Genomic DNA, 55,756 nt, shown 5'->3' on the forward strand with positions numbered 1-55,756 from the left:
CTTCTTCACTTTCTACTACCTCTTCGCAAATTTTTATAAATTCAGATCGATCCATATTATAAGCTTTGATCTGTTTCTGCTTTTCAACAAGTCTCTCGGTCGGTAGCCCGTTATCGTTAATTTTATCACCTTGAACCTTAAATTACATTTTCCCTGCTGATATAACATTTTTGTAACCTATATAAAACAACCGGTTATGACTTTTTTATCTCAATTTGTTTAAAAGTTTATTCTATCCTCTAAAGGACTAAAAGGCTGAGCCGGTTTTAACAATTCCGGCGTTAATATAAATTTAGTTTTTTTCTCGATATTCGATAAAAAAGGTAAATGTAAGCTATGGGACTGCTCTATCACTGCATACTTATCCCATTCTGGATATTGCCTATTTAGATTTCCTATAGGATCAGCGGGACCATAAACCTCTATACTACCGAATTTATATTTTTTTAAAGGATATAATTCATTATCATAAAATGAACTCTTCGGATACTTATTTCGAACCGCTAAATTAGTATATATAAATTTGTTTTGTTCTTTATGAAAAATGAAAATATCTAAACAAGCTTTTTTGCATATATTATAAGCTCTCTCATAGGAAACAGTATAACCGAGTTGCTCAAATTGTGGTAATATTTGTTGCAGAAATATTTCGTCTTCATGCATAATACCGATATCTAAATCATCGTCAAAAGGAATTATGCCTTGATGTCTAACGGCTCCAAGCAGAGTGCCGCTGTCTATCCAATAATTAATATTATTCTTACCAAGTAGCTCATGAGTGTCTTTCATTAACTGATAAAGGGCAATAGCTTTTTTCTCGCTAATCCTGTATTTTTTTACTTGTTCATCACTTAAGGTTACATATCGCCAGTCATGTTCTAATATATAAGCATAAAAAAATATCCCGGCAAATATAATTAATATTAAACCTATAATATTTTTAAAGAATAATATTGACTTTAATTTTATCATCTTTCATCTCAAATTGTATTTCTTCTGCCGATGTGACGTTTTTTAAATCTTCTGCTAATTCTGCAGATAATACTATGCCGCTAACTTCAAGCAATTTTATTGGAGCTTTTATAGATAGATTCTGCTCAGCTTTGAATTTTCTGACGATATCTAGTATTTCAAGCAGCCCTTCTGCTCCTTTTGCATCGATTTCATAATTTAAGTCACTGTAATTAACCCAGCTACCTTTAACATGAATAGAATTTTCACTATATAATATTTGGTATAATTCTTCGGTAATATGCGGCATGAAAGGTGCAAATAGTTTCAGTAACGTTTGCATAACATGATATAAAGTTAATATGCTACTATATTGTCCTTGTGGATTTTTGTTTTCCTCATCATAGCTTCTTGTTTTGCTTATTTCTAAATAATTATCACAAAATACCACCCAAAAGAATTTTTCCGTCAGATGCATAGCATTTGCATATTCGTAGTTTTGTAACTCATTTGTAGCTAGCTTAACTAATTCCACTAGTTTATTAACCATCCATTTATCAAACTCGTTAGTGATTTTTTCTTTAATATCGAGTAAACTCACTTTTTTATCTTCACCTTTCAGTTTATCAAAATGTATAAAAACAAATTTAGCGGCATTCCATAGCTTGTTAACAAGCCTTTTGCCGTTTTTCATAACGTCTTCAGAATAGGCGGTATCAGCACCTAGCTTTGAATTTGCCGACCAATAACGTATCACGTCGGAACCATATTGTTCTAGCAGTTTTTCAGGAACTAAAACATTGCCCTTAGATTTTGACATTTTACTTCGATCTTCAGCTAAACACCAACCGCTTACCATGATGTTTTCCCACGGCAAAGTATTTTGGTGTAAATGAGCTTTTAAAATAGTATAGAACGCCCAAGTTCTGATAATTTCATGTGCTTGTGGTCTTAAATCCATCGGAAATAATTTATCGTGCCTATCTTTATTAACAGCGAAATCGTCAGAAATCCCATGAGTAGAAAGTTGAGGCGAAACGGAACTTGTTGCCCAAGTATCCATTACGTCATAATCAGGTTCTACTTCCTCTTTACTATAACCCATAGGTAAATCTTTTAACGGATCGATAGGCAGCTGCGTAACATCGGCATATAAGATTTTTCCTTCCTCACCTACTCTTTTAGAGTACCAAATAGGGAACGGCACACCAAAATAACGCTGCCTACTTATACACCAATCCCAACTAATGGCATTAATCCAATTCTCTAAACGAATCTTCATATTTTTAGGATGCCAATTTAACTCATTCGCTCTTTTGAGCAATTCTTCTTTATGTGATATAGTTTTAATGAACCATTGCGGTACAGTTAGTATCTCAAGAGGAGCACCTGACCTCTCGGCACATTTAACGGTATGAGTGATGTCTTCTTGTTTAATAAGCAACTCTTGTTCTTTTAAAATATCTATTATTTTTGTTCGAGCTTCTTTAATTTTCAATCCATCTATAGAAGTTTCATGTTGGAAGTCTATTGTACCTTTTTTAGTGATAATAGTTTTTAAAGGTAGATTATGCGTCTTCCACCAAGTAATATCCGTTTGATCACCAAACGGACAGCACATTACCAGCCCTGTACCTTTATCTTGTTGTACTAAAGGGTCAGCAAGCAGTGGAACTTGCTCATTAAAAAGTGGGGTTATAGCTGATTTACCTGCTAGATGCTTATAACGTCCATCGTCAGGGTGATAAAATACGGCTACGCAAGCCGGTAATAACTCAGGTCTGGTAGTGGCTATAGTAAGTGGGTCTCCTTGCTCGGTTTTAAACGTAATATAATTCATGAAAGAGATTTTTTCCTTATCCTCAATATCGGCTTGGGCAAGAGCTGTACCATCTACCGGATCCCATAAAATCGGTTGATTAGCACGATAAATTTCCCCTTTTTGTACTAAATCAAGAAAAGACATTTGTGATATTTTTCGTGATAACGGACTAATAGTTTGGTACTCTAAACTCCAATCAACCGATAAAGCTATTTGGTTAAATAGACTTCTAAACTTTTCTTCTTCACTTTCTACTACCTCTTCGCAAATTTTTATAAATTCAGATCGATCCATATTATAAGCTTTGATCTGTTTCTGCTTTTCAACAAGTCTCTCGGTCGGTAGCCCGTTATCGTCAAAACCCATAGGATAAAAGATATTTTTACCCATCATACGCTGAAAACGTACAATAAAGTCGGTTTGCGTATAGCTATAAACATGACCGATATGTAACTGCCCTGAAACTGTCGGAGGCGGAGTATCGATTACATAGGTTTCTTCTTTTGCAACGTTTGGATTATAAGCATAAATTTGTTTCTCTTGCCAAATTTGCTGCCACTTTTTTTCATTTTCGGTAAAATTATAATTTTTTGGAAATTCTTTCATAGATTTTGTAGTTGATTCAAGAATATTATTATAAAGGTTATATGTGATTATGACAATAGATGCTTTGCTTTGGGAGGATATGGATATTTAGGATTTGTGCAAGTGGTGCTTGCATGATTAATTACTTATTTACAATTGAGCGAACAAAAGTTTCTTGAAGACCTATAATTTTGGCAATAACAGGAATTTTAAAGTCCTGACTGAACATTTCCTTTGCTATAATTACTGCCTTATTATGTTCGCCCTCAGCTTTGCCTATCTCAATACCCTGCACCTTCCTTCATCTCTATATGTATCAGCGATAGTTTTCATAATAGTATCCTTATCTTGCGGTAATAGATGTGTATCCAATACTTCTACTAATTCCGGTTGTTTTTGTTTTGATAATTTTGCGTTAGTATACCATAAGAACGATCTTAGGTAAATATAACCTTTTTCTTTATCCAATATTTTAATATGCTTAAACTCTGTTAAAAACTTCTCCCATAGTTTTATCATATCCTGCATATGGATATGCTGTATCATATATTCTAGCATACCTAAATGTTTTTTCTTAACGATTTCATCATCTGTCATAGCTTGCAAATCTACTAATTGATAATCTTCCGCTATTAATTTCTTTGCCATCACACTATCAGTAAATAAACTCCACAGATTTCTTGGAGCATTATAAATTTCTTTACCGTTGTAAATAACTAAATTATAAACTAGCGGCAATTTATCCTTTCCTTGCTTATGTCTTTTACATAATAATAGTGTATATTTCCATAACCGCAAAGCCGTCCAATAATCAATTGTTGATTGGGCCTCTACTAATACATAAACAAATGCTTCTTCTTTATTATTGGTGCTAATTTTATATGTTATATTACTATATTTCTTATTTAAAGATTCCTCAATGTAGCTTTCTTGTTCTACCGTTATTTTTGATAAATCTACTAAACTCTTAAAATCATTGGGTAAATAATATTCCAAAAATTCTTGTGCTGCTACCGGGTCGTTCATTATTATTTTTACTAATGAATCATGTTTTAATTTTTTAGCCATAAAAATCTAGTAGCTTTATTTCGTGGCGTATTTTATCTTAAATTATCTATAATATCCATATTCATTTAAATTTAAAGTTTAATATGCTAATTCTAGACAAACTTTTACTTACTTTAAAATTAATGCGTGCAGATAAGCTGGTAGCTTATTTGCTGGTTTTTTTCCCTGCTTTATTTGGGTTACTGCTTGCAAACCCTTCAAGAACGGAATTAATACATTTATTACCGTTATTTATTTTAGGTAGTATAACAGCTAGAAGTAGCGGGTGTATTATTAACGATATATTTGATAGAAAATTTGATAAGCATGTCGCAAGGACTAAAGAGCGACCTTTAGCTAGCAAGGCTTTATCTGTTTCTTATGCTATTTTGATACTCTTTATTCTTAGCGTTATCTCACTTTGTATTTTGCTACTTTTAAACAAAACAGCCATATATACAGGTTTTTTTGCGGTAATAATGATTAGCCTATACCCGTTAATGAAACGTATTACTTATTTCCCGCAAATCTTTTTGGGATTTACCTTTAAGCTAGGGGCCTTAATAGCTTATGCGGCAGTTCAGGATACACTTGATATAGCAGCGATTATTATGTATTTAGCATGCTGTTTTTGGGCCATCGGTTATGATACGATTTACGGATATATGGATATAAAAGATGATAAGAAAATAGGAGTGAAATCGTTAAGTATATATTTAGAGAACAAGCATTCTAAGCTTTGGCTTTATATATGTTATATAGGTTTTATATTGTTATTTATTCTAGCAACAAAAATGGCTAACCATAATATCGACTATTTACCTATTTTAGCTGCTTTAATTTTACTGATATTGCAAGTAGCAACTCTTGATATTGAAAATCCTGTAAATTGTATGACAAGATTCAGAGCTAATAATTATATCGGATTAGTTTTGAGTATGGTGTTTTATTAAATTCTTTTCCTAATAACAGTCTTGTTAGGGATTAGATAATGTTCTTAATGTCATTCCTGCGAAAGCAGGAATCCATAAAAATAACATTAATATTGCTGTAAGTATTACATTTCTAGTCAAAAACATATAAGAATTTAATTTTTATATGTTTTACTGGATTCCTGCTTTCGCAGGAATGACATTGCCCCGTGCAACAACTCCTCTAACAGCCCATAAAGTTACCATCGATATTGCGGTTATATAAACCGCAATTGATAAAGAGTTGTCGGTTACATACCATAGCATTAGGCAGATTGATGGAGTAAGACGTCCGATTAATGAAGCACCTATACTACTGCCGATACCGACTAACATATATTTATCGGCAGTTTTAAATAAATCATTTAGCCAGCAGTTCAAAGGTGCCAAGAACCCGACACCGAGTATTATAATCCAAATACGTACAAAATTAACATACCATATAGATGCATTATTCAAGCAGAGCCATAAAGGAATTATGCTTAAACTCATTAAAATAAGAGTACCGTTTAGTATTTTAAGGTAATGTAGCTTTTTTGTTAGATGTCCTATTATCGGAATCATAATCATATCAAAAATCAGAAACTCAGTATTAAATTTCATCATTATTTCGAGTGATATATCAGTGATAAGCGGAATAAAACTATTCATAAAGACGAAAGGCACTATATAAGTCATATATGAGAAACCTATGGCAAAACTAATGCGTAAGATACTTAGTTTACAGTTCCAAATTGTAGTTAAGTCTTGTAATAGTGATGATACTACGTTATTGCGAGGAGAGGACCCAGGTGTCATACCGTGGCTTGACCACAGTATCCAAAAATTACGTAAAGTAATTTTATCTTTTTTATTGGATCCCGCGATCAAGCCGCGGGATGACAATGAGGGCTTTACTACAATATCCTCGCGCTTTCTTAAAAAATAACCTATCAGTGCTGTAAGTCCGCCAAATATGAAACATAAACGCCAATATGTATTATACTCTACATTTAAAACTATAGTACTGATAAATGAAGCAAGAATAATACCGACCATAGTAGATGTTTGATAAAGGTAAGAAGCTTTAAACGCTTTTTTTTCTTCTTTATTCTCTAAAATAAATAATTTAGCAATGGCACATTCACCCTCGGAATATACTCCTTGCAACGTTCTAAGCAACACTAATAATAGCGGTGCAAGCCAGCCTATTTGAGCATGTGAAGGTATTAAACCGATTAGGCTAGTTGTTAAAGCAACGCCGATTAAAGAGTAAGATAAAGCAAAAACACCGCCGTATTTTTTAGCAATTACGCCAAAAAAATAAGAGCCTATGGGACGTGTAAATAAAGACGCAGTAAGAACACTATAGGTAAGTATTAAAGCAACGACTTTATCATGATTCGGAAAAAAAATACCAGCAAGTAGCGGAGCAAGAAACCCATAAAGTGCAGTATCGAAATGATCCATCGCATTACCGATTAGGATCGAAAAATCCCTTTTACTTAATGAATTATTCATATATTAATAATTTAAAATTTATAATGGATTATACTCGATGAATTTGGAACATTGGTGACAATGTCTTTGTAAGTCCTCGGATGCTGAACGTTTAATATACGCTCCGCTCCTCGGCTTACAGACCGATTACTCTTTCCCAAGTTGATCTTCGTATAACAGCTCTTCATTTTGTAGGAGTATATAAGTATGTAATCTTCCTTGTAAATATTTTTTTAAGAGATATGATTATTAAGTTATAGCTTAAAGTAATTGTAATGAATGAATAATTTGAAACAAGGAAAGTTTATTACATTTGAGGGAGGGGAAGGGATAGGCAAATCTACTCAATCTCAAATGCTCTATGAATATTTACAATCTCAAAATACTCCCGTTATTTTAACTCGTGAAGTCGGTGGTACTATTGTAGCCGAAAAAATGCGTGAAATTCTAGTACATGAAGAATTACTACCCATGTCCGAGCTATTACAAGCTATGGCAGCACGTTATGATCATATGGCACGGAAAATTATACCAGCTCTACAAGAGGGACATATTGTAATATGTGATAGGTTTATTGACTCAACTGCATGTTATCAAGGATTAGAGCTAGAAAACGGCATAGATTTAGTTTATAATCTGCACAAAACTTTAATGCCTTCGCTTATGCCGGATATTACGTTTTTTATTGACGTAGAGCCGGATACTGCTATTAAGAGAGTCAATTCACGAAATATGAGCAATAAATTTGACATAAGAGGTATAGATTTTTATAAAAAAATCTATGATTGCTTTAAAGAATTAAGTAATAGATTTCCTGAGAGAATAAAAAAAATCAAAGCTTCAGAGTTAAGTCCACTTAAAGTACATGAGTTAATAAAAAAGCATTTATGAACAATACTTACTACATTACTACCCCTATATATTACGTTAACGATGTTCCCCATATCGGTCATGCTTATACTAGCGTTGCAAGTGACATAATCGCTCGTTTCATGCGACTTCGAGGTTTCGATGTAATGTTTTTAACAGGTACTGACGAACATGGGCAGAAAGTAGAAAAAGCAGCTATTAATAAAAATATTGACCCACAAAAATTTACCGATCAAACATCCAAGAGTTTTCGTCATCTGATGACTGCTATGCATATTTCCAATGATGATTTTATCAGAACAACGGAATACAGGCATAAAGAAGCTGTAGCTGTTTTTTGGCAGAAATTACTAGATAACGGCACTATTTATGAAGGTTTTTATGAAGGGTGGTATGCAGTGCGAGACGAGGCTTTTTTTGATGAGTCGGAACTTACGAGTGACGGTTTAGCACCGACGGGTGCTCCAGTTGAATGGGTTAAAGAGCCTAGCTATTTCTTTAATCTTTCAAAATGGCAGGATAAATTGCTTGAGTTTTATGAAGCAAACCCTGATTTTATCAGACCTATATCAAGGCGTAACGAAGTAATTAGCTTTGTTAAATCGGGTTTAAAAGATTTATCGGTGTCGCGTACTACTTTTAACTGGGGAATAAAAGTGCCAAATAATGAAAAACATGTAATTTATGTTTGGCTTGATGCACTGGCTAATTATATTTCAGCACTCGGTTATTTTGACGAACAAAGTAATTATGGTAAGTTTTGGCCGGCTGATTTACATGTAGTCGGTAAAGATATCTTGCGTTTTCATGCCGTCTATTGGCCTGCTTTCTTAATGGCTGCAGAAGTTCCGCTGCCGAAAACCATTATGGCTCATGGCTGGTGGACGAATGAGGGGCAGAAAATCTCTAAATCTCTTGGTAATACCATTGATCCAATTAAGTTAATTGATGAATTCGGTGTTGATCAAGTTAGGTATTTTCTGATGCGTGAAGTAACTTTTGGTGCAGACGGCAATTTTGCTCGTAGTAATTTAATTACCCGTATTAATAGCGAGTTGTCAAACAAAATAGGTAATTTATTACAGCGTACTACATCTTTTGTTTATAAGAATAATGACGCCAAAGTGCCTTTGCTTACGCAAGGTGTTATAGATAAAATATATGAGCTACCGATTTTAAAAACCGCAAGTAAATTTGTCGAGCAGAATATTTTATTGATGGACAAAACAGAGATTAATAAAATTCTTGAAAATATTATTAATTTGGCCGAAGAGGCAAATATCTATATTGATAGCAAAGCACCCTGGAATTTGAAAAAAACCGATCCAGATAAAACGCTAGAAGTGTTATACGCTTTACTAGAAGTTTTACGCTATATTGCGATAATGCTTCTGCCTTTTATACCGAGTTCAGCAAATAAAATGCTTGATCAGTTAGGGGTAAATAAAGAAGAACGTCTATTTAAGCATTTAATACGTGATTATACTTTAACAGCGGGTAGCAATATTTTAGAACCTACTATAATATTTCCAAAATTTGAATAGTGTGTCATACCGTGGCGAGACCGCAGTATGACACACCTACTAAGAGTATAATATGTTAATAGATTCACATTGTCATCTTAATTTATGTAGTAACTTGTCATCCCGCGACGCGATAGCGGGATCTAGTGAGGGTATTAAAACAACTAATATTAGTTGTTTTCTAGATACCGTAGTCAAACCATGGTATGACGCAGTGCTTTTAGATTCTGTCATTCAAAGAGCATTAGAAAATAATGTGCAGTATATGCAAACTATCTGCACTAAAATTGAAGATTTACCTATTATTTTAGAGATAGCTGAAAAATATGAAAATGTTTTTGCGAGTGTTGGGGTGCATCCGTGTGAAGTGAATTCTTTTATTAGTCATTGCGAAGCACTGCAAGTGCTGTGGCAATCTCAGGAAGCTTGGACAAGATTGCTACGTCAAGACTACGTCTTTCCGAACTCAGATGCTGAGGCAATTATTATGCTAACCCAGCATCCGAAAATTATTGGAATCGGTGAAACGGGGCTTGATTATTATCATCAGCCTTGCGATCAAAAATTACAAAAAGATTCATTTGTAGCACATATACATGCGGCGTCCAGTACACGCCTGCCTGTTATTGTTCATACAAGAGAAGCAGACGAAGATACTATTGACATTTTAACCTCAGAAATGCGTAACAGCAAATTTCCAGGTTTAATACATTGCTTTACCTCTTCAAAAAATCTAGCGGCAAAAATGCTAGATATCGGTTTATATATTTCAATGTCAGGGATTATAACTTTCAAGAATGCTACTGATTTACAAGAAATAGTCAAATATATACCGCTTGATAGGTTATTAATAGAAACCGACACTCCTTACTTAGCTCCTACGCCTATGCGAGGCAAACAAAACGAACCGGCATTTGTTAGGTATGTCGCTGAAAAAGTTGCCGAACTCAAAAATATAACATCAAAAGAAGTAGCAAATGTTACTACTCATAACTTCAAAACATTATTTTCTAAATTTGAAAAATATATAAATTATACTTTATAAAAACGTCAAGCTTGATAATTTAAAGTTGAAATTTTTAAAATAATATGTATATTTTATAGTATTTCAATTATTAGTATATTTGATATGGAATTTAATCGCAAAAATACCATCATTGGTTTTTTAAAAGCGCATGAAGATCAGAAATTTACCTCTTATGGCATAGCTGAATGGCTTGTAGAAAATCACATTGACTAAGCAAGGCTCAAAGCAAATGCAAGTACAAATAAGAGATTGTTAGAAGCAAAGACTCAAGAAGAAAAAGATAAGAAGATTATAGGAATTGATGCAGGTGAAATTAGCAGTAGTAAGCTTTCTGCTGAACGAAGACAAGAACCTAATATTAGAATAGAGCTAAAACCTAAGCTAAAGTTTTATTATTCGCAAAACCCTGATTACTATGTCAATAATAAACAAGCCACAGAACCTAAAATAAATGCAAATAAAGAAGATAAAATAACCGTAGTGCAAGTATGTGATGCACTTGCATTATATCTTCAAAACAAATTGAAGATTCATAATATGCCTATTAAGCATAATTTTTCTTCAAATAAACAAGGAACTCAAGGTAATAATAAATGGTTACCCCAGATTGGGTAGGTATGGAAGTGCTTAATGAAAAGTGGAGTTCACTAATTAAAGATTGTGCTAAATATTATGCAGGAAAACAAGCAAGGCTTTGGTATTTTGAAGCAAAAAAAATTATCAATCGTAGTAATTTACGAGAATCTTTTTTTCAGGCTTTATCAAATTCCTCATGGGCACATTATGGTTATTTAGTTGCTGCTGATTTAATTGAAAGTAGATAAAATGATACTAGGCCTGGTATAGGATTTATTTTAGTAGATATAGAAAATCCTGAAGATAGGGAAATATCAATTCCTGCTAGAGAAAGACCGGAAATAGATTGGAATATGGCTAATAGGTTAGCAGAGGAGAATAAAGATTTTGAAAATTATATAAATAATATTGATACATTCTATAAAAAACAGAAAGTAAATGATAGTACTTGGTTTAATATTAATGACCACGTAAATAAAATTCCTAAGCAAAATAAGAAGAAAAAATAAACATATTTATATATAGACCATTATTATCACGCATTTATAAAAATTTAAGCCGTGAATCCTAAAATTAATGTACTGAGAATTTTTAGTGTTAAACTAAATTTATATTAATTATTTTTAAATTTGTGGATAAATTATGATTAACTGTGATTTGAGTACTAATTATACATATTATATGTTAGAGGGGCTTAGAGTACAAATTGCTCCAATGCATTTAGGTATAAAAAGTCTAAAAGAAGCATATGAACATGCGTCATTAGAAGATAACGGTTTTGCAAGAATTATGCATGCTTATTTAACGTTTTGTGAACGCATGACTAAGAAAAAATATGAAAAACCCAAATTTAATATCCTTGAAACAATTATTGATGATAAAACCTATAACATTAATGAAAAAGTTATACTAAAAAAGTCTTTTTGTGAACTAAGGCATTTTCAGAAAATAGGTTTTAAAAAAGAATTACCTCAATTATCAATAGTAGCACCCATGGCGGGACATCACGCTACTTTACTTAGAACAACAGTACAAGAATTATTACCGTATACCGATATTTATATTACAGATTGGACGGAAGCCAGTTATGTACCGCTTGAAGCAGGGCATTTTGATATGGATTATTATATTGATTACGTAATAGAGTTTATCAATTTTATAGGACCGAATGTTCACACTATGGCAGTTTGCCAACCTACTGTTCCACTGCTTGCCGCCATTAGCTTAATGTCGGAGAGTAATAGTCCAAATGTGCCGAGTTCGATGATTTTGATGGGCGGCCCTATAGATGCTAGAAAAAATCCCACGGCAGTTAATGAATTCGCCCAAAGTAAAAGTTTAGAACGGTTCTACCAAATGGTTACAATGCAGGTGCCGCCAAACTATCCCGGACATGGTAGAAAAGTATATCCCGGCTTCCTCCAACTTGCCGGCTTTATTAGTTTAAACTTATTTCGTCATATAGATTCACATTTAGAATTATGGCAAAGTTTATTAAATTCTGACTATAAAAAAGCCGATCATACTATTAAATTTTATGATGAGTATTTAGTAGGTATGGATATGCCGGCAGAGTTTTACTTACAAACTATAGATGAAGTATTCTAACAATTTTCGTTAGCAAGAGGTAAATTAGTTTCTGAGAAGCGTCCGATCGATTTAAAACATATTACTAAATGTGCTTTACTCGGTATTGAAGGGGAATTAGATGATATTGCAGCGGTAGGGCAAACAAAAGTTGCTTTAAAACTTTGTTCAAATATACCTAAATCAATACAAAGATACCATTTACAAAAAGGGGCAGGGTATTACGGGGTATTTAGTGGAAGTAAATTTAAACAGTTTATAGTGCCTATTATCAAAGATTTTATCTATGATTTTGATAAAACTAATTTCAAGCAATCTAAACTTAAGGCACTATAAAAATAGTCATTACGAGCGGGCATTGCCTGTGTGGATTGTTTTTTCCGTCATTGCAAGGAAATTACGTAAGTAATTGACGCAGCAATTCAGTAAAAAATGCTGATTTACAGCATTTTTTTGTTATTTTTTTTGGATTGTCACGTTCCTTTCAGTCGCTCGCAATGACGGGGTGGTATCCACGCAACAATGCCTTGCTGGAATGATATCGCAGCCATACAACAAGATCATAATTCAAGTAGAAGTGTGGTAATCTAATATTCAACTCTTATTAGTTTTTTGAATTTCTTGTTGTTGCTGTTGTTTGTATTCTGCCGCTTTTTCTTCGATGTAATTAAAAAAGAAATAAGTAAAAGTTAAAAAACCAGTCAAAATAATACCAAATGTTATTAGTATTGCTTTAAGTTGCTTTCGTGAATCTTCTGCTTTTAACCTTTTCTCTTCTTCATCTATGTCTTCATCATTTTTGACTTCAGATATTATTCTTTGTTCTTCTGTAGTATTTTCCATGTTGTAACTCAACTAAAATGAACCGCTTTATTACTAAGTTGTTCCTATAACTTACAGATTTTTGAAGTTTATAAGATTAGCTATATTTGAATGATGAGGTTTAAACTCACAAAAATAGGATATATAAGCAATAATGCTATGTCAATAGCCTTGAATATTAGCGGTGTTCAACCAAGGTTATACATATTATTATAATTTGAGTCTCCTAATATTGAAGTATTTAAAGTGTCGGAGTAAGCAGCTGATAATATAGCATCATCAAAAGTGATATTAAGCTGTCCTATATAGTCTTGAATAAAATTGTTAACAGTAGATTCAAAGCTTGTTTTATAGTATATGAATAAACAAGCTGTGTACATTCTGTATTTCCTAATTTACTTCCAATCAATGTTAATAACATAGAGTTATATTCATCTTGGGGGTTACGATTAATTATTTCGTAAGTTTTAGCAAGAATATAACAAGCTTCGTTATTTCCCTTCATAGTTTCTAATTTTATTTCTTCAGAAGATAAAATATTATTTAGAAAAGCTTTTTCATATGTTTCATAATTCGGTGATGAATCAGATTTTCTGTTAAAAAGAGCAGTAAATAGGATTTTAGCTTTCTCTAGATCATTCATTTTTGATTTATCGGCAACCAAAAGACCGTTCATAGTATCGATAATTATGACATTGTCAAGACCTACTACGGTAGTTAATTTATTATTAGAACTAATGAAAGAGTTTGTAGTATTGCTTGTTACTACGTTTCCCTCGTAATAATTATCGTTTATATTCCGGTGTTTTACCTGTAATAAGGAATGCCAAGTACCCAAGATCGTTCCAAGCAAAATCGGCTTTTATTATGACCATTCCCGAAATATATTCCATTATGGCATTGTCTATAGAAATTGCTGCGATTTCATTATAAGCTTCATTGTCTATTGCCAAACTATTCTCATTTTTTACGGTAGTATTCAATGCTTTTTCTGCAATACAGAATAAATCAGGTTGAAGGTTCATTGCTAAGTTTAAGAATAAGTTAACATCGTATACACAAATTCCTGAATTCCAAAAATATTCATTACTTTGAAAATGTTTGCTTGCTCTAATATAGGTTTTTCAATGAAATGATCAACTAGATAAACATTTTCTGCAATTGATAATCCTGTGTTTATATAGCCATACTCGGCATTTATAACATTTATAGGAATACCTATAGTGCAAATGCCGAATTCATTAACATAATGTAAAGCTTTATTTATAGTATTAAGATAATTTATATCATCCGCTATATGATAGTCTGAAGGTAGTAACACTACAATATCAAATCCTTGTGCTTTAGCCGATAATGCCGTAATAATGGCACAAACGGCAGTATTTTTTTGTAAAGGCTCGGTAATTAATGCTATTTCTACATCTATTTCTGTTGCTTGTTCTTTAGTGATTGATTCATGTTTTTTGGAAGTAATAATAGTAGGTTGTCCTAAAAATTTATTTCGGTTTAATGTTTGCTGAAGTAAAGTTAGATTACTCAATATTTTTTAAAACTGTTTCGGTTTATCCTTAGATGACAAAGGCCATAGTCTTTTACCGTTACCTCCTGCCATAATCACCGGCTTTATTAGACTCCTTGCATAACCTCCTTCTAAAGGTAATTTGTATACCTTTGATACTTCAAGATTTGGTACATTAAATTTCGGGATTTGCCTGTGCTCACGTATTTTTATACGCTGTGCAGGCTCATCACTTATTTGACTCCCAACTTTTGAAGTATCTGCGATATACGTCGATCCAATACTCGCATCCTCACGTACCTTTTTGTATGCTGCGGTGCTGCGTTTCGTGTCTCCTTTAAACTCCTCTTTATAAGATAGGTTATGCAAGGAGTCTACTTTCATATATTTTACAACTATTTGTTGAATAAATAATAAAGAGCTTTATAAATAGTTTTGAAAAATATGTCAAGTAAATTAACTATATTGGCAAGTTTTACAATAAAAAGTACTTCTGCCTGAATGCTTTGTCTTGATAATAGTGCTAGAGCAGCTTAAACAACTTTGTCCCTCTCTACCGTAAACCGTAAGTTGCTGAGTAAAATAACCAGGTTTGTTATCGCCGTTTACAAAATCTTTAAGAGTAGTACCGCCGGCAGTTATAGCTTTAGTTAACACATCTCTAATCGATTTAATTAAATTTTCTATTTCATCATCCCTTAAATCGCTACCTGATTTATCCGGATGAATTCTAGCTAAATGAAGACTTTCGGAAGCATAGATATTACCGACTCCGACTATAACTCTATTATCCATAATCAAGTTTTTTATTGGTATTTTTTTAGTTTGTAGCTTATCTTTTAGATATTCTAACGTCAATAAATCAGAAAAAGGCTCTATGCCTAAATCATTAAAAAATTCTTTTTCTAAGAAATCAGTCTTAAAACTATAAATCATACCGAATCGTCTAGTATCGTTGAAAATTAACTTTTCGCCGTTACTTAAATCAAAAATCACATGATCGTGTTTTTGAGTTTTATAATTAGCAGATTGCAGAGTAAATCTACCGCTCATGCCTAGATGAACTATTAAAGAATAATCATTATTAAAATCTATAATTAAATATTTTGCACGACGCCTAACATCCAGTATATTAGTATTTAAGATTTCTGTAGCTAAAAGCGGGGATAGCTTATAACGTAAATTATCTCTTTTTAACTCTACATTTTCTATAATAAGTCCGATTAGCTTATCTTTTAGAGAGTTTTTAAGAGTTTCTACTTCAGGAAGTTCCGGCATTTGATACTACTATTTATAATAAAAAACTATGAACCAAACAAATTTTGGCTTTAAAAAAGTAGACTACACTAAAAAACAAGGTTTAGTAAATAACGTTTTTTCTAATGTCGCTAATAAGTATGATTTAATGAATGACTTAATGAGTTTGGGATTACATCGTTTATGGAAAGATGAATTTATTAGGCAAATTCCAAATCTTAACTCTCATATATTAGATGTTGCTAGCGGTAGCGGTGATATTGCTTTAAAACTTGCTAAAAAAGCAAGAGATAGAGTTAATAATATCTCTTTAACTTTAAGTGATATTAATGAAGAAATGTTAAAGCAAGCTAAGAAAAAAGCAATAGATCTGAATTTATTTCAGAATCTTAAATTTACTGTAGCAAGTGCTGAAGAACTACCATTTCCGGATGATAGTTTTGATTATTATACTATAGCATTCGGTATTAGAAACGTACCTGATATAAATAAGGCTTTAAAGGAAGCATGTAGGGTTTTAAAGCCAATGGGCAAGTTTATATGTCTTGAGTTTTCAAAAGTAAAGGAAGGGTACATAAAAGATTTCTATAAATTCTACTCATTTAATATTATACCGAGTATTGGTCAAATGATAGCGGGTAATAAAGAGGCATATGAATATTTGGTCGAAAGTATAGATTTATTCCCCGCACAAGACGAGTTTAGAATAATGATTAAAGACGCCGGTTTTGAGGAAGTAGGTTATAAAAATCTAAGTGGCGGAATAGTTGCTATCCACAGTGCGTATGCTCGATGAACTTCAAAAATTGGCTACGTCGTTCTACAAGATCTGCGGTACTCACGTATTAAGTATACGCTCCGCTCCTCGACTTGTGAACCCCTTGCTCTTTTTGAAGTTGATCTTCGTATACTACTCTTTATTTTATTTCGGAGTATATAATAGATGATAAGTAATCTTTTTAATTTAATACGTATTTTTCGTATCATCAGTAAAAAGCAAATCTTAATTGATTCAAGAAGCCCTAAATATTTCAGGTTTATCGGTTATATATTAGCCTTATTTTTTGCTCCGGTCTCGTTAATAAAAAAATCACGGGAAGATTATGGCAAACGCTTAATAGATTGTTTAAGTGATCTTGGACCTATTTATATAAAATTCGGACAAACTCTTTCGACAAGAGCCGATTTAGTAGGAGCAGAGATAGCAGGTTATTTAAGGTTACTGCAAGATAAGCTACCTCCGTTTGATGGTGGGGTGGCTAGAAGGTTGATAACGTCATTGCGAGGAGACATTTATGTCGACGAAGCAATCTCAGCAAGCAAACAAAAGATTGCCACGCAGTCTACGACTGTGAGCCATGACGCCCTCCCTTTCTTACACCTCGACGATACCCCCATCGCTGCCGCATCAATTTCGCAGGTATATAAAGCACAACTTATAACCGGTGAATATGTTGCGGTAAAAATTTTGCGTCCGGGTATTCATAAAAAATATAACAGAGATATTAAGCTGCTATATTCTCTTGCAAAAATTATCTCAAAATTTTCTAAAGCAAAAAGGCTAAAACCGATTAAAGTAGTCGATAAATTTCATGAAACTATGAAATTTGAGCTTGATTTACGTTTAGAGGCGGCAGCAGCTTCTGAGCTTACGGATAATATGCGAAATGATATTAACGTGATAATCCCTAAAATATATTGGGATTTAACATCAGAAAATATACTAACCACCGAGTGGTTAGACGGCACTTCTATATATGATACTTTGCTACTAAAGGAAATGGGGTTAGAGCCTGCAAAAATATCTCAGGATTTTGCCGTAATGTTTTTCAATCAAGCCTATAGAGACGGATTTTTTCATGCTGATTTACATGCAGGGAATATTTTAGTGAATAAGCAAGGTAAGATAATTTTACTTGATTTCGGTATTATGGGCAGACTTAAAGAAAAAGATCGTTTAGCCGTTGCCGAAAGTCTATTTGGCTTTTTAAGGCGTGATTATAAATTAGTTGCTAAAGTACATTTAAGAGCCGGCTACATCCCATCAAATACCGATTTAGATTTATTCGCTCAAAGTTGTAGAGCAGTTACCGAGCCTATGATAGGGACGCCCATAAAAAATATTTCCATAGGTAAGCTGCTTGCACATTTATTTAAAATCACGGAAGATTTCGGCATGGAAGTACAACCGGAGTTGTTGCTATTGCAAAAGACTTTAATAATGGTGGAAGGGATAGGCAGACAGTTAGACGGTAATGTTAATATGTGGCAGCTTGCCGAACCTTGGATTAAAAAATGGGCTGTGAAAAATCTAAGCCCTGAAGCGAAGTTGTTACGATTGGTAAAAAGCATGACCTAGATAGTCTAGAGGATATTATTTGACATATAAAAAATTATTAATATTATAGCCTTATATATTAAGAAATTTATTATTATGAAACTAAAAGATTTATTTATTAAATATCCTATTACTACTCCTTTTTTGGTTGATTGTAAAAATGATAAATTAGTATTTCCTTCAGATAAAGAACAAAAATATAAAAGAGACCTAAAAGAAAAAATAGGAGAGGAAGAGTTTGAAAAATTAACGGCTTTAGATAAAATTGTTCAATGCCCTGAAAACTTAGAAAATATAGCTTTAGTAAGTATAGAAAAACATCTCGATAAACCACTTATAGTAGCGAAATTGCTTAATGATGTACAACGTGAATATTATAAATCCATATAGATCCCGATAATAATATTAAATCGATTTTGCATTTCTCAGAAATATATTTTATTGGTGATGTAGGGTGAATGCCGGCTGAAGTTTTAAAACGCGAGTATAATGTCGGTACTATACAGCAAAAATCTTTACCGAAAATCATGGAATTATGGCCTGACCCTTACTATTACAACTGGATTCAGAAAAATAAAGAGTATAACAACCCGGATATAGATCCTCAGGTAATGGAGAATATCGTTTTATTGTGTGGAGAGGTTAGTATGGATTTACCGGTAAATGAAAAATTATAGTAAAAAACCATTGCAAGATAACCATGACTTTTAAAATTAACAAAAATTTAAAAGTTAAATTTTATTAACCTTTAAATTATATAAAGGTATTTAAATGTCTAAAAGCCAAGAGCAAGAGCAGGAATCCACTGATAATATAAGGCAACAGCTTGATGAAGAATATAAAAACCTTTCGTGGGTTCAAGTTGGATATTTAGCTCTTGGAGCTGAAACAGGTAACAAAAAATATGATGAGTTAAATAAACGATATCTAGATCTTAATAGAGATAATTTAGGTATAATACAAAGTGTTATCCAAGCAGTCGGGAATGTTCCTAGTGCATTGCAGTTTACCTGGGAGGCTTCTCAAGTTTTACCTGATCTTGCATTCTCAGAAAAGCGAGAAGTGCTACCACTAGTGTAGGTTCTATTGAAGCTGGTTGCAAGATGATAGCAGATGCAGCATCGCTTATAAAAAAATGTGCTTCTGTTTTACATTCCGAAACTATATCCAATAGTTCAAAAGAAACTCTTTTACAGTCTAAAGTTATCCCATATCTTCTCACGCCTATTTTAAATAAGAGGCTTAGCAAAATAACAAAAAACTTTCAAACTTCCGAAACAGAAAAAATAAATATATTAGACAAAATAAGTCCTAAATTTATCAGAGAATTATCTACACTAGGAGTAGATTTAATATCTAAAGCACTAGAAAGCGATTTAAACCCAAAAGTACAAGAAATATATAAGAATATTAAACAAAAAAACGCGTCATCTCAAGGTGCTATATTAAAAATATACATGACATTATTACTTCAGACAAAGTAAAACCCCTTCTTAATCACGATTTAGTACAATTTTAAAAAATCCTGATAATCAAAAGGGGTTAGTTCAAATTACGGAAAATATAATAAATAATAAAGCACAAAAAATCGCTAAACCTGAATTAATTACAAATACAGTTGCACTACTTGTAAATTCTAGCGAAAAATTAATTGAAAGTACTCCTTCAGCTATAAAAGCTTATAGTCAGCTTAAAGAAAATCAGCGTTGGACTAAAATTAACCTAAATATGGAAGGGTTAGATACTGAAACTAAAAAAGAGTTATTAAAAAGCAAAAAACTTCAAATAGTAGAGTTAGTTGAAAATGCCAAAAAAATTATTGATAATTTATCTCCTGTTTTAGAAAAAGAATTACCGCGATATTTAGATAGTAATAAACAGGATATATTAGATGTTTTAAAACAGCCTAAAGTAACGGAAAGAATAAAATCACAAGGGAAAGATCCAGAGTTTATACATAAGGCATTAGATGCATCTACGCCTTTTTTAAAAGATGCTCTACCGTCAATTACTAAACTTACAAGCCTCGCTCTTTCCGATAGCAATAAAGTTGCTGATATAATACAAAAATTTCAGTTGATTAAGCCACTTCCAAAGGAAGAGAAATCAAAAGAAGAAAAGGTAAAAGAGGTAAAGGAATTGATTAGTCCTTTGATACAAATTAAAAACCATAATCCGGAAATAAGCAAAATAATTGCAAAAGACCTTCCTGAACTATTAACAAAACATGCAAGTAGTTTAGGACCGGTTGTAGATGAGTTTTGAAATAAAACACCTAAGGGTCAAAAATTAAAATTAGACGGTGAAAAATTAGTAAAGATAGCCGGTAAACATGCACCTGAATTAATTCAAATTGCCGATAAATTTAGCAAACATGAATACGGTAAAATTATATTGCTGGCGTTAAAATTATTATCAGATCCAAAAGTGCTAGGAGTAGTAGCAGAAACTATAGTTAATTTAGGAAAAAGTAAATTTAGTAAAGATAAAGAAGCGGTAGGACCGCATACAAGTAAGGTATTAGAAGAAAGACAAAGAGAGATAGGAAAATCCGGTAGAGGAGCCTAAGTCCTGTGCACTTTTGATTAATGATTATAATTATGGCTCTTTTTAGCTGGAAATTATCAAATTTTTTTGAAATATGCATAACTATTCCTTCAAAAATCTTATTAATTTTCGCTTAAAAAGATCTCATAATTATAATCATTAATCAAAAGTGCACAGGACCTAGAAACATCTTGCTATTATTTGATTAAAATTATATTGTAAATTCAAAGTGTCATTATGAAATTACAAGGATGATAGAAAGAAATTATTATTTAACACATATCACAGGTGCCCTTGAGATATTCCCTATTTGTGCCATTCTCGGTCCAAGGCAATGTGGTAAAACTACTTTAGCTCACGCTTATATTAAACAGCTTAAAGAAGATGAAAAGAGCTACTTTTTTGACCTTGAGGATCCAGCTCACTTAGATCAATTTAAGAATCTTAAAACAACTCTTGAGCCTTTAAACGGTTTAATAGTACTTGATGAAATTCAAAGACAACCTGAAATTTTTCCTTATTTAAGAGTTCTTGCTGACTATTCAAACAAAAAATTTTTAATATTAGGTAGTGCTTCTGGAGAATTATTGCGACAATCTTCAGAATCATTAGCCGGCCGTATTGAATATACGGAGCTTACTCCGTTCAATTTAATAGAGATAAATGATTTTAGGGAGTTATGGTTAAGAGGTGGTTTTCCTAAATCATATTTAGCAAAAAATTATGTCCAAAGTCTTAGATGGCGTAATAGCTACATCACTAGTTTTATCGAGCGTGATTTGCCTAGTTTAGGAATATCTCTTAATGCACATGTAATGAGGCAGTTATGGATGATGCTTGCTCATAATCATGGGCAATTATTAAATTATAGCGAGCTTGGAAGGTCGCTCGGTTTAACGGATATGACTATCAAACGTTATACTGAAATATTAGAGCAAACTTTTATGATTCGGTTATTAAAACCTTGGTATGAAAATATCTCAAAACGTCAAGTGAAAGCACCGAAAGTCTATATACGAGATAGCGGAATACTACATGCATTATTAGGGATTCACGAACATGATTGGTATGTTCATCCAAAACACGGTCTTTCATTTGAAGGGTTTGTAATAGAGGAGTTAATACGTAAATTTAAAACGGATGCAGAGTATTTTTTTTGGCGAACGCAAACAGGAGCAGAATTAGATTTATTAATTATTAAGAATGGTAAGAAATACGGCTTTGAAGTAAAAAATGCTGATGCTCCTAGTATTACTAAATCAATGCATACCGTTCTTGCCGATTTGCAGTTAGAACATTTATATATTGTTACCGCCGGGAATAATACATATAAAAAAACAGAAAAAATAAGTGTAGTTGGAATAGCAAACTTATCTAATTTACAGCTTGGTTAAAGTATATAAGTTACCATATTTCATTACCTTTAGTCTTATTATTACTTAATAATTCATGATGACAATTAGAATCAGTAATATTATCTAGTAATATATCTAATTCAGATTTTTTGGTGCTAATAACTAAACTGTTATTAATTAATTTTAAACTACACATACGGGTTTTTAGTTTTTACGTAAATGAATCTAATAGGAACGCCCGGCATGTCAAAAGCCTCACGCATATTGTTTACTAAATACCTAGTATAGCTATCGGTAATTTTTTCCGGATTATTGGAGAATAGCTTGAAAGTAGGGGGGCGGGTTTTTGTTTGCGTCATATATTTTACACGCACTCTTCTGCCGCCTTTTTGTAAAGGCAGCGGATGTGCTTCCGTAGTAAAATTAAGCCATTCATTTAATTTGCTAGTAGTTATTTTCTTATTCCAAATTTTATAAATTTTAAGACAAGCATCTAGCACTTGTTCAATATTTTGTTTATTTATTGCTGAAATGAATAGAACGGGGATACCTTTAACCTGAGGCAGATGAGTATTTATCTGATAATAAAATTCTTCCTGAAATGCTTCTTTTTCGGATTCTTTAACTAAATCCCATTTATTCACTACTATAACTATACTTCTTCCTTCATTTACCACATGGCTTGCAATATTTAAATCTTGCTGTTTTAAAGGAGCTAAAGCATCAATCATTAAGATTACGGTATTAGCAAATTTAATACTGTTAATAGTATCCGATGCCGATAATTTTTCTAAAGACTCTGTAATAGTAGATTTCTTGCGGAGTCCTGCCGTATCAATCAATTTAATATGATTATTTTTATATTGCCAATCAATTTCAATTGATTCACGAGTAATGCCGGCTTCAGGACCGGTTAATAATCTTTCATCATTAATAAGAGCGTTTATAAAAGTAGATTTTCCGGCGTTAGGTCTGCCACTAACTACTATCTGCAAACAATCTCCTTTAATTGGATCGGCTATATTTGTCTCGATTGATTCTTCTTCAGGTAATTTGGCAATAATTTCGTCATATAAATCAATTAAGCCTGTGCCATGCTCAGCAGAGATAGCTATCATACCATCAAACCCTAATTTGTAGTACTCTTTATCAAAATCAAAAGCTTTCTCGCATTTATTAACTACCAATATAGCAGGCTTATTATATTTTCTAACAAAACTACTAAGTAGCTTATCATCAGGTAATATTCCGCTTCTACCGTCAACCATAAAGCAAATTAAATCTGCCTCTAAAATTGCTTTAGTAGTCTGCTCCATTAACCTCTCTCCCATACTATTAGGATTCTCGTCAAGTCCTGGGGTATCAATTAACAAAAATTCAAAAGAGCCGATTTTGCCGTCTGTATATTTTCTATCTCTAGTGACGCCTGGCAAATCGTGAACGATAGCTTTTTTACGTATGCTTAATCTATTGAAAAGCGTTGATTTGCCTACATTCGGACGACCAACTAAAGTAATGATTTTCTTAGTCATTATTAATATATTATTATGGTTAAGAGAACTAATAATGCCCCGATAAAACCTACTATATTTGCTATTATAATAGGTATATTTTTTATTAATATGCCGTATATAAGCCAACTACAAAGAGCAATAGCACTTATAGTAAAGGCAGGCATAGAAACAGAAGCCGAAGATTGGCAGGTGAAAATCTTATGAGCCTGTACATAAAACATAAAATTGCCGATTGTACCGACAATCGTCATATATTTTTCGTAAAATGTCATGAATTTTGGAGATATATATTTATTTTTAAAAAGTGGCCTATGTCATTCCCGCGTAGGCGGGAATCCATTAAAATCATATAAAAACTTGTTTTTATATGGTTATTTTATCAAATTATGTAACTCCTGTATCCAATATTAAAGCTATTTTTTTGGACTCCCGCCTACGCGGGAATGACATACGGCATCCTAAGATAGCAACATTCCAAATTGACTATCCCTTAAAACTCGCAATTACCGGTATATGATCTGAAGGTTTTTCTTGAGTCCTTAAATTATAATCCATATAGCAATTTTCTAAATAGTCAATAGTATTATTACAACCAAGAATCATATCAATCCTCATACCTTTATTTTGTTCAAAACATCCGGCTCTATAATCCCACCATGAAAATTCTTGTTTACTCGGATGCATTAATCTGTACAAATCTTCAAATCCGGAATTTAGAATAGTGCGTAATTTTTTTTGTTCAACCTCAGTAAAACAAGTAGTTTCAGCCAGTAGCTTAGGTGAATATACGTCTATATCGAACGGTGCAATATTGAAATCACCGCCTATGATAGTTTTTTCGTCAAAAGATTTTTTAGTTGATAGATAATTGATAAAATTATCATAAAATGCTAGTTTTGCTACAAATTTATCGCTACCGACAAATGAACCGTTAGGAGCATAGAGCGAGATTATATTACAAAACCCTATAGGTAATGATAATTTTATTTCTAAGAATCTTGCTTGATCACTGCAGTAATTATTCGGAAAATCCTTAATTATTTCATCGGCAGGAAATTTTGAAATTATAGCAACGCCGTTATATGATTTTTGTCCGTGAACATAAGAATTATAAGGTAGATCAGATAATGCATCAAAAGGAAATTTTGCAGTTTCGCATTTTATTTCTTGCAATAATAAAATATCCGGATTTTCTTTAGATAAAAAATTACGCAATAAATTAAGTCTTGTTTTTATGGAATTAATATTCCAAGTAGCTATCTTCATGTTTGTTTTTCTATATCTTCTAATTTTTCATTACGGAATCGCCACTCAAGAAAACCAAAATGATAAACTAAGAGACTAGTAATAAATGCTCCGGAAATTACTATACTCATTGAATATTTTATTGTATGATAATTTGGATTACTACTGTACATATCTAATAATACGCTAAAAGCTATACCCCATAATACAGTGATTCCAATACTAACTCCTCTTGGTATCCTCTTAATTGAATTTTCTTTCATAATAAAATTTCGTAATATTGCACCGCAATTAGCTGTAATGAAAGCAAAAAACGGTCCCCAAAAACGTAGAGGCTCAATTTTGTGAATAATAACCATTGCAACTCCTCTCAGTAGTATAAGTAGTTCCTGCTGTCATGTCGGCATTGCCGCTTTGAATATCTAATTGATCTTGATACCAGCCATCTTTATTGTACTCAATATTGATACCTATTTTTGTAGCAATAGCGTTAATTAATTCTAGATCCATACCGGAAACGGTAGTATGACCGTTTGAAGCAGCAATTAAGTATTGATAAGGCTCATTTACATACCATGCATTTATCAAAGTTTTTTTATCAGCTGTCCCTTCACATTCTAAAATTGCTTGTTGTTCGTTCGTGCTTATGCTTAAAGCATACAAATTTTTAGAAATGAGAAGTATAAAAATAAAAAGCTTTAAAATTTTCATGGTCTGTATTTTTTTAGAATTAAAATGTCATCCCGTAGCAATATCTTATCGTTATTGCGAACAATCGTTGTTGCGTGGATATCCGAGTCGTCATTGCGAGAAGAATTACGCAGTAATGCGACGAAGCAATCTCAGGAAGCTTATCATTATTTCATGAGATTGCCATGCAGCCTACGGCTGCTCGCAATGACGTTAAAAACCAAAGCCTTTAATCACGAACTACTTTAATTTCACCATCAGAAAATTCAATATTAAAAATTTTTTCATTCGCAGCAGTAATTTTAGAAGATAAAAAATTACCCGTTTCTCCTTTAACTATAGCAAAACCTCGTTTTAATACGTTGTGATAATCAAGGCTTGCAAGTAACGTACTATTTAATTCTAATTTATACTCAAAGTTTTTCAAAGTATTATTTGCCGATTTTGATAGATAAGCTGTTTGATGTGTTAATTCTAATGTTTTGTAATTGATTATTTTAGCAGGGTTAACTCTTTCTTTAGAAAAAGATTTAATCTTTGTTTCTTGTAGTTCAATAAAGCACGGTAAAGCATCTAGTAAATTAAAACCGGTTTCGTCCAGTAATTGCTGCCTATTATTTATATAGTGAGAGAGATATCTGTGTATTTTATCGTAATTTACTATATTTTGTTCGTGATATTTAATTAACCGGCTAGTATTATTCAATAATATTTTTTCATAAGATTGTAGCGCATTATTTAAAATAGATCGTACCGGTACGGCAAATTCTGCGGCAGCAGTCGGTGTTGGAGCTCTTTTATCGGCTGCTAAATCTATTAAAGTATAATCCACTTCATGACCTACTGCAGAAATAATAGGAATTTTTGAGTTATAAGCAGCACGTACTAATATCTCATCGTTAAATGACCAAAGATCTTCTATGGAACCGCCACCTCTAGCAACGATTATAACACGTGGTTTATTTACCTCTTCTAAATTGTTAAATCCTTCAATTGCTTCAGCAATTTCATTGCCGGAATTTTCGCCTTGTACGCTAACCGGCCATATTATTATCCGAGTCGGAAAACGTTCGCGAATACGATGAATAATATCTTTAATAACAGCACCGGTTATTGAAGTGATAACGCCTATTTTATCAGGTAAAAAGGGTATAGGAATACGTATTTTATTAAATAAGCCTTCTTTCTCAAGCCTTGCTTTACGCTCATTTAGAATTTGCAGCATAGCTCCAAGTCCTACGGGTTGCAAATTATCTACCGATAATTGATAACGTGAATTACCTGCATAACTTGAGAGTTTACCGCTAATTACTACTTCCATGCCGTCATTTAAAGGAAATTTGATTTTAGCAAGAATAGGACGCCAGCAAGTACAGGCTAAAATGGCGGTATTTTCTTTTAAGTTAAAATAAGCATGACCTGAGCTTGCTATTTTTAAGCCTGAAATTTCGCCTTTTACCTTAATATAGCCAAAATTATTTTCTAATAGCTCTTTGATTTTATTAGAAATCTCACTAACTGAAAACTCTTTGGTTGCTTGATGCGCAATGAAATTGTCTAGCATTTTATTAGTACTTGGTTTTTTGCGCTGAGGGTAACACATTATTCGTCATTACGAGGAGAAACTATAAGTTTTGACGAAGCAATCTCAGGAGTTTATCTTACTTCATGAGATTGCTTCGTCAAAACTTATAGTTTCTCCTCGTAATGACGGTTATCATCTCCATAGAATAACCTTGCACTACAAAAGAGCAAGCAAAATTTTTTATTATTTGATATATTGCTAATAGCTTGCTATTATTTTTTACTATTAAAATATATTTATTAATATAAATGCTACTGCGAATAATATGTTTGCTTATTATCATAATATTTTCTTTGGTAAGTTTTGCCGCTCTTTCTAAGAATGGTCAAAATATTAAAATAAGCAATATTATAGCTGACTTCGTAGAGTATAATGAAAATCAGGATTTGATATATGCTAAAGGTAATATAAGAATTATCACGGATGAGTATTTATTAACGGCAGATAATTTACTTTATGATATAGAAAACGATATTTTATGGGCAGAAGGTAATATCCGAATTAAGGATAAACAAAATCGGATAATAGAGGGAGACAAAGCGGTTTTAAAAGATGAATTTAAGAAAGGTATCATATCGGAATTCATTTTGCTTTCCGGTGATAATAATCTTTTAATTGCTAAACTTGCCGAAAGAACAGATGAAAATAATCTTAAGCTGCACCATGCCGAGTTTACCCCTTGTGATGTTACTTGTAATAGAAACCCTATTTGGCAAATTGCTGCTAAGGATACTTATATTCATTCCGCAGAGCATAGAGTAGTTTATAAAAACGTGTTTTTTGAAGTATACGGTGTACCGATTTTTTACTTACCGTATTTTTTCCATCCGACTCCTACGGCCCCTGCAGCTTCCGGATTATTGGTACCTGACGTCAAAAATAAAGGGTTTGGCATCCCCCTATATCTACGTGCAAAACCTAATATGGATTTTACTCTCACTCCAAGAATTTTTAGTAAATATCAAACTTATGAGCTAGAAGCACGTTATCGCCTGAATGATACCGATAATATGAATTTTCAAGTTAGTTACGGTAAATTACCGTATTTTCTAGAAAAAGACGGAAGTGTAGTGAAAAATAAAAAAGTTTCTTCTTATCATTATATAGCAAGCGGTAATTTTATTAGTACCGATAAAGTTTATGATTACGGTTTCAGGGTAGAGCGTACATCGGATAAAGCTTATTTAAAAAATTATTATAATAACTACGCTTCATATTTAACTTCTAAAATATTCTTAAATAAAATTCATGAGGCTGATTATTTTTCGGCGGAAGGATTAAGTTTTCAAGGTTTAGGTAGTAATGATCGTAAATATACCGATCCTCTAGTATTACCAAAAATCAATACAAAAAACGTGATAAATTTGAATGATAATGACAACAGCCATATCGTTGTTGAAAATAATACGTTAATGTACAAAGAAAGAATAGGAAAACAAGTTGCTAGAACCTCTTTGCAACTATCCTTTATGCATAATGTGCTGACTGCTTCAGGACAAATTTTTGATTTTGCTGCTAGAGATAGAGGCGATTTTTATCTTGCTAGACGGGCTTATGTAGATAAGCCGAGAGAAAGTAAATCATTTCAAAGGAATATACCGGAATTGCAAACTTTATGGCGTTATCCGTTAGTAGGCAATATAACAAAAACGATAAATTTACTTATTGAGCCGGTAGTTTCTTTTACTATGGGACGTAAACTATCTAAGAAAGATAAAAAATTTGTTATAATTGATCCTGCTAAATATGAATTATCCGAAAAAAATATCTTTTTATCCAACCGTTATAGCGGTATTGATTGCCATGATTTCGGTAATAGATTAAGTTACGGCTTAAATACTAGTATTGCTAAAGAAGAAAATTATTTAAAATTATTTTTAGGACACTCCCGTAATACAAGATATAGTATAGATTTACCGGTTGGTGATACGGAAAATGTAGGGCAGATACTAGGTAATCTTTCTAATAATTTAGAAGTGTTTTATAGCTTTCGGAAAGATAGATATTTCAGACCTATTAGAGATGAAGTGGGAGGAAATTTTAACTATGATAAGATTAACTTTCTAGGTAGTTTTATTCAGCTTACCAATCTTAACAAATATTATTCCGTAGAAAGTATAAAGGTTTCAAATAATAGAGTACGACAATTTTATGGAGACATAAATTATCAGCTAGCAGAAAATTGGACCATAGGCTTTGGTGCACGCATTGATCTCTCTAGACGATCTCCAAATTTACTTACTCGAACTATTAGGATGACATATGCTAAAGATTGTGTTAGAATTACTGCAAAGATTTATTCCGATTATCTAGCCGATGGAAGTAGAGGAATCAAAAAGACTACCTCTGCGCCGACTATTTCTATCGGTTTAAAAGTTTTAAACATGTGAGTATACTCGTTTTATTTGAAAAATTGGCTACGTCGTCTTATAAGTTCTGCGGTGCTCACGTACTAAATGTACACTCCGCTCCTTGACTTATAGACTCCTTGCTCTTTTCCAAATAAAACTTCGTCTACTTACTGGTCACTTATTCAGAGTATCACATGAGAAAATTATTATTAATCATTACCGTTTTTTTTACTTTTAATGTAGCACAAGCATCATTACCGAATATAGTAGTATCCGTAAATGATGAACCTATTACTCTTAATGAGTTTCGTGCTAGAAAAAAAATGATTATGGCACTAAATAATGTTGAAAGTCTAACGCCTGCTCAAGATAAGCAGCTAAGTGACTTAGCACTCAAGAGCTTAATTGACGAATCTTTGCTTTTTCAATATGCAGGGGATAGAGAAATTCCGCAAGAAGAGATAGATAACGCTATTAAGTCTATTGAAGATCGTAATAAAATGCCTCACGGTTCTCTTCTTCAGTATCTAAAAAGCAGATCGGTTAATCCTGATAGTTTTATTTCCCAAATTAAATCCGAGTTGATTAAAATGAATATTTTATCAAGTCTATCAAGATCGGTACAAGTAAGTAATAAAGAAATAGATGTCGCAATTTTATCTAGCGATCAAAAAGACGTAGAAATTTCAATGCAAGTATTTACATCTAAAGATGGTGGCAATAAAGCGTTTACGCAGATGAATAATTTGAAAAATCGACTAAAAAAATGTGCGGATGTTAAAAAATCGCTTTATGATAATTTTGCTACTATGCAAATTATTACCGATAAGCTTAGCAAGATAGAAGGCGTAAAACAAACTATTGTAAAGGACTTAACTCCTGATAAAGCAAGTAATGTTTTTGAAGTAAATAACAAATTTGAAATAACATTAGTGTGCAGCAAAAAAATCTTAAATGTTAATGAAGATGAAAATAATTATGTAGTAAATTTCCTAATCAATAAAAAGATTTCGCAAAAAGCACAAAAAATGTTTGAAAATATGCGTAAGAAAGCAGCTATAAAAATAATGCTGCCGTCTTAGTGTGTGTTATTCTATGTCATTCCCGCGTAGGCGGGAATCCAGAAAAATAACCTTGATTATTAATACAGAATTATATTTGATAAAAACAAACATATAAAAACAAGTTTTTATATGTTTTACTGGATTCCCGCTTTCACGGGAATGACATACCCTATGCTCCCTTCAATTGCAAAACACGCAGCTTTACATCAAGTTAATCCTCTTAAAAAGCGCGGACAAAATTTTATTTTTGACAGTAGTCTATGTGATAAAATCGTACGTGCAAGTAACCTGGCAGAAAATAGCCGAGTATTAGAAATAGGGCCCGGCACAGGAGGGTTAACTAGGTCAATATTGCAGAAAAATCCTGAATCCTTAACTGTTATAGAAACAGATGAGAGATGCCTCCCGCTCCTTAATGAGATTAAAGAATATTATCCTAATCTAAATATTATTAAACAAGATGCTCTTAAAATAAATTTAACCGGTTTAAGCTATGATATAGTCAATTCAGTTGGATTTGCATACAAGAAGCTAGAAGCGAAGCCTATAAATAATAGGAGAGCGACGAGTAACGATATAGGCAAGTCCAAATTAATTGACTATAAAGTAACTATAATCTCTAATTTACCGTATCATATAGGTACTGAGTTAGTGATTAGATGGCTGAAAGAAGCACGGCTAATTACTAGTATGACGCTAATGTTACAAAAGGAAGTAGTAGAACGTATTTGTGCTATGCCCTCAACTAAAGCATATGGCAGATTATCGGTAATATGTCAGCTAATAGCTCAAGTGGAAAAGTGCTTTGACGTAGCGCCAACTGCTTTCTATCCACCTCCTAAAGTATATTCTGCGATAGTTAAACTAATACCTTTAGAAAATCCGCCGTCTATTGCTCTGATAAATAAAGTTGAGCAAATAACAAAGCTTGCTTTTGCAGGACGACGGAAGATGATCAAATCATCACTGAAAAATCTTGTACCTAATATACATGAAGTATTAACTCAGTTGAAAATCAATGATAATTATCGTGCTGAAAATCTTGCCCCTCAAGATTATTTGAGAATTGCTGAAATATTATAGCTTGGATCATTCAGCTTTATCTAACTTTTTTGCTTCTGCTTCTTGCTGTAGTTTATATTCTGCTGCTTTTTCTTCTATATAGTTAAAAAAGAAGTAACAGAAAGTTAAAAAACTAGTCAAAACTATTCCAAGAGTTATTAGTATTAACTTAAGCTCTTCCCTTGCATTTTGAGCTTTTAATTTCTGTTCTTCCTCTTCATCAATATAAGACTCAGAGGTTAAAATTTCTTCTTCTTTATATTTTAACTCTTTAAAATTAGCTTATATATTAATGATAGAGTTTAATTATCATGTGAGAGAAGTAATTTATAGGGGGGAATAAGTCAATAATTATATATTTAATAAATCTATCTTACTCAAAAATACGGCTTTTTCTATTTACTAAGTAAATACAATTTAGTTCTTGAGTCTTATAATAAAGCAATTGAACTTGATCCTACAAATTCTGAAGTACAATATAATAAACAACATTTATTAAAGCGTATGTATTATTAAGTAAAAAACGCTGAAAAGCTTTTACTTATTGCCTTTTCAATCTATTCTGTTTGCTAGATTTCTTTAGTCTAAAATAAGCGAGGCAGTGATGCTATTCGTCTATTGTAATTTGCTTGATTTCGACAATTGTCTTATGCAAATGTTCAGCTAAAGCAAACATATTAAATAGCATTGGCTTGGTGGTTAGTTTTTTGCGGCAATCTCTAAATCAGTTCCGCTCATAATATCTAGTTGCGATGCGAATTAATACATTAGGGTCACAGCTATGCATTAATTTCGGTTATCGCTACAGGTTTCCTTGATATCAACAGCCTCAAGTGCCTATAAGATATTTAAAAGTTCCAGCGTGAGCAAAAAAAGATGTTTAGTAAATTTAATATTTTGGAACTTAATATTGAAATCTGAAAAGCTTGATTTTATGCTGCGTTCGCCGTTTGATACATTGGTGAATTTGCCTAAAAATGGCGAATGGTACCCGCGGCCGGACTTGAACCGGCAAGAGCTTACGCTCCACGGATTTTAAGTCCGTTATGTCTACCATTCCATCACGCGGGCAGCTTAAGGTTGCATTTGCTAAGTGGACAGATTAATAAAAAAAATACAAAAAAGCAAGTACTTTTATCGTTAATATATTATTCTGATATGAAAAAGTTATTAAACACCTTTAAAATCGTTAGTTTACTCATTAATTTATTAGATAATTAACTTAAATAGTGACAAAATAGTAATAATATGATAGATTAGTTTCAGAAAGTAATACTTTCTCTTGCATGTTATTGACATGTTTATTGACAAATGCCGCAAGGTAAGGTAGTTTTGCATAATGAATTTTATCGGCTCTTATATTTAAGTAAGGCTTAAAGTAAAATTTAAGTTTTAGTTATTATAAGCGTGTGTTAAGTTCAAATAAGTAATTTCTATCTAATAAAGGTTTTTATGGCTACAAATATAGTAGGTAAAGTTAAGTGGTATAATTCTACGAAGAATTTTGGATTTATTGAACAGGAAAATGGCGGCAAAGATGTGTTTGTACACAAATCAGCCGTAGACGCAGCAGGTTTACATAGCCTTGAAGAAGGACAAGATGTAATTTTTGATCTTGAAGAAAAGCAAGGAAAAGCCTATGCTGTTAACCTCAGAATTAAATAAATATATTTATAATACCAAAAGCAGCTACCCGAAATTGTTTATAATTTAGGGTAGCCTAGTCGTCTTTATCAAAATAGTAAGTATTTTGTTTTTGTCTTATAATAACCTATATAATTTTAAGTATAATAAATTATTTTTACTAAAGGGCATGAAAATGCCCTAAATCTAATAATATTATTCTGGTTTGAAGAAGATTCTAAAATAGTTTCATTATTCATTATCGTTTTATATATTTAGTTGGTGTTTTGTAATCTAGCTTAAGCATATTTTTTGATTCAGGATAATTATATAAGTCGTTATTTTAATTTACTATAACTTATTTTTTATACAATAGACCTCTTGCATAACTTATCTTATAAAGGGAATAAGAACTGCTACTCTACGCAGCGTACATAGTTAAGTATGTAAGGATGAGAGAGCAGCGTCGATGTCTCATATATCTTTAAGAAATGAGTTATGTTAAGAGGTCTAATCAATAATGTGCATATTTTGATTTAAAACTATATTGGATTATATAATGAAAAATTTTAATTTATCTGAAGAATTAATTATTGCTCTCGAGACAATGAATATAACTGAGCCGACTGAAATACAAAAGCAATCGATCCCGGTTGCAATGGCGGGATCGGACATACTCGCTTCTAGCCAAACAGGTTCAGGCAAAACTCTTGCTTATTTATTGCCGTTAATTGATTCATTTATTAAAAATAAAACTACTGCTTTAATTCTTGTTCCGACTAGAGAATTAGCAACGCAAATACACAGTACTTTAAATAAAGTAACTACATCCTATAAAATTAATAGTGCAGTTTTGATAGGTGGTGAACCGATGCCTAAACAATTTATGCAATTAAAAAAGAATCCAAAAGTGATTATCGGTACGCCGGGGCGTATTATCGATCACTTAAATAGGGGCAGTCTAAAAATTGATCGTATAGGCATAACCGTACTTGACGAAATGGATAGAATGCTTGATATGGGGATGAAAGAACAATTAGAAGAAATCAATAAATTTTTACCGGAAAAAAGACAAGTTTTAATGTTTTCCGCTACTATGCCAAAACATATTATTGCTGTTTCTCAAAAATATCTAAACAATCCGGTACGTATTACGGTAGGTGCTACTAATAAAGCAGCTGCAGAAATAAAACAGGAATCAATGCATGTTTCTGATAAAGAAAAATTTAGTGAATTAACTAAACAACTTGGTAATAGGGAAGGATCGGTCATTATTTTTGTGAAGACTAAACGCTCTGCCGATCAATTAGCTAAAATGTTGAAATATGAAAATCATACAGCAGAAGCTATACACGGTGATTTAAGTCAGCGTCAACGTGAAAGAGTAATTTTATCATTTCGTAAGTCAAACCATAGAATAATGGTAGCAACTGATGTAGCGGCTCGTGGGCTTGATATTCCTCATACACAGCATGTTATTAATTATGATTTACCTATGTGTCCTGAAGATTATTTACATAGGATAGGTAGAACGGGTAGAGCAGGGGCTACCGGACATGCGTTGTCTTTTATTTCTCCTTATGATGTTATTAGATGGCGTGCAATCGATCGTCTAGTAAATAAAGGAGAATCTACGCCACGTAGTGAGTTTAGAAGTGATACAAATAATCGTAAAAGATCATTTGGTAAAAGAGCCGGCGGTGACGGTAAAAAGTTTAATGCTTTTGATAGTAGCCGTAAAAGAACCTTTGATGGTAACAGCTACGGTAATAAAAGAAAGAAAGTATCGTAGTTTAGATTTACGTCATTTATATCATTGCGAGGAAATTACGTAAGCAATCTAAAGAGTTTATTATTATCTCATGAGATTGCTATGCAGCCTTATGGCTGCTCGCAATGACGATTAGATATCCATGCGGGCAATGCCTTAGCAGGAATGACATCCGTATATTTTAAAGGAGGATAAATTCATAAGTTTAAATTTTTCACGATTTCAATATATATCTAATATTTTCTTTATATTAATAATTTCTTTTCCCGGAGGTTTAATTTATTTACTTACCGGTTCAACTCTTTCTTTTTGGCTTCGAGAATCCGGTTTTGATAAAATCACTATCGGGCTTTTTAGTTTAGTGAATTTTATTCATATATTTAAATTTTTATGGGGTCCTTTGCTTGAAAAAGTAAGTTTTGCTCCTTTAAGTAAGTGGGGATATAAATATTGTTTAATTATTGCTTTGGTTAGTTGTATTTTTTGTGTATATGTTCTAACAAATTTTAACCCTAACACTCATTTTATACCATTTGCTTTATGCTTAGTAGCTGTGGCATTTTTTTTGTCCATTTATGATATGTTACTTCAATCATCACAGATGTTACTGATTACAAATAAAAATTGGGGCATAAGTGAGGCAGCTTGTACTACAGGCTTTAGAATAGGTATACTTATAGCAGGTTCAGGAGCGTTATATTTATCTACTATCATATCCTGGCAAGATGTTTATCGTGCTATGACCATTTTATGTATACCGTCATTACTATTAATTATAATCTATCCGCTTGAATTTAAAGATAAGATAATTATTAATGATTTTGATAGATTTTGGCATGCTTTTTATGATTTTGTCAAGAAACCTAAATGGCTAATAATTGTTAGTTTTATGCTTCTATATCGTCTTCAAGATAATTTTCTGTCAATTATGCCGAATATGTTTTATCTCGATCTTGGGTATACGAAGAAAGATTTAGCTCTTGGATATAAAGCTTTTGGTATGTGTGCTACAATCCTTGGAGGTTTTATAGGTGGGTTTTTGTGCCGAAAATATGAATATTCTTATTTGTTTAAAAGAGCATTAATATATCATGCTTTATCTAGCCTATCTTTTTTATTTCTCTATTTTTATAATCGAGATATTACAAGTTTGTATATAGCGGTCTTTTTTCAAGAATTTACCAAGGGCTTAACTATGTCGCCGTTTTTTTCTTACCAATTAAGATGCTGTAATTCTAAATATTGTATAACCCAAATTGCTTTAATTACTTCTATTGCTTATATTAGTACCATATTGTTTGGTAGTATTTCAGGCTATGCAGCTACTTATTTAGGCTGGACTTATTTCTTTATTGTAGCAGGATTTTGTTTTATACCGGCTTATATATTAATTAGATATTTGCCGCCTTATGTTATTCCTAGCTAAAAGCGGGAATCTAGCAAAATATTTATAATTGTCACTGCGAGGAGGCGTTGTTGTGTGGATCAATTTCACCTCTGTCATCCCGTGGCTTGACCATGGGGGCCATAAAAACTTAGTATTTTTAACTGGCTCCCGTGGTCAAGCCACAGGATGACACCGAGTGCTTTACCGGTCCCTGCAACAATGCCTTGCGAGGAGCGTAGCGACGTGGCAATCTCTCTTAAATTGCATGAGATTGCTTCGTCGGCATAAATGCCTTCTCGCAATGACGTGGATAGGTAGTATTGGATTCCTGCTGCCGCAGGAATGACATATACGGCTTTTGAGAGCCATGCAAAAATGCCTAAATACAAATATATTGTAAAAGTAGTACTATCAATTTATAATAATCAACAAATTTATTAGTGTGCTTTAATTATGTTTATTCAAACTGAAGATACTCCAAATCCAGATGCAATAACATTTTTCCCAGGGCAGGAAATAAGTAGTGATCAGCCGGTATTTTTTAGTGAGCTTGCTGAAGTAAAAGGAAGAAGCAAACTTGCAGAATCATTATTTCATATTAATAATGTAAAATCAGTGTTTTTCGGTAGTGATTTTATAACAGTAACTAAACAAGCTGAAGGTAATTGGCAAGTTATAAAGCCTGAAATTTTAATGGTTATTATGGATCATTTTGTTTCAGGCTTTTCTGTATTTGAAGAAAACACCAAAGCAGATAATGTAAATCATAACCTTGATGGGCTTTCGGAAATAGAGAAGCAAATCGTAGAGATTATTGAAACTAGGGTGCGTCCATCTGTTGCACAAGACGGCGGCGACATAATATATAAAGGCTTTGAAAACGGTGTAGTTAAATTAGCACTTCGTGGTGCATGTCTTGGATGTCCTAGTTCCACCATCACCTTAAAAAACGGCATTGAGTCCATGCTTAAACATTTTGTACCGGAAGTGCAAGAAGTTGAAGCTGTAGAGGAAGATTTTGAGTAATTTAGTATGCTAACTGCGAGCGACCACGGACCTTGTTGTATAGGTTAGTCTTCGTCATTGCGAGAAGAAACTGCAAGTTTCGACGAAGCAATCTAGTAAAAAATTCTGATTTACAGAATTTTTGATTATTTTTTCTGGATTGCCACGCAGTCTACGACTGCTCGTGATGACGTTAAATGTCATATAGTATATTAAATTTTTTTGAAGAATAGTATGGTCCTATTCTTCCTTTGCAGAATTGATTGTATCATTTTGATGCCAAATAACGTAATGTAGTTCAACATCTTTTGGAGCATATACTATGATAGGTAGTTTGCTATTATATCTTAAAAATGTTTCATCGCCTAAAAATACACTAACCGGTTGTATGGTTGCTTTTACGTTTGGGCATGCCATCATTGTACTAGCAGGGTGATCGCTAACTTGATCGATTATATAATAATTATATCCTAATCCTTCTAAAGTTTTTGTTTCCAGCTTACCACCAAACCAAACACGATTACAATCTTGCATTGCATTTTTTGTTGCTTGCAATTCTACTTTTAGCTTTTCTTCATTGGACTCTGTAGGTAAATGAATTACATAACGCTTTTGATTTTCAAGTGGCGTAGGATAGGGTGCAATATCTTTTAACCGCTTATCGGTATCGGCTAATAAATCAGTATTTAAAAAACATGATATAAGAAATAGTATAATTTTATTTGGCATATGATTATTTTTTTAATTAGAATCCATTATCTCGCCTAGAGGAGTTATATAAGAAGAATTTATTTTACCATCGGCTATATCAACACTAAAGCCTTCACTATAGTCAACATCACCATTTTCGTTTATTTTTGTACTTAAAAATAATATAGAATTTTCAAATTTATTTTCTTTTAATATAGGCTGATTATTTAAACTAAAAACTTTCATGGCAAGCCTTTCATGCTTAGGTAATCTAAAATATATTTCTGATCCGTTATTGGATTCAAAAAAATTACATTTATTATAAGCACCTAATAATAATAAATTATTTAATATATCTATGGTAACTTGTTCTTCAAGGTTTATAATCTTAGGAAATAATATGTAATTATTGTGATTATTTTGTATATTTGAAATAAGAATACTTTGAGAGTTATATTGCTATTTTTCCAAATATATTTTTGCAAAATTATTTTGTTTTAATTCTGTAAAGGTTAGTTCAGCCTTATATTTTTGTTTGTCACTAGAAAAGTTAGGTAGCGTTTTTATTAAATGAAAACCAAGGGAGGTTGTGCTAAATCTTGTATTCAGCATATTATTTTGATTTAATTCGGTAAAATCTAATGCGGCATAGCATGTTGCTCCGTCAATGTCTAAACTATATACAGGCTTATCTTCCAATATCTCTTCAAATAAATCTTCCCATAGCTCGTGTAACTCTTGTAAAAAATTTTGAGCATGTTCTTTAGTTTTACAAACATCAATTTGATTTGCAAAGCTTTTTGTTATAAAAAACTTTAAATCTTTTTGATCCGATCAAGATAAATCATGAATGTGACATTTAAATGTTTTATCTACATAATTTATTAGTGATGCAGTATCTGCAGGAAAATTTTTAGTTATTTCTAATAATTCTTTTTTATGCTGTTCTGAAATTATATTCATTTTCTAATCTAATCCCGTTTCTTTCTTAAAAAAGCCGGTATGTCATGAATATCAGACTCTTTATTATCTTGATCTAGAGTACTAACAACAACGTTTTTGCGTTCTAAAGTTTGATTATTTGAAGCACGCAGAGAACCCCATATTTTTCCTAAAAATGATGGTTTGGGTGAGTCATCTTCAGATTGGTTGAAAGTATTGGCATGTAACCCTAGCTCTTTTTCATTTCCGATAAAATTTTGATTTATTGGAGCGTCGGTAATTTCAATATTTTCGGTACTGTAGCTGTTAAAATCAGGAATTTCTTCTATTTGTGTAGGTTGTGCTATAGCTTTATTATAAGTTTCCTCAGGAACTATATTGGTAGTTTCAGCTATTGCAGGTTTATATGTCGGTACTTTATCGGCATCAATACCGGTAGCAACAACTGATACTCTGATAATTCCTTTTAATTCCGGATTAAATGTTGAACCGAAAATAATATTAGCATCAAGGTTATCTACTTCTTCTCTAATTCTATTAGCAGCGTTGTCAACTTCAAATAAGGTCATGTCGGAACCGCCGGTAATATTGATTAATACACCTCTTGCACCGCACATTGAGCTATGATCTAGCAGTGGATTTGAAATTGCAGATTCTGCTGCTTTAATAGCTCTATCTTCGCCACTAGCTTCACCTGTACCCATCATTGCTTTACCCATTTCGCTCATTACTGCTTTAATATCGGCAAAATCAAGATTAATAAGTCCCGGCATAATCATTAAATCCGTTACTCCTCTAACGCCTGCATGTAATACGTCATCTGCCATTTTGAAAGCATCGGCAAACGTCGTTTGTTCATTAGCAATACGGAATAGATTTTGGTTCGGTATTACAATTAAAGTATCAACGAATTGCTGTAATTCAATAAGTCCTTTATCGGCAGTTTTCATACGATGACCGCCTTCAAAATGGAAAGGTTTAGTTACTACCCCAACCGTAAGGATGCCTAGTTCTTTAGCAATGCGTGCAATAATCGGTGCAGAACCGGTACCTGTACCACCGCCCATACCTGCCGTAATAAATACCATATTGCTATTTTCTAGGTAATTACGAATTTCGCTTTCTGATTCTTGAGCAGCAAGTGCTCCAACCTCAGGAGAAGCTCCTGCCCCAAGACCTCTAGTCGTAGAAACACCGAGTTGTATTTTGTTAGTGCATAAAGAATGTTCAAGCGATTGTGCATCAGTATTAGCTACTACAAAATTAGCACCTTGCAGATTAGCACTAATCATATTATTTACTGCATTACTACCTGCACCCCCAACGCCGAAAACTGTAATGGTCGGCTTTAATACTATATTTTCAGGAGCTTTGATATTTAGAACCATGATACTCTTTTATTTTATATAATTAATGTTTAAGTATAATAAAAGATTTAGAAATTTCCATAAACTTTTTATGAAAAATGTGGATGATTTTCTTTTATAGTGAATTAGCTTGAATTAGGGATGATTTATAAGAAATATTTTATTTTTTTAAGGGCATAGCGAATACCGTTAATGCTAATCCATTTACGGTATGAGATATGTTCTTAAAAAATTAAAAGATGATATAGAAATTGTCCATAATTCAAGTTAATTCACTATAAAATAGCGGAATGCCGTATTATGACATGTTTTGATTAATGCTTTATGTTAGTGGCCATAGGAAGTCCTTCATGCATGGCAGTTAATAAATAAGTTGTATCATATGCAGTAAGCTTGTTGGCTCTTGCAGTTTGTATAATTTCATGTATGGAAAAATTTAAATTTGATATATTAAGGGGGAGAGAGTTTAAAAAATCTATAATTTTAATAACCTCTACTGATTTTATTCTAGCACGTTTTTCTGCTATTAATATTACATTAGTTACTTCAAGTCTCTAAAGAGGCGGTACTATCACTCTAAACTTATAACAATAATCTAATGTAAAATCTGAATATTTATCACGTTCATCATACAAGAACCATGAGACAGTTATGGAGCAATCGGCTATAAACGGTTTAGAATTCACCATTTTCTACCTTCATCTCTAAGCTCTTTAATAGTATAAGGAGCCAATGTTTTGCCTTTACGGAATTCTCTTATTTGCTCTACTATATTATCCATTTTAGGTTTTTGAGTTATAATTTTTGCAACCGGCGTATTATGCTTACAAATGGTAATTTGCTCTCCGTCTTGTACACGCTGTATTAGATCGGAAAAATGAGTTTTTGCTTCGAGTAGGTTAATTTGATTAGATAAATTTTGTTTCACATAGGTAATATAATAAATAGACTAATTTAATATTATCCTATTTATAAGATTTTGTACAGTAATATTAATAATTTAAATTAATATCTTTATATAAAACCTAAGATTGACCAACCATTTTTTCAGGTACTACTATTTTATCAAATTCTGCTTCCGATAGAAGATTGAGTTTTTTAGCTGCTTCTTTTAAAGTGATCCCGTGCTTATGTGCTTCTTTAGCAATTTTTGCGGCATTATCATAGCCTATATGCGGATTAAGAGCTGTAACAAGCATTAGAGATTTATCACGTAAATCATTAATGCGTGCTATATTGGGTTCTAATCCTTTAACACAGTGAGTAACAAAGCTGTTTACGCTATCGGATAACAGCTCTATAGATTGTAGGATATTGTATATTATTACGGGTTTAAATACGTTAAGTTCAAGATGTCCGTTTGAGCCGGCAATAGTAACCGTAACATGATTCCCCATCACCTGACTGCACACCATTGTTAAAGCTTCGACTTGTGTAGGGTTTACTTTACCGGGCATAATAGAAGAACCAGGTTCATTCTCAGGTAAATGTAGCTCACCAAGACCGCATCTTGGACCGGAGCCGAGCAGTCTTATATCATTTGCTATTTTCATTAAGCTAACTGCTATAGTATTAAGAGTTCCTGAAAATTCTACTAGTGCGTCGTGAGCAGCTAGACTTTCAAATTTATTAGGAGCCGTCTTAAAGGGTTGTTTAGTAAACTCTGCCACTTTCTCAGCAAATTTTATATCAAAGCCTATTTTTGAGTTAATACCTGTACCGACTGCCGTTCCTCCTTGGGCAAGTAGATAAACTTTTTGTAGTGCATTTTCTATGCGTTCTAAAGCATACTCTATTTGTGCAATATATCCGGAGAATTCCTGTTTAAGAGTTAAAGGAGTTGCATCCTGCAAGTGGGTGCGTCCTATTTTTATGATTTTGTCCCAATCTTTTGACTTATCCTGCAAAGAGGTAAGTATATTATTCAAAGCTGGTATCAGTTGCTGTTTAGTTGCAAGTACGGTTGCTATATGCATAGCGGTTGGAAAAGAGTCGTTGGATGATTGTCCTTTATTAACATGATCGTTAGGATGTACCGGAGATTTGCCGCCTTTCTTGCCTGTTAATTCTTCGTTGGCAATAGAGGCAATAACCTCGTTCATATTCATGTTTGTTTGCGTTCCTGAACCTGTTTGCCAAACTACTAAAGGAAAATTATCCTCAAATTCGCCTTCTAAGATTCTATCCGTGGCTTTATCTATACTTATAGCGATTTTAGCTTCTAAATCACCAAACTCATGATTAACCTGTGCTGCACATTTTTTTAAAATAGCAAGAGCACGAATTAAAATTTCAGGCATTTTTTGCTTGCCTATTTTAAAATTTTCTAAAGATCTTTGAGTTTGAGCCCCCCAATAAAATTTTTCTTCTATTTGAATTTCTCCAAAAGAATCACTTTCGGTTCTGTAATTTTTCATAAATTGTTAAATGTTATATAATTATCTATTTTTTTCATAAAATGATCACTTACTGCATTCAAGTCTAATTGCTGGGCTAATTTAGCAAAGCTATAATATAATTTGTCTGTTAAAGAAGCTTTTTTTAGATTCTTAGCAATAAATATTAATGTGCTTTCTATCATAAGATTACGATTAAAACTATAAAATTTTTGCCAATGTTCATTATATTTAGGTTCGAAAGATGCTATATAATCGGAATATATAGGTTTAGTAATTACTGCTTTACCTTGATATATATCAAATATAATATCATTAATTAATCTTTCATTCTTGAGGTTATTGATCACTTTATCAAAAAAATTGTTTAATATAGCTGTTGTTATCTCTTTTTCTGTAAGTGCATTTATAAATATGTCTAATTGTTTTTCAAAACTCTCGATAATTTGTTCATTTGGTCCCCTTTTCATGACTTTTCTCTCAAATTAATTGATATAATAAAAGTTTATGACTTTAATTTTAGTAGACTAAATATTTATATCGAAGTAAATAAAAAACAATATTTGATTTATTAAAAATATTATTTATGTAATGAATGAAAAATTATAGAAGCGGCATTTGATACATTAAGACTTTCTACTCTCTGAGAAATAGGGATTTTGGCTAAATAATCACATGTTTCTGCGACTAATCTTCGTATGCCTTTATCTTCTGAGCCAAATACCAATACTATTTTGTCGGAAATTAATTTATCGGTAAAGTAGTCATTTGCAGAACCTGTTAGACCTATAATCCAAAAGCCGTGTTTTTTAAGATAATTCATACATGAGCGTAAGTTAGTAACTTTAATTATAGGTATTAATTCTAAAGTACCGCAAGCCGCTTTAGCAATGCCGCCGCTTTCATTCGGAGAATTATCTTGAGGTAATATTATAGCATTTATATCAAAAGCAGCGGCACTACGAATAATTGCTCCAATATTTTGTGTGTCTGTTATTTGATCAAGAATCGCAATTTTACATTTTGGATTTGTTATATCTATGTCCTCTAAATTGTAAGAAAAAATTGGTCTAATTTTTGCAGCTATTCCTTGATGTGTTTGGTTTTCCAGTAATTTAGATAAAATATCGTTATTAACAATTTCATAAGATCTAGTACCTATTAATTTTTTGTTTGTATCAAAAATTTCCCTAGTGCATAAAATATTGTCAATTTGACGTTTTGGATTATTTAGAGCAGAAAATACAGGATGTTTACCATACATATAATAACAATGTTTAGAATCAAGTTTTTTATTTTGCATCTTATTGAAAACCGTTAGTAATTTGTTCTTGACAGAAACTACTATTTATTATAGAAAGTTACAACTAAATAAATGTGCAAGCTGCTATTTGTTTATTTGATGATTCGGCAAGAAGTTTTATTAAGTCCTAATACTAATTATATATTGTATTTTACAGTGAATTAGTCTATTTAATACAGTAAAGTTCTTTAGGAGGGGTGGCCGAGTGGTCAATGGCAGCAGACTGTAAATCTGCCCGCGTAAGCGTTCGAAGGTTCGAATCCTTCTCCCTCCACCACTTAAATGGTTCAGGGAAGCATATCATTTTATTTAAAAATAAAACATAATTGTGTATATTTATAAATCTGAATAAAATTGATATAGCACTGTTAACAAAATAACTTTGAAATTATTTTATTATCATAGTGCCATAAATGCGGGTGTAGCTCAATGGTAGAGTTCCAGCCTTCCAAGCTGGCTGTGTGGGTTCGATTCCCATCACCCGCTCCAGAGATAGTGGTAACAAATAAATTTAGCAAAAAAATGCACTTATAAAAAATTAACTTGTATTAAACCTAAAAAATTGTAGAGAGTAATAATATGGCAAAAGCAAAATTTGAACGAACTAAACCGCACGTTAATATAGGTACGATCGGTCACGTAGATCACGGTAAAACTTCCTTAACGGCAGCAATAACTATAGTACTTGCTAAGACAGGTGGAGCACAAGCTACAGCGTATGATCAAATTGATGCTGCTCCTGAAGAAAAAGAAAGAGGTATAACTATTTCTACTGCACACGTAGAATATGAGACTAAAAATAGACACTATGCACACGTAGATTGTCCGGGACACGCTGACTATGTAAAGAACATGATAACCGGTGCCGCTCAGATGGACGGTGCAATATTAGTAGTTTCTGCTGCTGATGGTCCTATGCCGCAAACTAGAGAGCATATATTACTAGCAAAACAGGTAGGTGTGCCTGCTATGGTAGTATTCTTAAATAAAGTAGATATGGTGGATGATCCTGATCTATTAGAACTAGTAGAGATGGAAGTAAGGGAATTATTATCAAAATATGGTTTCTCGGGTGATGAAATACCTATTATTAAAGGTTCTGCACTTCAAGCTTTAGAAGGAAAGCCTGAAGGTGAAAAAGCTGTTAATGAGCTAATGGATGCAGTAGATGGCTATATACCGCATCCTGTAAGAGCTACGGATAAACCTTTCTTAATGCCGATAGAAGATGTATTCTCTATTTCAGGAAGAGGTACTGTTGTAACTGGTAGAGTAGAGTCAGGAATAATTAAGGTAGGTGAGGAAATTGAAATAGTCGGTCTAAAAGATACGCAAAAAACTACCTGTACCGGTGTAGAAATGTTCAGAAAATTACTTGATGAAGGACAAGCCGGAGATAATGTCGGTATATTACTACGCGGTACAAAAAGAGAAGAAGTTGAAAGAGGACAAGTTCTCGCAAAACCTGGTAGCATAAAACCGCATGATAAGTTTGAAGCTGAAGTATATGTGCTTAGTAAAGAAGAAGGTGGACGTCATACCCCATTTACTAATGACTATCGTCCGCAGTTCTATTTTAGAACAACAGACGTTACCGGTACAATAAAATTGTCTGCTGATAAGCAGATGGTTATGCCTGGAGATAATGCTACTTTTACAGTGGAATTAATTAAACCGATTGCGATGCAGGAAGGGTTGAAATTCTCTATACGTGAAGGTGGTAGAACAGTGGGTGCCGGCGTAGTAACTAAAATAAATAATTAATTGATTTTATAAATACCTATTATTAAAAAATAATAGGTATTTATATTTTAAGATGTAATAAGACATTTTTCCGAACCGGCTTATAGAGAAGAATTTGAAGGAGGTACGGAACGCAGAACCGCAGCGTATATAACAGACGTGAGGATTCGAGTACCGGATCGACGTACAAATTACCTCTAGAAGTAAGGTTTGGAAAGATGTCTAAAAAAACATCTTGCTGTTTAAATATTAGGTTTACTGAATGAAAAATAAAATCAAAATTCGTTTAAAATCATTTGATCACCGCAGCCTTGATCAAGCTACAAAAGAGATAGTGAGTGCTGTTAAAAGAACGTTTGCTAACATTAATGGCCCTATTCCGTTACCTAGAAAAATTGGAAGATTTACCGTAAATAGGTCTCCTCATGTACATAAGAAGTCAAGAGAGCAATTTGAAATTAGAAAGCATAAAAGATTATTAGTTATAGGTGATCCGAATCCGGCGGTTGTCGATGCTTTAAGTAAAGTTGATTTAGCAGCAGGTGTTGATGTAGTGATTGAATTAGAGAGTGGAGAATAAATGAGAACCGGTATAATTGCTCAAAAAATTGGGATGACTAGTGTTTTTAATGATAAAGGCGAAAGAATTTCTTTAACATTAGTAAAAGTTGATGATTGTCAAGTAGTAGGACATAAAACTCTAGCAAAACATGGATATAATGCTTTGGTTATAGGTGTAAAAGATAAAAAAATATCTAGAGTAACCAAACCTATGAAACAAGTTTTTGCTAATGCTAAAATATCTCCTAAAACTAAATTAAAAGAATTTAGAATTTCTGAAGAGAATTTTATTGATATAGCAGCAAGTCTAGAAGTAGACCATTTTACAGCAGGACAATTTGTGGATATAACGGCAACTACTATAGGTAAAGGATTTGCCGGTAGTATGAAAAGACATAATTTTAGAGGTCTTGAAGCTTCTCACGGTGTTTCGATATCCCATCGTTCGCATGGTTCTACAGGACAAAGACAAGATCCAGGAAAGGTTTTCAAAGGCAAAAAAATGGCCGGTCATATGGGATGCAACCAAGTTACTATTCAAAATTTGAAAATATTTGCCGTTGATAAGGAGCGTAAGCTTATTATGATTCAGGGTAGTATACCCGGTCACAAAAATTCGTATCTTTCAGTAAAAGATGCAATAAAAAAGATTTCAATAACTGTATAATAGATATTTAGACATGTTTGTTGAGGTTAAAGATTATCAAATTAACAAAACGCCATGCAATATTATTTATATAAAAGTTTTATATAAGACTGTATAAGGTTAAATAAAGATGAAAACTAAAATATTAAGTCTTGCTAATGAAGAAGTTGGTGAGATTAGCTTAAATGAAGATATATTTGCTGTTGAATTTATCAGAGATGATATAATAAAGCAGGTTATTGATTGGCAGAGAGCCAAGGCAATGTCCGGTAACCACAAAACTAAAACAGTATCAGAAGTATTAGGAACCACAAAAAAACCTTTTAAGCAAAAAGGTACAGGTAATGCAAGACAAGGCTCCCTTAGATCGGTACAGATGCGTGGTGGTGGTGTAGCTCATGGACCTAGAGTACGTAGTCATGCAACAAAATTACCTAAAAAAGTACGAAAACTTGGTTTAATTCATGCTTTATCCGAGAAATGCGCTGAAGGAAAATTATTAGTAATAGATTCTTTAAAGCTAGATAAGCCTAAAACTTCTGCTCTTGTAAATATATTAAACAAATTTCAAGGGAAAAGTTTCTTTGTAGTAGACGGGAATGAAGTAGATATTAATTTTTCTTTAGCTGCAAAAAATATTTATAATACTGTGATTGTTCCACAAATAGGAGCAAATGTTTATGATATAATACGACATGAATATGTCCTATTATCACAAGAAGCAGTGAGCGTTTTAGAAGAGAGGTTAAGATGAGTTCTTATAAATACTACGATTTAATTAGAAAACCTATTATTACAGAAAAAACTACAACCCTTTCGGAACAAAATAAATATGCTTTTTATGTAGATAAATTTGCTGAAAAACTTACCCTTAAAAAGGCTATAGAAGAAATATTTAAAGTAAAAGTAAAAAAAGTGAATATTTTAAACGTTAAAGGTAAGAAGAAAAGATTTAAAGGAATTATAGGGACTCAAATCAATAGAAAGAAAGCTATTGTTACATTAGAAAAAGACCATAATATCGATTTTGCCGGAGGAATTAAATAAATGGCTTTAAAAAACTTTAATCCAATTACTCCTTCTCTTAGAGAGTTAGTTCAAGTTGATAAAACTAGTTTATGGAAAGGCAGACCTTTAAAATCTTTGACCAAAGGTATATCTAAAACCGGTGGACGAAATAATCAAGGTAGAATTACTTCTTGGCACAGAGGTGGAGGACACAAAAAATTATATCGTATTATTGATTTTAAAAGAAATAAAATCGATATTTCTGCTATTGTTGAAAGAATAGAGTATGACCCTAACAGAACTGCTTTTATTGCTTTAATAAAATATGAAGATGGGGAATATTCTTATATTCTAGCACCACAAAAATTATTTGTAGGTGATAGAGTAATATCAAGTCAAGATGCTGATATAAAAATAGGAAATTGTTTACCTTTAAAATTCATTCCTATCGGTACTACTTTACATAATGTTGAAATGAAAGTCGGTAAGGGCAGTCAAATTGCAAGGTCTGCAGGTACTTCAGTAGATCTAGTGGGTAAAGATTCAGGATATGCTCAGATTAAATTAAGATCAGGTGAATTTAGGTTAGTACCTTTAGATTGTAAAGCTACTATAGGTAGTATATCTAACCCGGATCAAAAAAATATTAATTTAGGCAAAGCAGGTAGAAATAGATGGCTAGGTTGGAGACCGCATGTTAGAGGTGTAGCAATGAATCCTGTAGATCACCCTCATGGCGGTGGTGAAGGTAAAACTTCAGGAGGTCGCCATCCTGTTACTCCTTGGGGATTCCCAACAAAAGGTAAGAAGACACGTAAAAATAAACGTACTTCAAAATTTATCGTAAAGAAAAGAAAGTAGATTTTAAATTAATTAGGTATTAGTATGGCACGTTCAATATGGAAAGGGCCTTTTGTAGACGGTTATTTAATAAAGAAAGTTCAAAAATTAATGGAATCAGGTAAATCTGAAATGATTAAAACTTGGTCTAGAAGATCAACGATTTTACCTATTTTTGTAGGGTTTACCTTTTCTGTTCATAATGGAAATAAATTTATTCCGGTTTCTGTAAATGAAGAAATGGTTGGAAGAAAATTAGGTGAGTTTGCTCCTACTAGAACATTTCACGGTCATGGAGCAGATAAAAAAGTCAAAAGAAAGTAAAGATTTATATGGTACAGGAAAATAAAAATTTTGCTACGGCACAAGCTAAATCTATTAGAGTAAGTTCAAGGAAGCTCAATTTAGTTGCAGCCTTTATTAGAAATATGAAAGTATCTGAAGCATTGGTACAATTAACTTTTTCTCCTAAAAGAATTGCAAAAGTTGTAAAAGATTGTTTACAATCTGCTGTTGCAAATGCTGAAAATAATTTAGGTCTAGATATAGATAGATTGGTTATTACTAAAGCGACTGTAGGTAAGGCTTTAGTAATGAAAAGAGTTATGCCAAGAGCAAAAGGAAGAACAACTAGAATAAATAAGTTTTTTAGTAATCTTTATATAACTGTTACAGAAAAAGAGGATAATTAAAATGGGGCAGAAAGTTTGTGCACATGGTTTTAGAGTTGGACCGACTTTAATTAAAGGTTGGGATTCCGTATTATATGCAGAAAAACATTATAAAACTCTTTTTATACAAGATTTAAAAATTAGGGATTTAATAAATAAGGGTTTTAATCAAGCTCAAATTAGCAGAGTTTTAATTGAACGCCCTTCTAATAAAAGTATTATTATTAATATTAATGCCAAAAAACCAAACATCATTATCGGTAGAAACGGTAGTGAAATTGATAAGCTAAAAAAAGCTATCGAGAAAATGACTTCTTTAAAAGAAGTTTATATAAATATTCACGAAGTTAGAAAATTTAATATAGATGCTGCTATAGTAGCTCAAACTATAGCACTACAGCTTGAAAAAAGAGTTTCTTTTAGAAAAGCTATGAAAACAGCAATTCAGGCTTCATTTAAACAAGGTGGACAAGGTATCAGGGTTAGTTGTTCAGGACGACTTGGAGGTGCTGAAATTGCTAGAACCGAATGGTATATAGAAGGAAGAATGCCGTTACATACTTTAAGAGCTGATATTGATTATTCAACAGCTGAGGCTATAACTACTTATGGAGTTATAGGGGTTAAAGTGTGGATTTATAAAGGTGAATATACAGAAAATAAAAGATATAATTAATTTTAAGTATTAAAATGTTAGCTCCGAAAAAACAAAAATTTAGAAAAGCTCATAAGGGTAGAGTGGCTTCAAAAGCAAAAGCAGGTACGACGCTTGCTTTTGGATCATTTGGTCTAAAATCTATAGACGGTTGGCGTGTTACTGCAAGACAAATAGAAGCAGGAAGAAAAGCTGCTACTAGATGTATGAAAAGGCAAGGAAGATTATGGATTCGCATTTTTCCGGATGTTCCCGTTTCTAAAAAGCCTGCCGAAGTAAGAATGGGTAAAGGTAAAGGTTCTGCTGAATTTTTTGCAGTTAGAGTTTCGCCTGGAAGAATTATGTTTGAAATTGAAGGGGTAGAAGAAAATGTTGCACTTAGAGCTTTGGAGCTTGCAAGTGCAAAATTACCTGTTAGAACAAGGATAGTGAGACGTTATGAATGATTTAAAATTATTAAGAAGTAAGTTATCTACTGAAACAATAGAAGAGCTTTATAAAAACCTTAATCTTTTAAAAAAAGAATTGTTTAATTTAAGGTTTCAACAAGCTTTAGGTGAGTTAAAAAATACTAGTAGGTTTTCGTTAGTCAAAAAGTCTATAGCACGTATTAAAACTGAATTAACAAAAAGAGCTAATAGTGAGGAATATTAAAATGCCGAAAAGAGTGTTACAAGGTGTGGTTATAAGTTCAAAAGCTAATAAGACGGTTACAGTAAAAGTAGAAAGAAAGTTTAAGCATCCTATTTATAAAAAATTCGTGAAAGTATCTAAAAAATATGCTGCTCATGATTCAGAACATAAGTATCAAGAAGGAGATAAAGTTAGTATAATTGAAAGTCGTCCTATCTCAAAAACCAAAACATGGGTAGTGGTAAATGGGGAATAAAGTTTTTTAATCTTTGACTTTATAAGGTAGATTATTTATTTTATGTCTCGTGTATAAAAAATTGGAAGTAGTTTATGATTCAAATGCAGAGCATCTTGGAAGTTGCAGATAATTCCGGTGCTAAAAAAGTTATGTGTATTAAAGTTTTAGGTGGCTCTCACCATATGGTGGCAAAGCTGGGTGATGTTGTAGTTGTATCTGTTAAAGACGCTATACCCGGCGGTAAGGTTAAAAAGGGTGATGTTTATAAAGGCGTGATTGTTCGTACAAAGACTGGAGTAGTAAGACCTGACGGTAGTACAATAAAATTTGATAAAAACGCGTTAGTGCTTTTGAATAAACAAGATGAACCTATCGGTACTAGAGTTTTCGGTCCTGTTACAAGAGAACTTAGAGCAAAAAAATATGTTAGAATAATGTCGCTTGCAGAGGAAGTGTTATAAATGATTAAATTAAAAGTAAAAAAAGGTGATGAAGTTGTTGTTATTACCGGAAAGCACAAAGGAAAAAAAGGTAAAATATTAAAAGTTTTCCCGGAGGACAGTAAAATAATTGTTTCTGGAGTAAATTTAGTAAAAAAGCATACTAAATCTAATCAAATGAGTGAAGGCGGGATAATAACTAAAGAATTACCTATACATATCTCAAATATTGCACACATCGATCCAAAAACCGGTAACCCTACCAAGGTAGCTTTTAAATTCTTAGAAGACGGTTCTAAGGTTAGAGTGGCAAAGAAATCAGGGGAAATTATCGGTAAGGAAGGTAAATAATGTTAAGATTTAAAAAATTATATCAGCAAAAAATTATTGAAAACTTACAAAAAAAATTTTCTTATAAAAATAAACACGAAATACCGCAAATTAAGAAAATTGTTATAAATATGGGAGTAGGGGAAGCAACAGTCGATTCCAAAGTAATTAATAATGCAGTAAATGATCTTACTTTGATTTCCGGTCAGAAGCCGGTTGTAACGTTAGCAAGAAAATCTATTGCAACTTTTAAGTTACGCGAAAATGTGAAAATAGGTTGCAAGGTTACATTACGTAAAGATAGAATGTATGATTTTTTAGAGAGGTTAGTAATTGTTGCATTACCCCGTGTTAAGGAATTTCGCGGTTTTTCTTATAAAAGTTTTGATGGTAAAGGAAATTTTACTTTTGGATTAAAAGAGCAGATAGTTTTTCCTGAAATTAATTACGATAAAATCGATACAATAAGGGGTATGGATATTACAATCGTTACATCTGCTAAAACAGATCAAGAAAGTAAATTTTTGTTATCAGGGTTTAATTTACCTTTTTATAATTAATTTTTAGGATATATATAATGGCAAAAGTAAGTTCTATAAAAAAGAACGAAAATAGGAAAAAAAAATCACAAAGTTTACATAATAAACGTTTAGCACTAAAAAGTAAAATTTATGATAAAAATATTTCATTAGAAGAGCGTTTTTCTTTGGTAATGTCACTTGCACAATTACCTAGAAATTCATCATCTACTAGAATAAGAAATAGATGTGAGCTTACAGGTAGACCAAGAGGTGTTACAAGAAAGTTTGGTATATCGAGGAATAAGCTTAGAGAATTAATAGGTAGAGGCTTAGTTCCCGGTGTAGTTAAGTCAAGTTGGTAAAAGTCGATAGGTAAATCATATGTCAATGACGGATAATGTAGCAGATATGTTAACTAGAATTAGAAATGCTTATAAAAGCAAATTGATAAATGTTTCTTTTCCTAGTTCTAAAATTAAAACTTCAATTTTAGATGTTTTGCAAAAAGAAGGTTATATAAAAGATTATATAACTACTCAAAAAAATAATATTAGTTATACTGAGGTAGCTTTAAAATACTCTGTTAATGGCAATGCTTCTATATGCGAAATGCATAGAGTATCAAAGCCTGGAAAAAGAGTATATTCTGCTATCAAAGATTTGAAAGGATATTATAATAATATGGGTATATATATTCTTTCTACTCCTTACGGTGTTATGTCTGATAGAGAAGCTCATATTAAAAATGTCGGCGGCGAAGTAATTTGTAAAGTATTTTAAGGTAAAAAAATGTCACGTGTTGGAAAATTGCCGATTACTATACCTGAAGGTATAAAAATTGGTTTAAATGATTTAGAAGTAAAAATATCCGGACCTAAAGGCGAATTATCAAAAACTTTTAAAGGTAATATAGCAATTTCATTGGCAGAAAATAAGCTTTTAGTAAAACCTTTAGCCGCAAATAAAAATGCACGTGCTATGTGGGGTACTGCAAGAAGCATAATATCAAATATGGTTACCGGCGTTAAAGAAGGTTTTAAGCTTAAACTCGAAATTAACGGAGTCGGTTACAGGGCGATGGTAAAAGGTAAATATTTAAATTTAATGCTTGCTAAAAGCCATAATACAAAAATTGAAATACCTTCAGATATTAAAATAGAGATGCCCAAGCAAAATATTATTATTCTTGAAGGAACAGATAAAGAAAAATTAGGACAATTTGCTTCAATTATTATAAAACAGAGACCACCTGAGCCTTATAAAGGAAAAGGAATTAAATTTGAAAATCAATTTATACCGCGTAAAGAAGGTAAGAAAAATTAAATTTAAGAGTTAAATATGCGTAGTGCTAAGCTAAAATTTGAAAAAAGAAGAAGTAGAATAAGACATAAAATATCTAAAACATCTAATAGAGTTAGATTATCAATATTTAAGTCAGGTAGACATATATATGCACAAATTATTGATGATTCTAAGTCTATAACAATTGCTTCTGCTTCAACTTTAGATGAGAAAATAAAAAAATTAAAAAAATCTCATTGTAATATTGAAAATGCTATCAAAGTAGGCGCAGAAATAGCAAAAAAAGCTGATTCTGCAGGGATAAAAGACGTAGTGTTTGATAGAGGTGGATATAAGTATCACGGTGTTGTAAAAGCTCTAGCTGATGCAGCTAGAGAGAAAATAAAATTTTAGGTTATAAGGTTGTAGTAATGTCTAAAGTTAAAAAAAATGACGAGACTTTAAGTGAAGTTTTAGTTGATGTAAATAGAGTTACAAAAGTAGTAAAAGGCGGTAGAAGCTTTGCTTTTTCTGCTTATGTAGTGGTCGGTGATAAAGCCGGCAGAGTCGGAGCGGGACACGGAAAAGCTAAAGAAGTAAATGAAGCTCGAGGAAAGGCAAAACAAGCTGCTAAAAAGAGAATGATGAAAGTGCCGTTATATCAAAATAGGACTATTCACCATGACGTTGTCGGTAAAAGTGGAGCTGCTAAAGTGATTTTAAGAAGAGCTAAAGCAGGTACAGGCGTTATAGCCGGAGGATCTATGAGAGCAATTTTTGACTCTTTAGGCGTTCATGATATTGTTGCTAAATCAATAGGTTCAACGAATGTTTACGCAATGATTTCTGCAACATTTGATGCATTAAATAAACTTGCATCACCAAAATCTATTGCTATGAGAAGAGATAAAAAAGTAAATGAAATATCTGTAAAATCTGCTGACATTCAAGTTAATGAATAATGTTGCGTAAGTAAGGTGAAGTTATGAATAATAAGATCAATAATATAAAAATTACTCAAGTTCAAAGTGCTATAGGTCGTAAGTATAATCAAAGATTGATATTAGCTGGGCTTGGTTTAAACAAAATTAATAAGAGCGTTATTCTTGCAAATACTAATTCAATCAAAGGGATGGTTGAAAAAGTAAAGCATTTGTTAAAAATAGAAAATATGTAATTAGAGTTTTTAAATGAAATTAAATGAATTATATAATAATATAGGTGCTAAAAAAAATAAGAAAAGAATAGCACGCGGTATTGGTAGTGGTAAAGGAAAAACCGGTGGTAGAGGAATTAAAGGTCAAAAATCTAGATCCGGCGTTGCAATAAAAGGTTTTGAAGGTGGTCAAACACCTATGATCAAAAGACTACCTAAAAGAGGATTTAATTGTATTTCAACTAAAAAATACAATATAATAAATATTTATAATATTGAAGAAGCATTAGCCGATGGGCGTTTAAGTGCTGATGATACTATTACGAAAGAAAAATTGGTAGAAGCCGGGGTAGTTAATAATAAAAATAATAAGGAATTAGTAAAATTATTATCTATTTGTAGTGATGATTTCGCTGCGCCTCTATCATTAAAATTAGATGCTTATTCTTCTAAAGCTAAGGATTTAATCGAGAAAGCGGGTGGAAAATTATTATAGTATATGGGACAGAATTTTTCTAAAAAATCCGGTAATGATTTAGTTAGTCGCATTGTTTTTACTATTCTCATTCTTATAGTATGTAGATTTGGGTCTTTTATACCTATACCTGGTATAGATTCAATTGCTTTAAGTAGTGTGGCTGCAAAGAATCAATCCGGAATACTCGGAATGTTTAATATGCTATCCGGAGGATCGCTAGGTAGAATGTCCATTTTTGCTTTAGCAATTATGCCGTATATTACCGCCTCAATTATTATCCAATT

At 32.4% G+C, this 55,756-nt stretch carries 69 protein-coding genes, 3 tRNA genes and 7 pseudogenes (1 of these 79 cut by a window edge); 50 read left to right on the plus strand and 29 right to left on the minus strand.

All coding sequences use genetic code 11. The annotated features are described in order from the left end of the window. Positions 1-219 precede the first annotated feature (219 nt). The 3 genes and pseudogenes from O6R16_RS00480 to O6R16_RS00490 all read right to left on the minus strand — a co-directional run bounded on the left by O6R16_RS00480 (position 220) and on the right by O6R16_RS00490 (position 4,426). Positions 220-972, minus strand: a complete 753-nt coding sequence (locus tag O6R16_RS00480) for a LicD family protein (RefSeq protein ID WP_499679552.1) — start codon at positions 970-972, stop codon at positions 220-222. After that, a complete protein-coding gene (locus O6R16_RS00485) occupies positions 941-3,379 on the minus strand; it encodes a valine--tRNA ligase (RefSeq protein WP_499679553.1) in 2,439 nt (812 codons plus the stop codon). Before O6R16_RS00485 ends, O6R16_RS00480 begins: the two co-directional genes overlap by 32 nt. Before the next feature lie 121 nt (positions 3,380-3,500). After that, positions 3,501-4,426 (minus strand): annotated as a pseudogene (locus tag O6R16_RS00490) (Rpn family recombination-promoting nuclease/putative transposase). A gap of 83 nt (positions 4,427-4,509) precedes the next feature. Between O6R16_RS00490 and ubiA the strand changes: the two are divergent. Next, entirely contained in the window at positions 4,510-5,358 is an 849-nt protein-coding gene (gene ubiA / locus O6R16_RS00495; protein ID WP_499679554.1) for a 4-hydroxybenzoate octaprenyltransferase, read from the plus strand. Between the two features lie 150 nt (positions 5,359-5,508). On the opposite strand, the gene O6R16_RS00500 is transcribed toward ubiA, so the two are convergent. Further along, the gene (locus O6R16_RS00500; RefSeq protein WP_499679555.1) at positions 5,509-6,876 is read right to left on the minus strand and encodes an MFS transporter; all 1,368 of its coding nucleotides are present in this window, start codon (positions 6,874-6,876) and stop codon (positions 5,509-5,511) included. Positions 6,877-7,134: 258 nt separating this feature from the next. On the opposite strand from O6R16_RS00500, the gene tmk reads away from it, so the two are divergent. The 7 genes and pseudogenes from tmk to phaZ all read left to right on the plus strand — a co-directional run bounded on the left by tmk (position 7,135) and on the right by phaZ (position 12,774). Further along, positions 7,135-7,746 carry a dTMP kinase gene (gene tmk / locus O6R16_RS00505; RefSeq protein WP_499679556.1) on the plus strand — a complete coding sequence of 204 codons (612 nt, stop codon included), beginning with the start codon at positions 7,135-7,137 and terminating at the stop codon, positions 7,744-7,746. Beyond that, positions 7,743-9,269 (plus strand): methionine--tRNA ligase, encoded by a 1,527-nt coding sequence (gene metG / locus O6R16_RS00510; protein WP_499679557.1) that lies wholly within the window; start codon positions 7,743-7,745, stop codon positions 9,267-9,269. The genes tmk and metG overlap by 4 nt, the downstream gene beginning before the upstream one ends. 52 nt (positions 9,270-9,321) lie before the next feature. Continuing rightward, the gene (locus tag O6R16_RS00515) at positions 9,322-10,293 is read left to right on the plus strand and encodes a TatD family hydrolase (RefSeq protein ID WP_499679558.1); all 972 of its coding nucleotides are present in this window, start codon (positions 9,322-9,324) and stop codon (positions 10,291-10,293) included. Between the two features lie 231 nt (positions 10,294-10,524). Then, positions 10,525-10,890 (plus strand): hypothetical protein, encoded by a 366-nt coding sequence (locus O6R16_RS00520; protein WP_499679559.1) that lies wholly within the window; start codon positions 10,525-10,527, stop codon positions 10,888-10,890. Beyond that, on the plus strand, positions 10,869-11,099 hold the full coding sequence (locus O6R16_RS00525; RefSeq protein ID WP_499679560.1) for a hypothetical protein: 231 nt from the start codon (positions 10,869-10,871) through the stop codon (positions 11,097-11,099). Before O6R16_RS00520 ends, O6R16_RS00525 begins: the two co-directional genes overlap by 22 nt. A 105-nt stretch (positions 11,100-11,204) precedes the next feature. Beyond that, positions 11,205-11,360 carry a hypothetical protein gene (locus O6R16_RS00530; RefSeq protein ID WP_187145883.1) on the plus strand — a complete coding sequence of 52 codons (156 nt, stop codon included), beginning with the start codon at positions 11,205-11,207 and terminating at the stop codon, positions 11,358-11,360. Positions 11,361-11,493: 133 nt separating this feature from the next. Next, positions 11,494-12,774: pseudogene (gene phaZ, locus O6R16_RS00535) on the plus strand (polyhydroxyalkanoate depolymerase). 258 nt (positions 12,775-13,032) lie between these two features. On the opposite strand, the gene O6R16_RS00540 reads toward phaZ, so the two are convergent. From O6R16_RS00540 to mutM, 5 genes and pseudogenes are all read right to left on the minus strand, one after another. Next, a complete protein-coding gene (locus O6R16_RS00540; protein WP_499679561.1) occupies positions 13,033-13,281 on the minus strand; it encodes an RP671a family tick cell line-upregulated protein in 249 nt (82 codons plus the stop codon). Between the two features lie 280 nt (positions 13,282-13,561). Next, the gene (locus O6R16_RS00545) at positions 13,562-14,098 is read right to left on the minus strand and encodes a hypothetical protein (protein ID WP_499679562.1); all 537 of its coding nucleotides are present in this window, start codon (positions 14,096-14,098) and stop codon (positions 13,562-13,564) included. Continuing rightward, positions 14,046-14,285 (minus strand): mannose-1-phosphate guanylyltransferase, encoded by a 240-nt coding sequence (locus tag O6R16_RS00550; protein ID WP_499679563.1) that lies wholly within the window; start codon positions 14,283-14,285, stop codon positions 14,046-14,048. The genes O6R16_RS00545 and O6R16_RS00550 overlap by 53 nt, the downstream gene beginning before the upstream one ends. 8 nt (positions 14,286-14,293) lie before the next feature. Continuing rightward, positions 14,294-15,163 (minus strand): annotated as a pseudogene (locus O6R16_RS00555) (sugar phosphate nucleotidyltransferase). A gap of 72 nt (positions 15,164-15,235) precedes the next feature. Then, on the minus strand, positions 15,236-16,057 hold the full coding sequence (mutM, locus tag O6R16_RS00560; RefSeq protein ID WP_499679564.1) for a bifunctional DNA-formamidopyrimidine glycosylase/DNA-(apurinic or apyrimidinic site) lyase: 822 nt from the start codon (positions 16,055-16,057) through the stop codon (positions 15,236-15,238). A 28-nt stretch (positions 16,058-16,085) separates the two neighbouring features. On the opposite strand from mutM, the gene ubiE reads away from it, so the two are divergent. The 9 genes from ubiE (at position 16,086) to O6R16_RS00605 (ending at position 22,315) form a co-directional block, all read left to right on the plus strand. Then, positions 16,086-16,832, plus strand: a complete 747-nt coding sequence (gene ubiE, locus O6R16_RS00565; protein WP_499679565.1) for a bifunctional demethylmenaquinone methyltransferase/2-methoxy-6-polyprenyl-1,4-benzoquinol methylase UbiE — start codon at positions 16,086-16,088, stop codon at positions 16,830-16,832. 147 nt (positions 16,833-16,979) lie between these two features. Continuing rightward, on the plus strand, positions 16,980-18,395 hold the full coding sequence (ubiB, locus tag O6R16_RS00570; RefSeq protein WP_499679566.1) for a 2-polyprenylphenol 6-hydroxylase: 1,416 nt from the start codon (positions 16,980-16,982) through the stop codon (positions 18,393-18,395). 75 nt (positions 18,396-18,470) lie between these two features. Beyond that, positions 18,471-18,764: a hypothetical protein gene (locus O6R16_RS00575; RefSeq protein WP_499679567.1), complete on the plus strand. Its 294-nt coding sequence runs from the start codon at positions 18,471-18,473 to the stop codon at positions 18,762-18,764. A 68-nt stretch (positions 18,765-18,832) separates the two neighbouring features. After that, entirely contained in the window at positions 18,833-19,051 is a 219-nt protein-coding gene (locus O6R16_RS00580) for a hypothetical protein (RefSeq protein ID WP_016926481.1), read from the plus strand. 94 nt (positions 19,052-19,145) lie between these two features. Beyond that, positions 19,146-19,454 (plus strand): hypothetical protein, encoded by a 309-nt coding sequence (locus O6R16_RS00585; protein WP_499679568.1) that lies wholly within the window; start codon positions 19,146-19,148, stop codon positions 19,452-19,454. 23 nt (positions 19,455-19,477) lie between these two features. Further along, positions 19,478-19,858 carry a hypothetical protein gene (locus tag O6R16_RS00590; protein ID WP_499679569.1) on the plus strand — a complete coding sequence of 127 codons (381 nt, stop codon included), beginning with the start codon at positions 19,478-19,480 and terminating at the stop codon, positions 19,856-19,858. A 244-nt stretch (positions 19,859-20,102) separates the two neighbouring features. After that, complete coding sequence (locus tag O6R16_RS00595; protein ID WP_499679570.1) at positions 20,103-20,639, plus strand: hypothetical protein; 537 nt, start codon at positions 20,103-20,105, stop codon at positions 20,637-20,639. Between the two features lie 129 nt (positions 20,640-20,768). Continuing rightward, entirely contained in the window at positions 20,769-20,942 is a 174-nt protein-coding gene (locus O6R16_RS00600; RefSeq protein ID WP_499679571.1) for a hypothetical protein, read from the plus strand. A 230-nt stretch (positions 20,943-21,172) separates the two neighbouring features. Beyond that, positions 21,173-22,315: an ATP-binding protein gene (locus tag O6R16_RS00605; RefSeq protein WP_499679572.1), complete on the plus strand. Its 1,143-nt coding sequence runs from the start codon at positions 21,173-21,175 to the stop codon at positions 22,313-22,315. A gap of 10 nt (positions 22,316-22,325) precedes the next feature. Here O6R16_RS00605 and O6R16_RS00610 read toward each other — a convergent pair whose 3' ends face one another. The 8 genes and pseudogenes from O6R16_RS00610 to O6R16_RS00645 all read right to left on the minus strand — a co-directional run bounded on the left by O6R16_RS00610 (position 22,326) and on the right by O6R16_RS00645 (position 27,593). Further along, positions 22,326-22,472, minus strand: a complete 147-nt coding sequence (locus O6R16_RS00610) for a hypothetical protein (RefSeq protein WP_499679573.1) — start codon at positions 22,470-22,472, stop codon at positions 22,326-22,328. Beyond that, positions 22,465-23,808: a ribosome biogenesis GTPase Der gene (gene der / locus O6R16_RS00615; RefSeq protein ID WP_499679574.1), complete on the minus strand. Its 1,344-nt coding sequence runs from the start codon at positions 23,806-23,808 to the stop codon at positions 22,465-22,467. The genes O6R16_RS00610 and der overlap by 8 nt, the downstream gene beginning before the upstream one ends. A 2-nt stretch (positions 23,809-23,810) precedes the next feature. After that, positions 23,811-24,077, minus strand: coding sequence for a SemiSWEET family transporter (locus O6R16_RS00620; RefSeq protein ID WP_499679623.1), 267 nt, complete (start codon positions 24,075-24,077; stop codon positions 23,811-23,813). 196 nt (positions 24,078-24,273) lie between these two features. Further along, positions 24,274-25,056: an exodeoxyribonuclease III gene (gene xth, locus O6R16_RS00625; protein ID WP_012736964.1), complete on the minus strand. Its 783-nt coding sequence runs from the start codon at positions 25,054-25,056 to the stop codon at positions 24,274-24,276. Further along, entirely contained in the window at positions 25,053-25,394 is a 342-nt protein-coding gene (locus O6R16_RS00630) for a hypothetical protein (RefSeq protein WP_499679575.1), read from the minus strand. Before O6R16_RS00630 ends, xth begins: the two co-directional genes overlap by 4 nt. Continuing rightward, positions 25,372-25,746 (minus strand): transporter substrate-binding domain-containing protein, encoded by a 375-nt coding sequence (locus tag O6R16_RS00635; protein WP_499679576.1) that lies wholly within the window; start codon positions 25,744-25,746, stop codon positions 25,372-25,374. Before O6R16_RS00635 ends, O6R16_RS00630 begins: the two co-directional genes overlap by 23 nt. A gap of 208 nt (positions 25,747-25,954) precedes the next feature. Beyond that, the gene (gene xseA, locus O6R16_RS00640; protein WP_499679577.1) at positions 25,955-27,289 is read right to left on the minus strand and encodes an exodeoxyribonuclease VII large subunit; all 1,335 of its coding nucleotides are present in this window, start codon (positions 27,287-27,289) and stop codon (positions 25,955-25,957) included. 92 nt (positions 27,290-27,381) lie between these two features. After that, positions 27,382-27,593 (minus strand): annotated as a pseudogene (locus O6R16_RS00645) (hypothetical protein). On the opposite strand from O6R16_RS00645, the gene O6R16_RS00650 reads away from it, so the two are divergent. The 3 genes from O6R16_RS00650 (at position 27,559) to rsmA (ending at position 31,808) form a co-directional block, all read left to right on the plus strand. Then, positions 27,559-29,700, plus strand: coding sequence for an LPS-assembly protein LptD (locus O6R16_RS00650; protein ID WP_499679578.1), 2,142 nt, complete (start codon positions 27,559-27,561; stop codon positions 29,698-29,700). The pseudogene O6R16_RS00645 and the gene O6R16_RS00650 sit on opposite strands and share 35 nt — an antisense overlap. A 155-nt stretch (positions 29,701-29,855) precedes the next feature. Further along, a complete protein-coding gene (locus O6R16_RS00655; protein WP_499679579.1) occupies positions 29,856-30,743 on the plus strand; it encodes a SurA N-terminal domain-containing protein in 888 nt (295 codons plus the stop codon). Between the two features lie 153 nt (positions 30,744-30,896). Next, positions 30,897-31,808 carry a 16S rRNA (adenine(1518)-N(6)/adenine(1519)-N(6))-dimethyltransferase RsmA gene (gene rsmA, locus O6R16_RS00660; protein WP_499679580.1) on the plus strand — a complete coding sequence of 304 codons (912 nt, stop codon included), beginning with the start codon at positions 30,897-30,899 and terminating at the stop codon, positions 31,806-31,808. Between the two features lie 6 nt (positions 31,809-31,814). On the opposite strand, the pseudogene O6R16_RS00665 reads toward rsmA, so the two are convergent. Beyond that, positions 31,815-32,054, minus strand: a pseudogene (locus tag O6R16_RS00665) (RP671a family tick cell line-upregulated protein); the annotation flags it as partial. 718 nt (positions 32,055-32,772) lie between these two features. Continuing rightward, a tRNA-Leu gene (locus O6R16_RS00670) sits at positions 32,773-32,858 on the minus strand. A 381-nt stretch (positions 32,859-33,239) separates the two neighbouring features. Between O6R16_RS00670 and O6R16_RS00675 the strand changes: the two genes are divergently transcribed. From O6R16_RS00675 to O6R16_RS00690, 4 genes are all read left to right on the plus strand, one after another. Beyond that, positions 33,240-33,452 carry a cold-shock protein gene (locus O6R16_RS00675; RefSeq protein WP_008579233.1) on the plus strand — a complete coding sequence of 71 codons (213 nt, stop codon included), beginning with the start codon at positions 33,240-33,242 and terminating at the stop codon, positions 33,450-33,452. 517 nt (positions 33,453-33,969) lie between these two features. Continuing rightward, positions 33,970-35,202, plus strand: a complete 1,233-nt coding sequence (locus O6R16_RS00680) for a DEAD/DEAH box helicase (RefSeq protein WP_499679581.1) — start codon at positions 33,970-33,972, stop codon at positions 35,200-35,202. 178 nt (positions 35,203-35,380) lie between these two features. After that, positions 35,381-36,607, plus strand: a complete 1,227-nt coding sequence (locus O6R16_RS00685; RefSeq protein WP_499679624.1) for an MFS transporter — start codon at positions 35,381-35,383, stop codon at positions 36,605-36,607. A 414-nt stretch (positions 36,608-37,021) separates the two neighbouring features. Then, positions 37,022-37,594, plus strand: a complete 573-nt coding sequence (locus tag O6R16_RS00690) for a NifU family protein (RefSeq protein ID WP_499679582.1) — start codon at positions 37,022-37,024, stop codon at positions 37,592-37,594. A 219-nt stretch (positions 37,595-37,813) separates the two neighbouring features. Here O6R16_RS00690 and eco read toward each other — a convergent pair whose 3' ends face one another. The 10 genes and pseudogenes from eco to rlmB form a co-directional block, all read right to left on the minus strand. After that, a complete protein-coding gene (gene eco, locus O6R16_RS00695; RefSeq protein WP_499679583.1) occupies positions 37,814-38,302 on the minus strand; it encodes a serine protease inhibitor ecotin in 489 nt (162 codons plus the stop codon). 12 nt (positions 38,303-38,314) lie between these two features. Next, positions 38,315-38,704 carry a hypothetical protein gene (locus tag O6R16_RS00700; RefSeq protein ID WP_499679625.1) on the minus strand — a complete coding sequence of 130 codons (390 nt, stop codon included), beginning with the start codon at positions 38,702-38,704 and terminating at the stop codon, positions 38,315-38,317. A gap of 18 nt (positions 38,705-38,722) precedes the next feature. Next, complete coding sequence (locus O6R16_RS00705; RefSeq protein WP_499679584.1) at positions 38,723-38,962, minus strand: hypothetical protein; 240 nt, start codon at positions 38,960-38,962, stop codon at positions 38,723-38,725. A gap of 135 nt (positions 38,963-39,097) precedes the next feature. Next, positions 39,098-39,226 (minus strand): hypothetical protein, encoded by a 129-nt coding sequence (locus O6R16_RS00710; protein WP_499679585.1) that lies wholly within the window; start codon positions 39,224-39,226, stop codon positions 39,098-39,100. An 8-nt stretch (positions 39,227-39,234) separates the two neighbouring features. Next, positions 39,235-40,593 (minus strand): cell division protein FtsZ, encoded by a 1,359-nt coding sequence (gene ftsZ / locus O6R16_RS00715; protein ID WP_499679586.1) that lies wholly within the window; start codon positions 40,591-40,593, stop codon positions 39,235-39,237. Between the two features lie 340 nt (positions 40,594-40,933). Next, positions 40,934-41,261: pseudogene (locus O6R16_RS00720) on the minus strand (type II toxin-antitoxin system VapC family toxin). Continuing rightward, the gene (locus O6R16_RS00725; RefSeq protein WP_499679587.1) at positions 41,255-41,500 is read right to left on the minus strand and encodes a type II toxin-antitoxin system Phd/YefM family antitoxin; all 246 of its coding nucleotides are present in this window, start codon (positions 41,498-41,500) and stop codon (positions 41,255-41,257) included. Before O6R16_RS00725 ends, O6R16_RS00720 begins: the two are co-directional and overlap by 7 nt. Before the next feature lie 97 nt (positions 41,501-41,597). Continuing rightward, positions 41,598-42,989, minus strand: a complete 1,392-nt coding sequence (gene fumC, locus O6R16_RS00730) for a class II fumarate hydratase (RefSeq protein WP_499679588.1) — start codon at positions 42,987-42,989, stop codon at positions 41,598-41,600. Further along, the gene (locus O6R16_RS00735) at positions 42,986-43,438 is read right to left on the minus strand and encodes a hypothetical protein (RefSeq protein WP_499679589.1); all 453 of its coding nucleotides are present in this window, start codon (positions 43,436-43,438) and stop codon (positions 42,986-42,988) included. The genes fumC and O6R16_RS00735 overlap by 4 nt, the downstream gene beginning before the upstream one ends. Positions 43,439-43,548: 110 nt before the next feature. Beyond that, complete coding sequence (rlmB, locus tag O6R16_RS00740; protein ID WP_014120998.1) at positions 43,549-44,271, minus strand: 23S rRNA (guanosine(2251)-2'-O)-methyltransferase RlmB; 723 nt, start codon at positions 44,269-44,271, stop codon at positions 43,549-43,551. Positions 44,272-44,462: 191 nt separating this feature from the next. On the opposite strand from rlmB, the gene O6R16_RS00745 reads away from it, so the two are divergent. From O6R16_RS00745 to secY, 26 genes and pseudogenes are all read left to right on the plus strand, one after another. Next, positions 44,463-44,548 (plus strand) — tRNA-Tyr (locus O6R16_RS00745). 138 nt (positions 44,549-44,686) lie between these two features. Further along, positions 44,687-44,760 (plus strand) — tRNA-Gly (locus tag O6R16_RS00750). Positions 44,761-44,850: 90 nt separating this feature from the next. Next, positions 44,851-46,035 (plus strand): elongation factor Tu, encoded by a 1,185-nt coding sequence (gene tuf, locus O6R16_RS00755; protein WP_499679590.1) that lies wholly within the window; start codon positions 44,851-44,853, stop codon positions 46,033-46,035. 60 nt (positions 46,036-46,095) lie between these two features. Beyond that, positions 46,096-46,238: pseudogene (locus tag O6R16_RS00760) on the plus strand (palindromic element RPE1 domain-containing protein); the annotation flags it as partial. 38 nt (positions 46,239-46,276) lie between these two features. Continuing rightward, on the plus strand, positions 46,277-46,594 hold the full coding sequence (rpsJ, locus tag O6R16_RS00765) for a 30S ribosomal protein S10 (protein WP_012153050.1): 318 nt from the start codon (positions 46,277-46,279) through the stop codon (positions 46,592-46,594). Continuing rightward, a complete protein-coding gene (gene rplC, locus O6R16_RS00770) occupies positions 46,595-47,242 on the plus strand; it encodes a 50S ribosomal protein L3 (protein WP_499679591.1) in 648 nt (215 codons plus the stop codon). A gap of 109 nt (positions 47,243-47,351) precedes the next feature. Further along, entirely contained in the window at positions 47,352-47,975 is a 624-nt protein-coding gene (rplD, locus tag O6R16_RS00775; protein WP_499679592.1) for a 50S ribosomal protein L4, read from the plus strand. Further along, the gene (rplW, locus tag O6R16_RS00780; protein WP_014120997.1) at positions 47,972-48,268 is read left to right on the plus strand and encodes a 50S ribosomal protein L23; all 297 of its coding nucleotides are present in this window, start codon (positions 47,972-47,974) and stop codon (positions 48,266-48,268) included. The genes rplD and rplW overlap by 4 nt, the downstream gene beginning before the upstream one ends. Continuing rightward, on the plus strand, positions 48,269-49,090 hold the full coding sequence (gene rplB, locus O6R16_RS00785; protein ID WP_499679593.1) for a 50S ribosomal protein L2: 822 nt from the start codon (positions 48,269-48,271) through the stop codon (positions 49,088-49,090). It begins immediately after the preceding gene. A 24-nt stretch (positions 49,091-49,114) separates the two neighbouring features. After that, on the plus strand, positions 49,115-49,393 hold the full coding sequence (gene rpsS / locus O6R16_RS00790) for a 30S ribosomal protein S19 (protein ID WP_008580964.1): 279 nt from the start codon (positions 49,115-49,117) through the stop codon (positions 49,391-49,393). 8 nt (positions 49,394-49,401) lie between these two features. Beyond that, the gene (gene rplV / locus O6R16_RS00795; protein ID WP_499679594.1) at positions 49,402-49,761 is read left to right on the plus strand and encodes a 50S ribosomal protein L22; all 360 of its coding nucleotides are present in this window, start codon (positions 49,402-49,404) and stop codon (positions 49,759-49,761) included. Position 49,762: 1 nt separating this feature from the next. Next, positions 49,763-50,416 carry a 30S ribosomal protein S3 gene (gene rpsC, locus O6R16_RS00800; RefSeq protein WP_014014632.1) on the plus strand — a complete coding sequence of 218 codons (654 nt, stop codon included), beginning with the start codon at positions 49,763-49,765 and terminating at the stop codon, positions 50,414-50,416. A 14-nt stretch (positions 50,417-50,430) separates the two neighbouring features. After that, positions 50,431-50,841 (plus strand): 50S ribosomal protein L16, encoded by a 411-nt coding sequence (rplP, locus tag O6R16_RS00805; RefSeq protein WP_499679595.1) that lies wholly within the window; start codon positions 50,431-50,433, stop codon positions 50,839-50,841. Beyond that, a complete protein-coding gene (gene rpmC, locus O6R16_RS00810; RefSeq protein ID WP_017442483.1) occupies positions 50,834-51,049 on the plus strand; it encodes a 50S ribosomal protein L29 in 216 nt (71 codons plus the stop codon). The genes rplP and rpmC overlap by 8 nt, the downstream gene beginning before the upstream one ends. 1 nt (position 51,050) lies before the next feature. Then, the gene (gene rpsQ, locus O6R16_RS00815; protein ID WP_499679596.1) at positions 51,051-51,284 is read left to right on the plus strand and encodes a 30S ribosomal protein S17; all 234 of its coding nucleotides are present in this window, start codon (positions 51,051-51,053) and stop codon (positions 51,282-51,284) included. Between the two features lie 74 nt (positions 51,285-51,358). Further along, positions 51,359-51,727, plus strand: a complete 369-nt coding sequence (rplN, locus tag O6R16_RS00820; RefSeq protein ID WP_499679597.1) for a 50S ribosomal protein L14 — start codon at positions 51,359-51,361, stop codon at positions 51,725-51,727. Beyond that, on the plus strand, positions 51,728-52,057 hold the full coding sequence (rplX, locus tag O6R16_RS00825; RefSeq protein WP_499679598.1) for a 50S ribosomal protein L24: 330 nt from the start codon (positions 51,728-51,730) through the stop codon (positions 52,055-52,057). After that, positions 52,057-52,596: a 50S ribosomal protein L5 gene (gene rplE / locus O6R16_RS00830; RefSeq protein ID WP_499679599.1), complete on the plus strand. Its 540-nt coding sequence runs from the start codon at positions 52,057-52,059 to the stop codon at positions 52,594-52,596. The genes rplX and rplE overlap by 1 nt, the downstream gene beginning before the upstream one ends. Before the next feature lie 17 nt (positions 52,597-52,613). Next, positions 52,614-52,919: a 30S ribosomal protein S14 gene (rpsN, locus tag O6R16_RS00835; RefSeq protein ID WP_499679600.1), complete on the plus strand. Its 306-nt coding sequence runs from the start codon at positions 52,614-52,616 to the stop codon at positions 52,917-52,919. 19 nt (positions 52,920-52,938) lie between these two features. Then, the gene (gene rpsH / locus O6R16_RS00840; protein ID WP_499679601.1) at positions 52,939-53,337 is read left to right on the plus strand and encodes a 30S ribosomal protein S8; all 399 of its coding nucleotides are present in this window, start codon (positions 52,939-52,941) and stop codon (positions 53,335-53,337) included. A gap of 9 nt (positions 53,338-53,346) precedes the next feature. Beyond that, entirely contained in the window at positions 53,347-53,880 is a 534-nt protein-coding gene (rplF, locus tag O6R16_RS00845; protein ID WP_004997822.1) for a 50S ribosomal protein L6, read from the plus strand. A gap of 15 nt (positions 53,881-53,895) precedes the next feature. After that, positions 53,896-54,252, plus strand: a complete 357-nt coding sequence (gene rplR, locus O6R16_RS00850; RefSeq protein WP_499679602.1) for a 50S ribosomal protein L18 — start codon at positions 53,896-53,898, stop codon at positions 54,250-54,252. 17 nt (positions 54,253-54,269) lie between these two features. After that, positions 54,270-54,800, plus strand: coding sequence for a 30S ribosomal protein S5 (gene rpsE, locus O6R16_RS00855; RefSeq protein WP_014014625.1), 531 nt, complete (start codon positions 54,270-54,272; stop codon positions 54,798-54,800). A gap of 23 nt (positions 54,801-54,823) precedes the next feature. Next, positions 54,824-55,015 carry a 50S ribosomal protein L30 gene (gene rpmD / locus O6R16_RS00860; RefSeq protein WP_499679603.1) on the plus strand — a complete coding sequence of 64 codons (192 nt, stop codon included), beginning with the start codon at positions 54,824-54,826 and terminating at the stop codon, positions 55,013-55,015. Between the two features lie 13 nt (positions 55,016-55,028). Continuing rightward, positions 55,029-55,490, plus strand: a complete 462-nt coding sequence (gene rplO / locus O6R16_RS00865; RefSeq protein WP_499679604.1) for a 50S ribosomal protein L15 — start codon at positions 55,029-55,031, stop codon at positions 55,488-55,490. A gap of 3 nt (positions 55,491-55,493) precedes the next feature. Continuing rightward, a protein-coding gene (secY, locus tag O6R16_RS00870) for a preprotein translocase subunit SecY (RefSeq protein ID WP_499679605.1) crosses the window boundary here: on the plus strand, positions 55,494-55,756 show its start. 1,039 nt of this gene lie beyond the right edge of the window; 263 of the gene's 1,302 nt are visible here — the first part of the coding sequence; the start codon lies at positions 55,494-55,496; its stop codon lies beyond the right edge, outside the window.

The sequence above is a fragment of the Candidatus Rickettsia tasmaniensis genome (assembly GCF_036857515.1).
Classification (GTDB): Bacteria; Pseudomonadota; Alphaproteobacteria; order Rickettsiales; family Rickettsiaceae; genus Rickettsia; species Rickettsia rickettsii.

Excerpts from the sequence above, each read along its gene's own strand:
- O6R16_RS00575 (WP_499679567.1), top strand. The coding sequence starts at position 18,471 with ATGAAACTAAAAGATTTATTTATTAAATATCCTATTACTACTCCTTTT.
- fumC (WP_499679588.1), bottom strand. The coding sequence starts at position 42,989 with ATGAAAAATTACAGAACCGAAAGTGATTCTTTTGGAGAAATTCAAATA.
- rpsS (WP_008580964.1), top strand. The coding sequence starts at position 49,115 with ATGGCACGTTCAATATGGAAAGGGCCTTTTGTAGACGGTTATTTAATA.
- O6R16_RS00515 (WP_499679558.1), top strand. The coding sequence starts at position 9,322 with ATGTTAATAGATTCACATTGTCATCTTAATTTATGTAGTAACTTGTCA.
- O6R16_RS00500 (WP_499679555.1), bottom strand. The coding sequence starts at position 6,876 with ATGAATAATTCATTAAGTAAAAGGGATTTTTCGATCCTAATCGGTAAT.
- O6R16_RS00530 (WP_187145883.1), top strand. The coding sequence starts at position 11,205 with ATGGCTAATAGGTTAGCAGAGGAGAATAAAGATTTTGAAAATTATATA.
- xth (WP_012736964.1), bottom strand. The coding sequence starts at position 25,056 with ATGAAGATAGCTACTTGGAATATTAATTCCATAAAAACAAGACTTAAT.
- rpmD (WP_499679603.1), top strand. The coding sequence starts at position 54,824 with ATGAATAATAAGATCAATAATATAAAAATTACTCAAGTTCAAAGTGCT.
- rplC (WP_499679591.1), top strand. The coding sequence starts at position 46,595 with ATGAGAACCGGTATAATTGCTCAAAAAATTGGGATGACTAGTGTTTTT.
- rplR (WP_499679602.1), top strand. The coding sequence starts at position 53,896 with ATGCGTAGTGCTAAGCTAAAATTTGAAAAAAGAAGAAGTAGAATAAGA.
- rplE (WP_499679599.1), top strand. The coding sequence starts at position 52,057 with ATGTTAAGATTTAAAAAATTATATCAGCAAAAAATTATTGAAAACTTA.
- rplF (WP_004997822.1), top strand. The coding sequence starts at position 53,347 with ATGTCACGTGTTGGAAAATTGCCGATTACTATACCTGAAGGTATAAAA.
- rpsE (WP_014014625.1), top strand. The coding sequence starts at position 54,270 with ATGTCTAAAGTTAAAAAAAATGACGAGACTTTAAGTGAAGTTTTAGTT.
- rpsH (WP_499679601.1), top strand. The coding sequence starts at position 52,939 with ATGTCAATGACGGATAATGTAGCAGATATGTTAACTAGAATTAGAAAT.
- O6R16_RS00630 (WP_499679575.1), bottom strand. The coding sequence starts at position 25,394 with ATGGTTATTATTCACAAAATTGAGCCTCTACGTTTTTGGGGACCGTTT.
- ftsZ (WP_499679586.1), bottom strand. The coding sequence starts at position 40,593 with ATGGTTCTAAATATCAAAGCTCCTGAAAATATAGTATTAAAGCCGACC.
- O6R16_RS00655 (WP_499679579.1), top strand. The coding sequence starts at position 29,856 with ATGAGAAAATTATTATTAATCATTACCGTTTTTTTTACTTTTAATGTA.
- O6R16_RS00485 (WP_499679553.1), bottom strand. The coding sequence starts at position 3,379 with ATGAAAGAATTTCCAAAAAATTATAATTTTACCGAAAATGAAAAAAAG.
- O6R16_RS00610 (WP_499679573.1), bottom strand. The coding sequence starts at position 22,472 with ATGTGTAGTTTAAAATTAATTAATAACAGTTTAGTTATTAGCACCAAA.
- ubiE (WP_499679565.1), top strand. The coding sequence starts at position 16,086 with ATGAACCAAACAAATTTTGGCTTTAAAAAAGTAGACTACACTAAAAAA.
- tmk (WP_499679556.1), top strand. The coding sequence starts at position 7,135 with ATGAATAATTTGAAACAAGGAAAGTTTATTACATTTGAGGGAGGGGAA.
- O6R16_RS00590 (WP_499679569.1), top strand. The coding sequence starts at position 19,478 with ATGATAGCAGATGCAGCATCGCTTATAAAAAAATGTGCTTCTGTTTTA.
- rpsQ (WP_499679596.1), top strand. The coding sequence starts at position 51,051 with ATGCCGAAAAGAGTGTTACAAGGTGTGGTTATAAGTTCAAAAGCTAAT.
- metG (WP_499679557.1), top strand. The coding sequence starts at position 7,743 with ATGAACAATACTTACTACATTACTACCCCTATATATTACGTTAACGAT.
- rpmC (WP_017442483.1), top strand. The coding sequence starts at position 50,834 with ATGAATGATTTAAAATTATTAAGAAGTAAGTTATCTACTGAAACAATA.
- rpsJ (WP_012153050.1), top strand. The coding sequence starts at position 46,277 with ATGAAAAATAAAATCAAAATTCGTTTAAAATCATTTGATCACCGCAGC.
- O6R16_RS00735 (WP_499679589.1), bottom strand. The coding sequence starts at position 43,438 with ATGAAAAGGGGACCAAATGAACAAATTATCGAGAGTTTTGAAAAACAA.
- eco (WP_499679583.1), bottom strand. The coding sequence starts at position 38,302 with ATGCCAAATAAAATTATACTATTTCTTATATCATGTTTTTTAAATACT.
- O6R16_RS00550 (WP_499679563.1), bottom strand. The coding sequence starts at position 14,285 with ATGAACCTTCAACCTGATTTATTCTGTATTGCAGAAAAAGCATTGAAT.
- mutM (WP_499679564.1), bottom strand. The coding sequence starts at position 16,057 with ATGCCGGAACTTCCTGAAGTAGAAACTCTTAAAAACTCTCTAAAAGAT.
- O6R16_RS00635 (WP_499679576.1), bottom strand. The coding sequence starts at position 25,746 with ATGAAAATTTTAAAGCTTTTTATTTTTATACTTCTCATTTCTAAAAAT.
- rplX (WP_499679598.1), top strand. The coding sequence starts at position 51,728 with ATGATTAAATTAAAAGTAAAAAAAGGTGATGAAGTTGTTGTTATTACC.
- ubiB (WP_499679566.1), top strand. The coding sequence starts at position 16,980 with ATGATAAGTAATCTTTTTAATTTAATACGTATTTTTCGTATCATCAGT.
- O6R16_RS00690 (WP_499679582.1), top strand. The coding sequence starts at position 37,022 with ATGTTTATTCAAACTGAAGATACTCCAAATCCAGATGCAATAACATTT.
- O6R16_RS00675 (WP_008579233.1), top strand. The coding sequence starts at position 33,240 with ATGGCTACAAATATAGTAGGTAAAGTTAAGTGGTATAATTCTACGAAG.
- xseA (WP_499679577.1), bottom strand. The coding sequence starts at position 27,289 with ATGCTAGACAATTTCATTGCGCATCAAGCAACCAAAGAGTTTTCAGTT.
- ubiA (WP_499679554.1), top strand. The coding sequence starts at position 4,510 with ATGCTAATTCTAGACAAACTTTTACTTACTTTAAAATTAATGCGTGCA.
- O6R16_RS00580 (WP_016926481.1), top strand. The coding sequence starts at position 18,833 with ATGCCGGCTGAAGTTTTAAAACGCGAGTATAATGTCGGTACTATACAG.
- O6R16_RS00680 (WP_499679581.1), top strand. The coding sequence starts at position 33,970 with ATGAAAAATTTTAATTTATCTGAAGAATTAATTATTGCTCTCGAGACA.
- O6R16_RS00595 (WP_499679570.1), top strand. The coding sequence starts at position 20,103 with ATGGAAGGGTTAGATACTGAAACTAAAAAAGAGTTATTAAAAAGCAAA.
- rplB (WP_499679593.1), top strand. The coding sequence starts at position 48,269 with ATGGCTTTAAAAAACTTTAATCCAATTACTCCTTCTCTTAGAGAGTTA.
- rpsC (WP_014014632.1), top strand. The coding sequence starts at position 49,763 with ATGGGGCAGAAAGTTTGTGCACATGGTTTTAGAGTTGGACCGACTTTA.
- tuf (WP_499679590.1), top strand. The coding sequence starts at position 44,851 with ATGGCAAAAGCAAAATTTGAACGAACTAAACCGCACGTTAATATAGGT.
- O6R16_RS00585 (WP_499679568.1), top strand. The coding sequence starts at position 19,146 with ATGTCTAAAAGCCAAGAGCAAGAGCAGGAATCCACTGATAATATAAGG.
- O6R16_RS00710 (WP_499679585.1), bottom strand. The coding sequence starts at position 39,226 with ATGAATATAATTTCAGAACAGCATAAAAAAGAATTATTAGAAATAACT.
- O6R16_RS00525 (WP_499679560.1), top strand. The coding sequence starts at position 10,869 with ATGGTTACCCCAGATTGGGTAGGTATGGAAGTGCTTAATGAAAAGTGG.
- O6R16_RS00650 (WP_499679578.1), top strand. The coding sequence starts at position 27,559 with ATGCTACTGCGAATAATATGTTTGCTTATTATCATAATATTTTCTTTG.
- rplO (WP_499679604.1), top strand. The coding sequence starts at position 55,029 with ATGAAATTAAATGAATTATATAATAATATAGGTGCTAAAAAAAATAAG.
- O6R16_RS00480 (WP_499679552.1), bottom strand. The coding sequence starts at position 972 with ATGATAAAATTAAAGTCAATATTATTCTTTAAAAATATTATAGGTTTA.
- rplW (WP_014120997.1), top strand. The coding sequence starts at position 47,972 with ATGAGTTCTTATAAATACTACGATTTAATTAGAAAACCTATTATTACA.
- rsmA (WP_499679580.1), top strand. The coding sequence starts at position 30,897 with ATGCTCCCTTCAATTGCAAAACACGCAGCTTTACATCAAGTTAATCCT.
- O6R16_RS00605 (WP_499679572.1), top strand. The coding sequence starts at position 21,173 with ATGATAGAAAGAAATTATTATTTAACACATATCACAGGTGCCCTTGAG.
- rplD (WP_499679592.1), top strand. The coding sequence starts at position 47,352 with ATGAAAACTAAAATATTAAGTCTTGCTAATGAAGAAGTTGGTGAGATT.
- O6R16_RS00540 (WP_499679561.1), bottom strand. The coding sequence starts at position 13,281 with ATGGAAAATACTACAGAAGAACAAAGAATAATATCTGAAGTCAAAAAT.
- der (WP_499679574.1), bottom strand. The coding sequence starts at position 23,808 with ATGACTAAGAAAATCATTACTTTAGTTGGTCGTCCGAATGTAGGCAAA.
- rplN (WP_499679597.1), top strand. The coding sequence starts at position 51,359 with ATGATTCAAATGCAGAGCATCTTGGAAGTTGCAGATAATTCCGGTGCT.
- rlmB (WP_014120998.1), bottom strand. The coding sequence starts at position 44,271 with ATGCAAAATAAAAAACTTGATTCTAAACATTGTTATTATATGTATGGT.
- rplP (WP_499679595.1), top strand. The coding sequence starts at position 50,431 with ATGTTAGCTCCGAAAAAACAAAAATTTAGAAAAGCTCATAAGGGTAGA.
- rplV (WP_499679594.1), top strand. The coding sequence starts at position 49,402 with ATGGTACAGGAAAATAAAAATTTTGCTACGGCACAAGCTAAATCTATT.
- rpsN (WP_499679600.1), top strand. The coding sequence starts at position 52,614 with ATGGCAAAAGTAAGTTCTATAAAAAAGAACGAAAATAGGAAAAAAAAA.